This is a genomic window from Streptomyces albidus (ex Kaewkla and Franco 2022) (assembly GCF_013870515.1).
Lineage (GTDB): Bacteria > Actinomycetota > Actinomycetes > Streptomycetales > Streptomycetaceae > Streptomyces > Streptomyces albidus.
Map to the genome: position 1 here is coordinate 57,672 of NZ_JACBXA010000001.1, position 56,312 is coordinate 113,983.

Here is a 56,312-nt window from a genome sequence, read left to right on the forward strand (position 1 = left end):
CCCCTTCGCCCGGCCGGGGGCGCTGCGCACCATCCGTCGCTACGACGCCGAGGGCCACATCGTGGGGGGTCGCCTGCTCAAGATCCCCGACGACGCGGAAGCCGGGTTCGACCAGGCATTCAGGGAAGCATTCAGCAATCCAGCGGTGGCCCTGGTACACGTGCGAGCTGTCGAGTACGGCTGCTTCCAGTTCGAGGTGCGCCGACCGTAGATCGTGCCGTCGAGGCGCATGAGCCAAGAGCCTCCCAGGTGGCTCGCACCCACGCACAGGCAGCCAACTCGCACCCAGGAACAGCCAAGTGGCCGGGACCTGGAGAGCAGTGGCCTGGCGGCGAGCGGCGCCCGGTACCTCAACTCACCCGGTCGTAGGTGTACTTCTTGTCGGCGTCGAGGAATTCACGTATCAGCCGGCCATCCTCGACACGCAGCCTGCTGGTGTTCGCCGTGGGGCAGTCGTCCGCGGAGGTGCGCCAGTCGACCACTGACGGGCCGATGAGTACGGGCTCCGATTCGCCGCCGACGGAGAACACGCTCGCCTGGGCCTCGCACTTCCTGTCGGCGCTCTGCAGGACGAGATCGATCGACTTGCGGTCGGCGGACAGCTGTTTCACCGTCACCCGCTGGGTGCCCCCGCCTGACGACTGGCGCTGCCAAGTGCCAAGGAATTCCTTGGGCAGCCGCTCCGGAGTCCTGACCTTGTGCAGGAGGGCGCGACGGCCGTCGGCTTCCCACTGCAGGGTCGAGTCGGGGCCGAGGCTGAGCCTGTTCGTGCCTGGCGCCGAGCACTTCCCCTCGGGCACGCTCTTGATCACCTTCGCTTCGATGGTCAGCGAGCCCTTCGCCGAGGCGAGCTTGCCGTTACTCGTGCACTGGTAGTCCGCACCGAGGTCGACGTTGCGGGTGACGATCTCGCCGACATCGCCGCGCGCGATGACAAACCGGCGGTATTGACCGGCGCCGCCTTCGCCGGTCCGTTCCACGGGGCCGCTCCAGGTGCCCACGTACTCCTCGGGGACGTCGGAGGAGGTCTGGGTCCCCCCGTCGGAGCCCAGCAGCCCGGAACCCGGAGCGGCGAAGGCGGCACCGGCCACCACCACGGCAGCCACCGCCCCAACGGCCAGGCGGCGCTTGCTTCGACGAGGCAGAGCCGGGGGCTCCTCGGGTGTGCCGGGACTCAGCGACACCAAATCGTCGGCCGGCGCGCCCGGAACCGTGTGAGGTACGGCGCCCGGCAAGCTGGGCAGCGTTGCGGTCTCTCGAGTGGACGAATCCCCTCCGGCAACCTCCGACGCCAAGGCGGGGGCTCCGATGCCGCCGAACGCAGTCACACTGGGCCGTGTCGCCGGCAGCGCGGACACTTGTGCGGTGCTCGGCGCGGCCGCACCGATTCGTATCTCACCGGTGACCTCGGGGTCCTCGCTGTCGAGGAGCTGCACCGCGTGCCGTCCAAGCTGAGCCAGCAGCGCGGACGGCAACCAGGTGCCGCTCAGCGCGTCCTTCGTACTGGGGATCAACTCCTCAAGTTCCGGGCGTTGTTCGGGGTTCTTCGCCAGGCAGCTCGAGACGATGTCGAGCAGCTTGCCGGAGAGCCCCGTGAGGTCGGGCTCCTCCTCGGCGATCCGGAACATCAGCCCGTGCACCCCGTTGTCGGCTGTACCGAACGGCATCCGCCCGGTCGCCGCGTACGCGAGGACCACGCCCAGGCAGAAGATGTCGCTGGCCGCGGTGACGGTGCGCCCGCGTACCTGCTCGGGCGACATGAACGCCGGCGAGCCCACCAGCATGCCGGTACGGGTCAGACCTCCCGCCGTCTCCACCATGGGATGCAGCGCGCGGGCGATACCGAAGTCGATGACGCGAGGACCGTCGATGGTGATGAGGATGTTGGACGGCTTGAGGTCACGGTGCACCAGGCCGGCGCCGTGGATGTCGCGCAAGGCATGAAACAGCCCGGAGGCGAGCCCGGTGACGGAGCCCTCAGGCAGCGGGCCGTACTGGACCTTGACGACTTCCGCGAGCGAGGGGCCCGCTATGTAACCGGTGGCCACCCAGGGCGTCTCGGCCTCGGGGTCGGCGTCGAGCACCGGCGCCGTCCAGGCTCCGCCCACTCGGCGGGCCGCGGTGATCTCCCGCGCGAACCGGCGGCGGAAGTCGGGCTGGCGCGCAAGTTCGTTCTTCACGACCTTCACCGCGACGGTACGGCCACGATCCGAACGGGCCAGATACACCCGGCCCATGCCGCCCTCGCCCAGCCTGTTGAGCAGCCGGAAGCCACCGATCCGGCGTGGGTCCTCGGCCGTGAGCCGTTTCATGTACTGCCTGCCTCTCCCCCGGCGTGCCAACTCGTGGAGCGGATCCCCCGCTGTCCTGAGGTCCCGCACACCACTCGCTGCGCGCATCCTCAGCTTCACCGCCGATCGCTCCCGGCACCGCAGGAGCGGGACGGTCCGGCCCGTATGGCGGCCCGTCAGGTTGACGCCGTCCTTGCGGACCGCCCGCCTGCGTAGCGGACCGCACATACTGGACTTTACGCCCGGGGCAGGTCGTCGCTCCATCCGTCGCTGATCTGTTACCGGACTGCCTCCGTGTCACGTGTTACCTCGGACTCAACCTGCTGTTCCGACGGTGCACCTGGCAGCCAGGGCGCACTCACCTGGATCAGCGAGGCTGACCGCTGACGCCATGGAGGGCGCGCTGTCCGGGAGTTGCGCCGCACGTCCGATCACCTCCACCAGCGCACTCCTCAGCCCGATGCGTCTTGGTGTTGCCGTAGAAGAACAGGTGGCACCAGCGCGGGAGGCCAACTCATGGCCCTGGCTCGACGAAGCTGCCGTTGTCTGGACCGCGTCGCTTCCTCGGAGCGACCCGCCCGTGGCCCCAAGTACCCGTGGCTCCCCTTACGTTCGGGCCACGGTCGCCGCACGAAGGGGTTCGAGCTCCGCTTGGTCAGGGATGATCGGTCCGGTTCATGTTCGCTTGCGCCGTCTGGCGACGTCGTGCCGGCTGCACCCCTGAGCCGTCACCACGGCACGGAAGGCATTCCCCCAAACTGCCTACCAGGGAGAGACGTGAAACGTCATCTACTGCGCGGTCTTGTCATGCCCTTGCTCATTCTCTCGGCCATGGTGACCGGCGTGAGCGGTCAAGCTCATGCCCAGGTCGCCGACGGCGACGGCGACGGACTTGAGGACTCGCTGGAGGACACCCTCGCCACTCAGTTCTTTCCGTGGGTCTGGTTCGACAGCGGCGAGGACTCCGGCTGCGCCGACCCGGCGACGGACGCCAACCCGGGCACCGCGCTCGCCCGGGTCAGACCCCACCCCGGAGACCCGGGCAAGATCGCGATCACGTTCACGGTCCTCTACCGGCAGGACTGCGGGGACTGGTTCGGCGGCTCCCACTCCGGCGACGTCGAACCGTTCGCCGTGACGCTCACGCCGCAGGCGGACTGCCCGACCGGCTACGCCGCCTTCGCGTTGAAGACGACAGCACACGAGGGCACCGCCTTCGAGCACACCGACGAACGCATGCTGGGCAACGACTGCAACTGGGGCCGGGCGGCCGGCGGCTCACCCCAGGTCGCAAGGATCTACTCGGCCGAGAACAAGCACGGCAACTACGCCTCCCTCGACTCCTGCGAATCGGGTGCGGCGGGCAACGACCACTGTTCGGAGAGCTTCACCCTGCCGTACACGGTCTTCAACGCGGGCGAGGACGGGGCACGGCGCTTCGACGAACTGTCCGGCCACCAGTTCCCCGGCGAATACGCCTGGACCCCGCTGCCGTTCAGCGGGAGCCTCGACCGCGGCAGCGATGCCGGAATGATTCGCGACAAGCTCGTCAACGACGGTCTCCTGGCCAGAGCCGGGTGAGACCTGGCGCTCCGCGAGGGCCCCGTCGCGTGACGGGGCCCTCGGCCTGAGGACGCATGCGAAATCCCTTGTGAATGCGCTGGATTCACCGCATCTCCGTTGGCCAGGAGGCGCCGGCCCTTCAGGAGGCGGAGGGCTGCGGCTACGCACCTCCGAGGACCGAACCCGGTCCCGCAAGGTCGTCATCCCGAACGAGAACCTCGGTGGCCGCCCGCGGAGGTCCACCGTCGACCTGCAAAGGCACGCTCTACCAGGGGCCCCGGCAGACCAGGCCCAGAGCCAGGGCGGCCGCCGCGGTGGCGAGGAAGACGATCCCGCCTACGACGTCGCGGGAGCCCAATCGCAGGTGGGCGATGACTGCACCGACGAAGTACAGCACGAGCCCGGAGGCGGCGAGGGTTCCCAGGAGTGGCACGGCGAACCCGGCCAGCAGCCCCAGGGCCCCCGCTGCCAGCAGCATTCCCAGCACCGGTACCCACTTCCGGGGCACGCCCTTCATGTCCGCCTGCGTCCTGGGGTATTCGTGACCGATCAGGTAGGTGACGGCGGCGGCACCGTTGAAGACCGCGCTGAGGACGGTGACCGTGACGTAGGCGGCGAACACGATTCCTCCGATCCTGTGGGGAGCAGCACTGCCGGGCACTCCCTCGTGGGATGTCCCTCTCCTGTAAGACGAGCCAACGAGTAGATGTGTGACATCGGTCGGCCGCCGGGCATGCCGCGCCCGCCACGGGCGTACGTCCGACGTGCGAAGCCCGAAAGCTCTACGGAAAGTTTCCCTCCCCCTCAGCTATGGTGACCGCGAGCAATACATCAGGGTCAGGAGGTCCGTAGCGTGGCCGCACCGCACACGGCAGGCCAACGGGCGGGACGCGGGCGCGGTGGCAGCGAACGCGTCACCATCAGCGACATCGCCCGAGAAGCCGGCGTTTCCGTCCCCACCGTCTCCAAGGTCCTCAACGGGCACGCGCATGTCGCCGCCGAGACGCGCAGCAAGGTCGAACGGCTGCTGGCCAAGCACCAATACGAGCGCCGCACCAGGCGCCGCGAGGGTCAGGCACGACTGGTCGACCTCGTCTTCAACAACCTCGACAGCGAATGGTCGATGGAGATCATCCGTGGTGTCGAGAGCGTCGCGCACGAGTCCGGACTCGGCACTGTCGTGTCCGCCATTCACGGGGCGACGACCGAGGAACGCCGGTGGTTGGACAACCTCACCGCGCGCTGGTCGGACGGCATCATCCTGGCCGTCACCGAACTCAGACCGGCCCATGCGGAACAGATCCGAGCTCTCGGCATTCCCATGGTCATCATCGACCCGGTCGGGCAGCCCGACCCCCACGTCGCCTCCGTCGGTGCGACCAATTGGAACGGCGCGCTCACCGCGACCGAGCATCTGATCTCGCTGGGACACGAGCGCATCGGGCTCATCGGGGGCCGGCCGGAGTTGCAGTGCAGCCGGGCCCGGCTGGACGGCTACCGCTCGGCCATGCAGTCGGCGGGTCTCCCGGTGGACGACGACCTCATCGCCGAGGGCGACTTCTACGCGCCCCGCGGCGAACAGGCAGCGCGCGAACTGCTCTCGCTGAGGCACCCGCCCACCGCGATCTTCGCGGGCAACGACCAGCAGGCTCTCGGCGTGTACCGCACTGCCGAACAACTTGGGCTGCGCGTCCCGGACGACCTGAGCGTGGTGGGGTTCGACGACCTGCCCGCCGCCGGCCTCTCCTCACCGCCCCTGACCACCATCCGGCAGCCCGTCGCGCAGATGGCGGTGCAGGCGATGCGGATGCTGCTGCGCTATCTGGAGACCGGCGCATTCGAGACCCGCCGCCTCGAGCTGTCCACGGAGCTGGTCGTTCGCGACAGCACGGCTCCTCCGCGAAAGCGCTGAACGGCAGTTGGCTCGCACCTCAGGCCAACTGAAGCCCGTTCAGCCGCACTCCGTGACACGAGCGGGAGTCCGCAGGGCCCGGTGGCGCCCCGTCGCACGCGGCGCCGGACCGGTGATGCGGAACGTGCCCTCCAGCGGCGTGTCCGTGCTCGACCGGCCGATCCGCACTTCGATCACCCCGGGTTCCACCACGCGCCGCCCGTCGCGCCCGGTGAAGGCCGTGCGGTCCGTGTGGAGGTCGAAGGTGATCCGGCGGCGCTCGCCCGGAGCCAGGTCCACTCGCGCGAACCCGGCCAACTCCCGCCAGGGGCGCGTCACTTGAGCAACAGGGTCGGTGAGGTACAGCTGCACGACCTCGGTGCCGGGCCGCTCGCCCATGTTGGTGACGGTGCAGGAGATCTCGACCGTGCCGTCGGCCGGCACCTCCTCGCTGCCCAGCCTCAACTCTCCGTACTGGAATCGCGTGTAGGACAGCCCGTGCCCGAAGGGGAAGAGAGGTGTCGGGTCCTGTGCGCTCACCTCGCTGGCTCGCCCCAGAGGTGCCGTCAGATAGGTGTACGGCTGTCCGCCCGGCTTGTGCGGCACGCTGACCGGCAGCCTGCCGGACGGGTTCACACGGCCGGTCAGCACGTCCGCCAGCGCAGCCGCACCTTCCTCGCCTGGGAAGAAGGTCTGCACGATCGCCGCTGCCCGCCCAACTGCTGCACCCAGGGCGTACGGACGTCCGCTGACCACGATCAGCACCACCGGAGTGCCGCTGTCCAGCAGCTCCTCCAGCAGTTCGGCCTGCAACCCTGGGAGTGACAGGCCGGGTGCGTCGCATCCTTCGCCTGAGGTGCCACGCCCGAAGAGCCCTGCCCGGTCTCCCAGCACGGCCAGACAGACGTCCGCCTCCCGGGCGGCGGTCACCGCGCGGGCGAACCCCGACCGGTCCGACTCCCCCACCGGGCAGCCCTGTTCGTGCGTGATCGCACGAGCGCCCAGTCCCTCACGCAGCCCCCGCAGCACGCTCGGCACGGCAACGCCCATGTCCCACTCCGGATGGCGCACGCCCACGTGAGCGGGGAATGAGTAGCAGCCCTGCAGCCCGAGGGCGTCGTCGGCGAGCGGCCCGACGACTGCGACCCGTCCGGGGGAGGAGAGGGGCAGCAGCCCCGCCTCGTCGGCCAGCAGAACGACGGATTCAGCGGCCAACTTCCGGGCCAGCGCCCGGTGTTCGGGCGGATCGAGATCTGGTTCGCGCGTCGGCGGCTCGGGGCTCCAGTCCGGGTCGAGCAGACCCAGCTCGCACTTCTGCCGCAGTACGCGCGTCAGTGCACGGTCCACCAGGGCCTCGTCCGCCGCTCCCTCGCGCACCTGCGCGGCCAGTGGTCGTCCGTAACAGCGCGCGGTGGGGAGTTCGACGTCCACACCCGCCGTCAGCGCCTGAACAGCAGCCTCACCGGGGCTGCCGGCGGTGCGGTGGAGCAGTTCGAGGAACGAGATCCCGAAGTAGTCGGCGACGACGGTCCCTTCGAAGCCCCACTCCTCGCGCAGGATTCCGGTCAGCAGCCGTTCGTCCGCAGCGGTGGGGACGCCGTCGATCTCCGTGTAGGCGTGCATCACCGAGCGGGCGCCCGCCTCTCTCAGTGCGGTCTCGAAGGGCGGCAGCACCACGTCGGCCAGTTCACGCGGACCCATGCTCACCGGCGCCAGGTTGCGTCCCGCCCGGCCGGAGGCGTAGCCCGCGAAGTGCTTGAGGGTGGCGATGATCCCCGCCGACTCGAGCCCCGAGACGTATGCGGAGCCGATCTGCGCGACAAGGTAGGGGTCCTCCCCGATCGTTTCCTCGACCCGGCCCCAGCGCGCGTCCCGTACGACGTCGAGCACCGGCGCCAACCCCTGGTGCACGCCGACCGCGCGCATGCTCTGCCCGATGGCCTCCGCCATGAGCCGCACCAGGGCCGTGTCGAAAGTGGCTCCCCAGGCGAGCGGTACGGGGAACACCGTCGCGCCCCACGTGGTGAACCCGGCAAGGCACTCCTCGTGAGCCACGGCCGGTATGCCGAACCGGTTTGCCGCCACGATCTCCCGCTGGCTTGCGGCCAGTGCCTTCGCGCCGGCTGTCGGTGTGACAGGTCGGGTGCCGAAGACCCGGGTGAGTTGACCTAGCCCGTCTTTGATCAACTCCTCCCAGGACGGGGTCTCGTCGGCGAGATCGTCCTGGTGCGGGGCGACTCCCTTGCCGTCGTGCGTGGCGCCCACCCACACGCCGACCAGCTGCGCCAGCTTCTCGTCGAGGGTCATGCGGGCGATCAGATCGGCAACGCGGACGTCGGGCGTCAGCCGCCTGTCGCGCCACGGCGCTGCGCCGTGACCGTCCGGGTTGTCCGAGTGAGGCGTGTTCTGTTGCATCGTCACCTCGTCGAGTCGAGCGGATGAACGGATGCTACTCGATGCTTTCGGAAACTTTCCATTCTCGATCCGCTGCTCTCCTGCGGACCATCGATCAACTACCACACGTGCTGCACGGCTATTGACGTCTCATCTGCTCTAGCTCTAAGTTCCACGCCAGCCTCAACATTTCGGATTTCGCCGAAAGTTTCTGGAGCGGGGTGTCATGACAGCCACGGAGATACGGCCGGCCCACAGCCGACGCCGCTTCCTCACCGGCATCGGAGCCGCCGGTATCGGAGCGGCCGTCACCGGCTGCTCGGCCCTCTCGCCCGGCTCCGGCGACGACAGCCGCGGCCTGGACGTATGGACCCTCACCGACCCCGTCCAGAACAAGATCCAGCGAGCCGCCCTCACCCGCCTCCGGCGCAGCCACTCCTCACGTGCCAAGCTCACGCCGTTCCCCAACACCGGCTACACGCAGAAGCTCCGCATCGCCATGGGCACTTCGGACGGGCCGGACGTGTTCTGGAGCTGGGGCGGTGAGTCGCTGCGCCCGTACCACGAGGCCGGGCTCGTGGTCGACCTGGCGGACCGCTTCGGCAGCGACACCCGGTGGCGCGACGCGTTCCTGCCTGCGGCCCTCCAGGCTGCCTGCGTCGACGACCGCGAACCGCTCGGGCTGCCCGTCCGCGGCATGCAGCCGGTCATACTCTTCTGCAACCAGACCCTCTTCGACGAGCACGACCTGCGCCCGCCCCGCACCTGGGACGAACTGCTCGACGTCGTCGACGCCTTCGTCGACGCGGACGTCATCCCGGTGTCGCTCGCCGGGGCCGAGAGCTGGTGCGAGCTGATGTGGCTCGAATGCATCACCGGGCGGCTCACCGGCACCGGTCCGCTGCGGAAGATCTTCGCGGGGGAGCGCGGCAGTTGGCGGCACCCTGCCATCGAGGAAGCCCTCGACCGGATACAGAAGCTGGTTCGCCGCGGCGCCTTCGGCCAGGCGTTCGGATCCGTGAGCTATGGCTCGGGCGGTGCCACCGCAATCTTCGCCAAAGGCCGTGCAGCCATGCACCTGATGGGCTCATGGGAGTACTCCAACCTGCGCAACGACCACAGGCGCTTCACCGAAGACGGTCTGAGCTGGGTGTCCTTCCCGACCGTTCCCGGCGGCACGGGCGACCCCCGCGCCCTGGTCGGAAACAACACCAACTACCTCTCCGTCAACACCAGAAGCGCCGACATCGACGCGGGTGTCGGCCTGGTCGGCACCCAACTCGCCGCGCGTCCCTTCATCGACGCCCTCATCAAAGCGGGTGACGTTCCCGCCGCCGTCGGCATCGAGGGCCGGCTGCGCGAGCTCGCTCCCGATCCGGACTTCGCGCTGTACGTCTACCGCGTCGTATCCGACGCCCCCGACTTCACCCTCTCCTGGGACCAGGCGATGCTCCCCGCCGTGAAGGAGGCCATGCTCTCCAGCCTCCAGCAGATCTTCCTGGAGAAGCTCTCCCCGCGGCAGTTCGTCGACGCGATGGAGTTGATCCAGTGACCGCCCCCGCACCGGCGCCCGCTCACCGTTCGCTCCGCGGCCGTACGCGCGCGGCCTCGCACACCGACAACGCCGCCCGGCCCGGCGCCCTTTACGCGGTCCCGGCCATGCTCGTCTTCGGTGTCTTCGCGCTCGTACCGCTCCTCCTGGTCTGCTGGCTCTCCTTCACGACCTGGAACGGCCTCGGCGACCCCCGCTGGACGGGGCTCGCCAACTGGCAGGACCTGCTCACCGATCCGGGCCTGCTGCACTCCCTGCGGATCACCGCGGTGCTCACACTCGCCGGCTGGGCCGTGCAGACTCCGCTCGCGCTGCTCCTCGGTGTGTGGGCCGCGGGCACACAACGCGGACGTGCGCTGGCCTCGGCGCTCGTCTTCCTGCCGCTGCTGCTCTCCGGCGCGGCGACCGCTCTGGTCTGGAAGGCGCTGCTCGACCCCAACTTCGGCCTCGCCCGCACCATCGGCCCGTGGATCGGCGTGCCCAGCGGCAACATGCTCGGCACTTCCGGCGGCGCCCTGCTCGCCATCATCGCCGTCGGCGCCTGGCAGTTCGTGCCGTTCCACATGCTGATGTACCAGGCCGCGGCGCGTAACGTACCCGCGCATCTCTACGAGGCCGCCACCATCGACGGCGCCGGGCGCGTACGACAGTTCTGGTCGATCACGCTGCCCCAGTTGCGCAACACCGTCGTCACTTCCTCCACGCTGATGATCGTCGGCTCGATGACCACGTTCGAGACCATCCTGATCCTCACCGACGGCGGTCCCGGCGCGGCCACCCAGTCCATGCCGTTCCGGATGTACCAACAGGCCTTCAAGAGTTTCGAGATGGGGCCCGCCTCCGCACTGGCCACCGTCCTCGTACTGTTCGGCACCGCACTGTCCTTGCTGATCGTCCGATTCAGCGGCTTCAGCAGGATGCGCTCCACCTTGGAGGGGATCTGATGGCCACCGCCCCGGCTCCCGCGCCCGGCCAGACCCGCACGCCGTCCGAACCAGGGCCCGGACGCATGAGCGGCGGGAGTCCTCAACGGACCGCCGGCCGCCGCCCGTTGCTCTCCCGCGCCAACATCCCCGGCGGAGCGGCGTCCCTGATCTGGCTGGCGATCGTCCTCGTCCCCCTGTGGTGCATGCTGACCTGGAGCGTTCAGAATCGCGACGGATTCCTCGACAACGGGCCGCTCAGCCTGCCCCGGGAGCTGACCCCCGAGAATCTGCAGACGGTCCTGGAAGGCGGCTTCACCAACGCGTTCGTCAACACCGCGATCGTCACGGTCGTCAGCGTCGCACTGACCCTCGTGTGTGCCGTACCTGCCGCGTACGCGGTCGTCCGCTCCACCAGCCGCTTCGTCGCCGGCGCCTTCTCCGTCTTTCTGCTGGGGCTCGCCATCCCCGCCCAAGCAGTCATCATCCCGGTGTACCTGATGATCGTCCGGATGGGCCTGTACGACACCAAGGCCGCGATCATCCTGCCCACGGTCGCCTTCGGGCTGCCGTTCGCCGTCCTCATCCTGGCCGGTTCACTGCGCGACGTGCCCGCCGAGAACTACGAGGCCATGACCCTCGACGGCGCCGGCCCCCTGCGCACGCTCTGGTCCCTCGTCATCCCGATGTCCCGCGGCAGCATCGTCGCCGTCGGCATCTACTCGGCGCTCCAGGCATGGAACGGCTTCCTGTTCCCGCTGATCCTCACTCAGTCCGAGGAGCAGCAGATCCTCACGCTCAATCTGTGGAACTTCCAGACGGAGTACGGCGTGAACATCCCCGGGCTGATGACGGCCGTCCTGCTGTCCGCCGCACCCGTCTTCATCGCGTACGTCCTCGCCCGCCGCTGGATCGTCGCCGGACTGGCAGGCCTGGGCGGCAAGTAGCCCCGCACATCGGTGTGTTCGGTGCGGTCCTGGCGGCTGGGTCGCCACGCTCGGCACTCAACAGGTCGCGCGTCAGCCGTCCCGCCGTCCCGGTCTTCCTCCGGGCCGTGACGGTCGCCTCCCGCGCCCCACCGATCCCGCCAGCATGCGGGACGATCAAGGGCGTTCCACGCACAGGGTCTGGACGAGCAGTCAAATGGCTTTGAGGATCACGACCACCGGCCCATTGGCCAGCCGTCGCTTCGGCCGACGCCTCGTGTCCGGGACGCTACGAGTTCCATGTTGCTTGCCGCGTACGGGTGTTGGGCGTGCGGCACAATTGCGCCCATGCGGGGGCTGGGCGTGTGGGTGGGCGGGTCGACTGCGCTGGCGTGCGCGGTCATGGCGGTGGTGCTGTACCTGTCCGACTTGGAGACCCTGTCTTTGCTGGCCGGCTCAGGCTCCTTCCTCACCGCAGTGCCCTCGCTCGTGCTCGCTGTTCTGCTCGCACGTTCACCCGAACCGACTCCCCCGGCGCAGAGGCAGCAGACCGGCCCTGCGGACAGTGCTGGGCCTGCAGTCTTCGAGCTCAGCACCTTCGCGATCCGGCTCAGCAACCGGGTATCTGCCGCGCTGCAAGGAGTAGCGCTGGGGGCCGGGATCGTTCTCATCATTCTGGTCGGATGGACCCTCAGTGGTGACCTGGAGTTGCGGCTGACCGAGATCGAAGCAGGGCTGCCCGGCTCCGCAATCGGGCTGTCCTCCTTCATGGTCTTCTTTTCCGTTCTCTTCTTTTGCTGCGGAAATGCTTTCATCACCGTGGGGCGGGATGCACTCGTTGTCGACAGCGGCAGCCTTGCCGTCATCGACCAGCGGCGCGTCCGCATGAAGGACGGCTCCTTCTCCTTGACCTGGGAAGAGCTGGAGAGCGTCCGCTTGGCCGCTGACCCCGGCGGCGGAGCACACTTGCTGCTCGTGACCTTCAAGGACTCGGGCGACGGCACGGACTTCGCCAGGAAGCATGAACTCACACAGGCCGACGGCGGTTACGTCGTCTGCCGTCTGCTGTTGGGGACGGCTCTCGAGGAACGCACCGCTCTCCTCCCGCAACTCCGGAGGGCCTTGGCCCACTACGGCAGGTCGAAATTCCAGGGCTGAGTCGCCAGGGACCGAATGTGGCCGGAGCAGGCGGCAGACACCTCTTGGTCGGTGGAGTGGGATGACTCCACCGATCCGCTCTGAGCTGGCAAAACGTTGGAACCATGCTCGCCAGTACTTGCACGATCCTCGCAGTACGGGGAGCGCTGGCTCGATGTCTGCTGCACTGGAGGCATGTACCTCGAAGAGCTCCGCACGCTGCTGGCCCGGCATGTCCGCCCCGACTGGACCACCGCCATCGACGGGGTCTTGATCTCGAGGGTCGACCGGCCGGACCCGCCGGAGCCCTCCATGTCCGGGACACTGCTTGCCGTCATCGCACAGGGCGCCAAACACCTCGCACTGGGCGACCGGGTCTACGAGTACGGGGCCGGGCAGTACCTGGTCGCCTCGGTCGACCTGCCCGTCACCGGGCAGTTCGTCCATGCCTCCCCTCAGCAGCCGGCGCTGGGCTTCGGTCTCGTGCTGGAACCGTCCGCCGTCGCCGAGCTGCTGCTTCAGGCCGGCCCCGGAGACACCCCTCGCGCCGGCACCGGTGCACCGTCGGGGATCGCCGTCAGCGACGCCCCGCCCGCGATGCTCGACGCGGTGGTCCGCCTGCTCCGGCTGCTCGACGAGCCCCGCGACCGCGCCGTACTGGCCCCTCTGATCAAGCGCGAGATCCTGTGGCGCCTGATCACCGGCGAGCAGGGCGCGACGGTACGCCAGCTCGGTCTTGCCGACGGCGGCCTCAGTCACGTCTCCCGGGCCGTGCGGTGGATTCGCGAGCACTACGCCGAGCCCTTCCGGGTCGAGGACGTGGCACGCCTGTCCGGGATGAGCGTGTCCGCCTTCTACCGGAACTTCCAGGCGGTAACCGCTATGAGCCCCATCCAGTTCCAGAAGCAGATCCGGCTCCAGGAGGCGCGGCTGCTGCTCGCGACCCATCCGGGCGACGTGACGGGGGTGGGCCACCGCGTCGGCTACGACAACCCCTCGCAGTTCAGTCGCGAGTACCGCCGCCAGTTCGGCGAACCCCCGAGCCGGGACGCCGCCCGTCTGCGGAACACCGCACGCACTCCGGCGGGCGCCCTGACCTGAGCGCGGCGGGGCGGCCGCGAAGGAGGATCGTGCAAGGGTGAGCGAGGATCGCTCTATCATTTACGCAGGTCAGAGCGGTTCACTGGGATCAGCAGTTCTTCTGCGGAGCAGGAAGATGCCACTTCGTAGACCCCACCACACATCGCGAGGATCACACCATGAAGACCGTTCTGATCACCGGTACGTCGTCCGGATACGGCCGGGCGACCGCTCGCTACTTCCACGAGCAGGGGTGGAACGTCATCGCGACGATGCGCACTCCGCGTCCCGGCGTCCTCCCCGAGTCGGACCGGCTCCGCGTCCTCGAACTCGACGTGACGAGGCCCGAGACCATCGAAGGGGCGCTGGAGGCGGCGGGACCCGTCGACGTCCTCGTCAACAACGCGGGCATCCCCTCGATCGGCGTTTTCGAGGGGACGCCCATGGCTCGGGTGCGGGAGGTTTTCGAGACCAACACGTTCGGCGTGATGGCGACGACCCAAGCGGTCCTGCCCCAGTTCCGTGAGCGCGGCTCCGGCGTGGTCGTCAACGTGACGTCCAGCGTGGTGCTGGGCCACATGCCGCTCACCGCCGTCTACAAGGCGAGCAAGACGGCGATCGAGGGGTTCACCGCATCCCTCGCGCTCGAACTCGCGGCCTTCGGAGTGCAGGCCAAGACCGTCGAGCCGGGTGCCTGCCTGACCACGAACTTCGGCGAGACAGCACTGGACGGCGATTCCTTGGAAGAGGCCGTTCCGGAGCCCTACCTTCCTTGGGCAGAGAAGGTCATGAACGGTTTCATGAACCAGGATCTGTTCACCAAGGAGAGCGACGTCGCCGAGACCGTGTGGCGCGCCGTGCACGACACGACCGGCCAACTGCGATTCCCTGCCGGCCCCGACGCGATCTCGCTCGCCCAGGCGAAGTGATCAACGAGCAAGCAGGATGACGCTGCACTGATGCCACGAGCCGGCCCAGTGCGTATGCGCGACGGAGATCTCGCCGGACACGGCCGCTCGTCCCCAGGGGCCGTGTCCGCTCGGACTTGGGCCTGCGCCTGACAGGCCGTCAATTCGACTGCGACCTACACCTCTTGACGTGCGAGAAGTGCGTTGCTCGCTTCCAACGACACCACGGGAGACCACGGTCACCGACGGGCTCCAACCACGACAACGGCCCCCGGCCAACTTCTCTGGCCGGGAGCTGAGTTGCTCGCTCTCAGCGCGGAGGCGGGCTGCCACGCGGCCCACCCCGACGTGAACGTGACACCGGTAGGCAGGGCATGCCAACTCACCAGCGGGGACCGTGCGGCGCTAGGTGCGCCGACGAACTACCCCTGCCCTGACTGCTGTTGACGACTGCTGTTGACCCGCGGAAGCGGCGAGGGGATACAGGTCGGGCGGCAGGTCCGGCGGTCAATCCTCAACAGTGATGGCCTGGACGGGGCACATCACCGCCGCATGGCTGACGTCGGCGGCCAGATCTGCCGGCGGGACGGGGTCCACCAGCACGACGATGCCGTCCTCGTCGCGCTGGTCGAAGACGTCCGCGGCGGCCAGCGCGCACTGACCGGATCCGACGCACGTTTCCTGGTCGACGGTTACCTTCATGGTGTCCTTCTCAATGGCGGTTACCAGGTCACGGGCAGTTCGGTGACGCCGCCGGTGATGGTGGTACACACCTCGAGCTCGTCCATGTTCCTTGCCAGGCGCAGGCTTGGGAGGCGCTGGGCGAGGGCTGCGAAGACGATGCGCAGCTCGGTACGGGCGAGGCTGGCCCCGATGCAGAAGTGCGGGCCGTGACCGAACCCGAGGTGGCTGCGTTCTTCGCGGTCGGGGGCGAAGGCCTCGGCGTCGGAGTAGACGGACTGGTCGCGGTTGGCAGCGTTGATCGACAGGATGACGGCATCGCCGCGGGGGATGGTGACGTCTGCGATGTCGAGGTCGGTGTGGGCGTAGCGCAGCAGGCCGAGATCGCCCGGCGCCCCCAGACGCATGATCTCCTCGACGGTGGCGTCGACCCGGCCGGCGGGGTCGGCAGTCAGGTCCTCCCAGTGCTCGCGTCGGCTGAGCAGGAACAGCGTGCCCAGTCCGATGCGGTTGGCCGTGGTCTCGTGTCCGGCGAAGAGCAGTCCGACGCAGAGGCTGATCATCTCGTCGTAGTCGAACTCCTCGTCCTCGTCCTGGGCGCGTACGAGGTCCGAGATGACGTCCTCGCAGAGCTCGGCGCGCTTGGTCTCGACCAGCCCCCTCATGTATTCGGTGAACTCGTTCCACGCCTGGTAGGCGTCGTCACCGCAGCTTGCGTAGTTGGCCATGCGGTAGGAGAGCGATCGGAAGTGCTCGCGGTCGCTCTCAGGCACGCCCAGCAACCGGCAGATCACCGCGACCGGCAGCGGCAGGGCCAGTCCGGCGTGCAGGTCGACGACCCCGTCCGGAGCGGAGGCCTGCTCGGTGACCAGCCGGTCGAGGTAGCCGTCCACAAGGGCCTGCATGTACTCGGTGAGCGCCCGCATTCGTTTGGCGGAGAACGCCGGGGTCAGCAGGCGGCGCAGCCGCGTGTGGTCGGCTTCCTCGGTCTCGTAGTCGCCCATCGGACCGTCCTGCACCGCGGCAGTCGAGATGCGCGACGCCAGCTCGGGTTCGGGGTGGGAGCGCCCGAGCCGCTTGTCGCCGAGCAGCGCGCGTACCTCGTCGAATCGCGTGACCAGCCAGGCGGGATCGCCGACGGGGGTGGTGACCGGGGTGACCGGCGCCTCGCGGCGCAATATCTCGTACAGGGGCGCGAGGTCGAGCACGTTCGGCCTCTCGAAGGGCAGGCGCAGGGGGCCGGCAGCAACACTCATGGCTCTCCTATCTCAGGAGGGCCGAAACTACGTTTTTGCGACAGTTACGGTCAATGAATGTGTCGTACGTAACGTGTGCGGCGCCATCCTCGACGCCCGATTCAGGTCTCTGTGGCTGAGCAGGACGACCGCAGAACCCGCCGGGCGCCCCCCGGTGAGCGACCGGCTACGCCAGCAGCAGCGGCTCGAGACATCCCGCCTCGCGGGGCCCGGCCCTCCGCCGGCACCTGAGGTGCCCGGCGAGCCGGCCGCACGTGCGGCTGTGCCCCGCAGGAGTGGCCGACCTCGTCGAAGGCGGCCGGTCGGCGGTGCCGTGTTCGACTCGTAGCTGTCGCTCGACTACTCGGGGTTTCACGTCGAGCACCGTGAGTTGCTCCACGACCGCGTGCGGGGGTCGGTGTCGGTGACCAGTCCGTTGACCGGTCTGGGGTCGGGTTGCGCCGGGCTCTCTGGTGTAGCCGTCCACCCGGAGCAGGTTGTGGACGGCTTGGCGCCCGTCCACGACGCACCGCCTGCGAGGGCCTTGAGGGGCTGGGTGGTGGTCTGCCGTGGGGAGTCGACCCAACAGGAGACACCGCACAAGCGGTCGGAGGGGCGCTCGTCCCAGGCAGGAAGCCTGGGACGAGCGCCCCTACTGGGTCACCAGGTCGACGACCAAGTCACCGTCCTTCAGGGTTTTGTGACCTTGAAGTCGGCCGAGGAACCCGTCCCGTTGATGGACAGTTTGCCGGTGCGGCTCTTCCGGCCACCCTCGTCGGACAAGTAGTTCCAGGTCACCCACGGCTGACCGTCGCGAGCACGGTAGACGTCCATCGCACCGGGACCTCGCCTGTTTCCGGGCAGGCCGGCCTTGCGCATCGAGGCGGGAAGATGCTTGCCGGGTCCGGAGTATGCGAACCAGGCCTTGCTCGGGCCGGGCATCGGCTTACACGCTCCGTCGTCGATCTTCTTGCCGCAGTTGGCGATTCCGGTCGAGTAGTAGTTCGTCGGCCAGCTGTTGCCCGAGTAGAACAGGTACCAGGAACCGCGATGCTCGATCGCACTCGGGTTCTCGATCACCACGACTCCCGCGTTGTCCTTGTAGCTCGCCCATGAGAGCTTGTCGCTCCGCAGCATGACCTTGGAGCGGGAGGCCCGGTCGACCGTACCGTCGCCACGGAACTTCAACCGCATCACCGACAGGGCCGATTGCTTGCCCTTGGCCGCCTCACCGTCGCGGTAGGTCATCCAGACCGCCCCGCTCGAACTCTTGGTGACATCCGCGTCGATGGCCCAGCGATGGGTCGGGCAGACGAGCGGCTTCGACTCCGCTTTGAAACCGGAGGCCGGCTTCGTGGACGAGGCCACGCCGACGCAGTGCTTCTCGGGCTTGGCGCCCTTCTTCACCCCGGTGTAGAAGAGGTAGTAGCGGCCCTTGTGGTAGAGGGCGCCCGGTGTCCAGATGTGACCCCTCACGGCCCAGGCGCCGCCGCCCTTGGGCATCGCATCGCCCTGGATCTTCGGCGAGGTCCCGACGTTGTTCCCCGAACCGCTGAGCGCGTACGGCACGTTCTTGCCGTGCTGGCTCGCCCCATAGGTGATGTACTTGTCGGAACCGTCTTCAAGGGGCATGGTGTCCGCGCCGGGGAAGCGGAAGTCCTTCGATTCCCCTGAGGCGTCAGCAACTGAGGCCTTCTGTTCGACCGTTCCGGGCGGGTCGGCATCCGCTGAGGCGTCAGCAACTGACGTCTTCTTCCCGGCGGTCTGGCCGGGCTCGGCATCCGCTGAGCTGTCAGCAACCGCCGTCTTCTTCGCGGCGGCCGTTCCGGGCTCCTCGTCCAGGGCTGCCCCTGCGATACTCACCCCCGTCACGGCGGCGGCCATCACGACACCGATCACAACTGCGCCTCGTACGCGGCGCCTTACGCCGTCACGTCGAGTCAAATATGGACGCACGTTTCTGTCCCCCGCTTCTCAGAACCGACTGGCCGTCGGAGAATCATGGTGAGGCGGCACCAGAGACGGCAACGCCCAGGCGCATGGTTCTACGCCGGGGCGTGACTCAGGTCACATACATCCGCCCACACTCGTGTCGGGCCCCATGACGGCGATGCGCCCCGGCGAAAAGCCGGAGGGGCAAGAGAAGTCGGATGCCGCCGCGCAGGTCTTCGGCGGGGGCGTCGATGCCGACGGTGCCTTCCGGCTCGTCAGGGCTTGCGGCCGATGAAGGCGAGCAAGCGCGTCTGGACATCGGCGCTCTCCGGCACCTCGACCCGAGCTCCGTACTGCCCGCTCGCACGGAGCACTTCGTCGAGCGGCAGCATCCCGTCGAGCAACTGGGCGCACTTGGCGGGATCGAGGTGTTCTTCCTGGCCGGTGGCCCGCGCCAGATCCCAGGTGTGCATGAAGACGTCGGCCGTGTAGAACCGGTCGACGGCCTGGTCCAGTGGGATCTCCCCGATGTGCGGGTTCGACAGTAGCTTGTGCGCGGTGGCCGGATCGTCGAGGAGGGCCTGCACTCCGTCGCGGTGCACCTCCCAGGCGGCCACCGGGTCGTCGTCCACCGAGGGTCCCTTCGGCAGTTCGACTCCGGCGCCGGCTTTCAGGAAGCCGGGGAACCACTCGACGAGGTGACGGACGACGTCCCGGGCGGCCCACCCCTCACACGGCGCCGGGTTGTCCCAAGACCCTGGATCCGTGCCGCGTACCCGTTCGGTGAATACGCGTGCCACGGTGCGGTGCTCATCGGCTGCTGTCCTCGCCATGATCAAGATCCCCTCTCAAGTGTGTCGGCCGGCGCTGTCGCTCTGTTGACGGTCGAGCAGCTCGTCAAGCCGCTCATGGCCTTCGCGGACGCCGTGATCCATGCCGCTCCTGAGCATCGAATCGCGAACTTCGATGGAGCCCATGAGCGACTTGCCCGTGACCCGGGTGCGGCCGCCGAGGTCTTCGAAGACGGTCGTCTCCAGGCTGACGCCGTCCGGATAGCCCTCGTAGGTGAAGGTCTGCACGATGCGCCGGCCGGGGCGCACCTCGTGGAAAACACCGTGGAAGCCGTACTCGCTTCCGTCGCTCTCGCGATGCACGTAGCGATAGGAGCCACCGCTGCGGGCGTCGTACCGGTCGATCCGCATCGTGAGCCGACGCGGGCCGAGCCACTGGACGACCAGATCGGGCTCTGTGTACGCCCGGAACACGTGCTCCGGCGGTGCGTCGAACTCCCGGATGATCAGGATGACGGGCAGATCCGGGTCCGCCACGATCTGCGTCTCGTTGCGGTGGCCTGCGTCGCTCGTGCTCACGATGCTGCCTCTGTTGTCGGGGCACCCGTCGCCGGTTGCCCGCCCATCTGTTCGAGGAGGACGTCAAGACGGCGGAAGCGGTCCTCCGCCTCGCGCCGATAACGCTCGATCCACTTCGTCATGAGGTCGAAGACCTCTGCCTCGAGGTGGCAGGGCCGGCGCTGGGCGTCTCTGCTGCGACTGACCAGCCCGGCCTCCTCCAGAGCCTTGATGTGCTTGGACACGGCCTGCACCGTGACGTCGTACGGTGCAGCCAGTTCGTTGACCGTGGCGTCCCCGGCGGCGAGCCGGGCCACGATGTCGCGCCGAGTGGGGTCGGCCAGTGCGGAGAACACCAGCGACAGCCGGTCGTCGGCCACCTCGCACCTCGCATATTCAACCGATTGGTTTAGTACCCTACGGTCGAGGCCACGGACTCGTCAACCGATCGGTTGAACAACGACGTCAGTCCGTGCGGCGGCGGATGATCCCCTTGATCACCTGACGGTGATGCCTCCACCTGCTGCATCGGGATTGCTCAACGGCGGTAGCGGGCTGCAGCGGGTCGGCAGTGACTGCGTTCAGTGAGCTCCTTCAGTTCGGCCACTGATCGTGTGGCTGAGCACGTCGGTTGGCCCCTCTGGGTGTCAGAGTTGGCGAGTCGTGTGCCTCAGCAAGAAGGAGTGTCTCTGGTGAGCTCGATGGTGCAACCGGACGGAGCCGCAGGCGAGTGGCCGGAGGAAGTCGCTGCTGTGCGCCGCGAGCTCGCCGAGCACGGACCTCCGCGGAGTCCCGACGGCGCTCCGGACTTCGCCACCGTCACGCTGCCGGAGCGCGACTGCGATCAGGTGCGTGACCTCCTGGTGGACGAGGGAGTCGGCACGGTCGTCGAGATCGGACTCGCCTATGCCGGCTCGGCGCTGGCGATCGGCGAGGCGCTGCTGCGCGCCGGTTCAGCGACCCCACGGCACGTGGTGATCGACCCGTTCCAGTACACGGCGTACGACGGTGTGGGCTGGGAGCTGCTGTGCAGCGCCGGCCTGGACGACGTCGCCGAGTTGGTGACCGAACCATCGCAGCAGTTCCTCGGCCGGTTGGCCGGTGTGGGCTTTGCCGCTGACGCGGCGTTCGTCGACGGCAGCCACCACTTCCACAACGTGTTCGTCGACCTCCACTTCCTGGGCGAGATCGTCCGGCCTGGCGGCATCGTGCTGCTCGACGACGTCTGGTGGCCCTCGGTCGGCGCTGCCGCGGCGTATTTCGAGACCAATCTTGGGTGGCATCCGCTACCGGACGCTCTGGCCGACGGGACTACTGACCCTGACAGTGGCCGGCCGCGGACCCGGGCCTACCGGCTGCCCGCTCCGCCTCCGACGCCGGACTTCAAGGAGTTCCGGCCGTTCTGCTGAGCCGGATGGTGGATTCGGCTCACTGGCCGACTCAAGCGCTCAGCCACGCGTCGGTGTCCGCAACGCACGAGGCTCCGGTGCCGGTGAGGGACGTGTTCGACGCCTCAACTCACCGGCACCGGAGCCTCGTTGGCCACCCGTCCCGCCGTGCTCGACCTGCCTCACACGCTCGCCGAAGCCAGCCGGCCGGGCCGGCAGCCGGGGTGGGTCTCCCCCGGCCCTGCCCGGCGTCTCAACCGGCGCCGGTGCGCGTCGTGTTCACCTGCGAAGTGCTTACAGCCGGATCGACTTCTTGTTCATGAACTCCTCGATGCCGAGCGCGCCGAGCTCACGTCCCATGCCGGAGCGCTTGATGCCGCCGAACGGCAGGTCAGCCACGGAACCACCGGACTTGTTGATGTAGACCATGCCCGCCTCGATCCGGTCGGCGACCCTGCGCGTCCGCTCGGGGTCGGTTCCGAAGACGGCGGCGCCGAGGCCGAACGGCGAGTCGTTGGCGATGTCGATCGCCTCCTCCTCGGTCTCGGCTCGGAACACCAGCACGACCGGGCCGAAGATCTCCTCGTAGTAGGCGTCCATCTCCGGTGTCACGTCGGTCAGGACGGTGGCCTCAAGGTAGGCGCCGGGGCCGAACCGGTTGCCACCGGTCCGCAGCGTCGCACCCTGGTCGACGGCGGTCCGTACCTGGGTGGCCACTTCGTCGGCGGCCGCGACGGAGGCGAGCGGGGGCAGCTTGGTCGCCGGATCTGTCGGGTCGCCGGGCTGGAAGTGGTCCGCGACGCGCTTGGTGATTCCGTCGACGAAGTCCTCGTAGATGTCGGCCATCACGATCATCCGCTTCGGCGCGTTGCAAGACTGGCCGCAGTTGCGCATCCGGGCCGTCGCCGTGGCCTTCACGGTCTCGTCCATGTCGTCGGTGTCCAGCACGATCAGCGGGTCGGACCCGCCCAGTTCGAGGACGGCACGCTTGAGGTTCCGCCCTGCCTCCGCCGCGACGGAGATTCCCGCCTGCTCGCTGCCGGTCAGCGACACCCCCTTGATGCGCGGGTCCGCAAGCACCCACGGGACCTGCCTGCTGGATGCGAAGACGTTCACGTACGCGTCCTCGGGCACTCCGGCGTCGTGCAGGATCCGTTCGATCGCGATGGCCGACCTGGGGCAGATGGAGGCGTGCTTGAGCAGGATCGTGTTGCCGAGCACGAGGTTCGGTGCCACGAACCTGGCGACCTGGTAGCAGGGGAAGTTCCACGGCATGACGCCGAGGAGCGCGCCGATCGGCTGCTTGGCGATGGCTGCCTCGCCGGTCTTGAGTGTCAGCGGTTCGTCCGCCAGCAACGCGGGACCGTTGGAGCCGTAGTACTCGAAGATGTCGCGGACGATGCCGATCTCTCCGCGCCCCTCGTTGATCCGCTTGCCCATCTCGAGGGCCATGATCCCGGCGAGCTCGTCGGCACGTTCCGCGAACAACTCGGCCGCCCGCAAGGCGATGCCCGCGCGTTCGGCGACCGATCGGCGCCGCCATGAGGTGTATCCGTGGTCGACGCGGTCGATCGCTGCGAGGACCTCCTCGTCGCTCGCGTTCGGGATCTCCTCGATCAGTTCTCCGGTGGCCGGGTCGGTCACTGAGTACATGGTGCGAACCTCCGATTGTGCAGGCGGAGCGAGGGGTGAACACCTCACCGTCGCCGGGAACCGGAGTGATCGTCAAAGGAAAGTCTTCTATACGCAGATAGTGATCCGCTATGAGTGCAGGGTGGCGCATGAGCAGGACGTTGAGAACACTCCGGGGACACGGACGGCGCGGGCCCTTCGAGCCGCTGACCGATGACTTCGAGGCCGAGCTCGTCGATCCGGCGGAACGCGGTCGTTCTCGGGCTCAGGCGGTGGCCGGGGTCGTTCGTGGGAGAACGGGCTGCCTGAGGACGGTGCGCAGACGCTCAGGGGCGACTTTGCGGAAGTCACTGAGGTAGATCTCGTGATGCTTGCCGTCCATGCGAAGGCCGTGGTCAGGGATGAACTCGTTGTGCATCCGCTCGAGGACCGCGGCTTCGTCGTCGAACGACCCGATGTGCAGCGTCTGCACGCATTGCCCCTCCGACAGTGGCTGGAGGCGGACATCGCCGAGACGTACGGGAGGGGCTTTGGCTCCGGCCTGCTCGACGGCTGTTTCGAACATGCCTTGGTCAATCCAGTCAGGGACCATGAGCATCATCGTCCAGTCCCACCGGGACTTGTCACGGGAGGCCGTGAAAGAGTCCATGTCCTCGGCCCACCACAGCCCTTCCAACGGCGGGACGACATAGTCGCGTCCGAGATCTCGCTTGCTGGCGGACTTCAACTTGTACGCCACCGGGTACAGCGCTCCGAGGGCCTCGCCAAAGGCCGGTGAGGTGTTCGGATCACCGTGTCCCTCAACCATCAGGTACTGCATGGCGGGCAGGTGTACGACCCGGAACTCGCCTCGCTTCGCCCGGTAGCCGTCGAGGGTCTTCTTGAAGTCGATCTTGTCAGTCACCGAGGGGGCCCCTTCTTCGACTTCCTCGACGTGCTCACTGGCCGAACGGGATCCTGATCAGGGAAGTGGCACCGGTCCCCACGGTGCTGGAGCCGGCACCGATGGCGTCCCACACCTCGACCTTGATCCTGCCGCCCACCAGGTCACCGAGAGCTCCCGTGGTGCCTGGTTTCAGGCCACGAGTCTGGGTGTAGTGCTCGAAGCCGGGAGCGTCGTCGCTCTCGTAGTAGCGGTACGTCTCCACCCTGTCCCAACTGTCGTTGCCGGTCAGGTCGTAGGAGACACGCAGTTGCTGCCCGTTGCCGATCGACGTGCCGGCGTCGACGGACAGGTCGAACCGCGTGGCCCCGCCGCTGTACTCGGCGGTGACGCCGGAAAGGTCGAACGTCACCGGGTTGTGGGGTTTCCCGTCATGGTTGCCGGACGTCTTGGCCAGGGTGGCGGTGCCGGATCGGGGCTCCGCCGCGCCCAGTGTCCGGTCGGAGCGCAGATGCAGGGCGGTGAATCCGTCCTGGCTGTCGGGGAGTCCGGCCGAACCGTCAGTGGGCTTGCCCGAGGGCGTGGGAGTGGCCGTGACGGTGGGCCCGTCCTCGATGACGGTCTCCGGAGGCTGACTCACCACCTGAAGAGGAGGCGTGCCAGGGGCGTCGTCGTCCGAGAACGAGGTCAGCGGGATCAGGTAGACGATGAGCCCGACTGCGGCGACGAGGGATCCCGCGAGCACACCCGCCGGCAGGGAAAGGCTCTTGACCCTCCCCCACGAGGTGAGGGCCTTCCCCTGCGGGATGGCTCCGTCCGCTTCCTGCCCGCTGCTCGCCCCTGCCTCCGCGAGCCGTGCGGCCACGTATGCAGAACCGCCCCACAGCAACACCCCCGCAGGGAGCATCGTGCTCAACCGCAGGTCGAGGTCGGTCAGTTCGTCCAGAGCATTGCGGCAGCGGCCGCATTCCAGGAGGTGCCGGTCGAGGTCGGGGTTGCCGCGTCGGCCGGTGCCGCGTACCGCGGCTGCGAGGAGGGCCCCGTAGGAGCGGCACTCCCCGGACCCGAAGCCGTACTCGTAGTGCGCCGCGAGACAGGACTCACGCAGCCCCTCCCGGGCGCGGGCAGCGAGCGGTCCTACGCCGCCCGGAGTGACACCGAGCACTGAGCCGAGTCTTTCGGCGGACTCCTCCTCGACGGCGGTGTGCCACAGAACGGTCTGCCAACGCTCGGGCAGCGAACGGAAGGCCCGGAAGAGGACGCTGTCTTCTTCCAACCGCAACTGGCGGTCCTCATCCCCCTCGTCGCTCCTGATCGCGTGGTCGTACCACTGCAGGAAGTCGGGCGACAGTTCGCCACGGCGGTTCGTGACAGCCCACTCGGTCGCTGTGCGGCGGACGGTGACAAGCAGGTGAGGCCGCCAAGCGAAGCCGGGGCCACCGCCGGAGTGCACGGCGCGCACGGTGCGGGTGAAGGCCTCTGTTGTCAGGGCCTCGGCGGACTGCGTATCGCGGCAGCAGGCGAGAGCGTAGGAGAAGACAGCAGAGTGGTGTCGCCGGAACAGCTCGTCGATCGCGGTGGGGGCACTGGGCTCCTCCGTCGACTCGGTGAGATGAGCACCGGTGTACAGGGACACTTCACGCTTCTCCGGCATACGCCACCCACGCCTTCCGCTTGCCATGTGAGCGAGAGGCCCATTCTGATCGATGTTCCACTCTCTCGGGAAGGGCGAAAACCGTGCGGGACCTGGGGCGATGCACAGTTGGAACCGTTCTCCGGAGCGTTCTTCCGTGGAGCTTCCGTCACGCAACGCCGTACTTACGGGGCGGGTTTCCTTGCCCGGGGACCCGAGCGAGCCGTCGAAGGTCACGCTCGTGGCTTGCCGGAGATGTCATCGCCGACGGCGAGTTGGTGGCGCAGCGACTGACGCGCCTGCCCGTCAGTTGGCGGATCGTGAGCAGCAACATGAAGCTCCCGGTGGGCAGGAGTCTTGATCGACACCCTGTCCACCAGGAGCTTCTTCATTCCAGTCGGCAGAAACGGCTCACTGGTACTTGGGGAGCGTCCAGCTGCTCACAGTGAGTGGGCCGCCGCAGATGAATGCGGACCTGCCACCAGGCACCTTGAGAGTGAAAATGCTGTTCTTGCTTGCGGTGACGGATATGGACGTCGCACCAGTATCGGATTCACCCTGGCACTTCGACGAGTCGTAGGTGAAATTCGTGGACGCCGTGTAGTTCGGCTTGAGCGTGGTGACGTCGGCACCCACGCCCTTGTCCCGCTGCCCGTCGTTGAGCGGCGCTGTGATGTCGCCCGTCTCACCGTTGACAGCGTCGACGGTGGGAATCGGCGCGATATTGCACGGAGCCGAGCCCTCGTTCTTCACGAACAGCATGTAGCTGACGCCGTCCGATTCCTCTTCGCCGATCTTCATCGACGCGTTGTCCTCGGAACAGGCTTCTGTTGCCGTGTTTCCGGTGCCGTCCCCGTCGTTGTCGCCGGTGTCGGGGCCCGACGTGGTCTTTTCCTTCGCCGAGCCTCCTCCCGTGCCCGCGCTGCCTGAAGCACCGTCCGCCCCCTTGCCGGAATCACCGGAGCCCTGGGACGAACCGGCAGAGGACGAGTCCCCCTGGGACTTGGACGCGCCGGATTCGACGCCATTGCACGCGGTCACTGCAAAGAGCGCCAAGGGCACAAGGGCAGCAGCAATGTAGTTGGTTCTGAGACGCACGAGGATTCCCCCTCCGAATACTGCATGAACGATTTCCGCGGATGCGCACCGAAGCATGACGGCTGGTGCGCAATGGGCCGTCGGCCGTTCGGCCCTCCGCGGCACACATGACAACACGAGGTGGCAGGTCTCTTTAGTTCCCCGTCAGTAATGTGATGGAGGCAACAAACGACTGTTTCTGATCAGACCTTGAAGGATTGACGTGGCCGAAATCCGGTCAAGTGGGTTTTCCCGCAGGGAATTACTTGCCGCATGAGGCAATTCCACTGCTTGTCGTTTTCCCATCCGGGCAAAGTTCTCCGTAGCTGCCGATGCTCAAAATGATCAAGGCATACAGGTTTGCTGCGCTACGGAGCGATCGGTGCTCAGGGACGCGGATGTCGCCCATGCACGCCGGGGCGGGGGTCCTGCTCATCGGCGAAGCCGTCGTCCTCGTCGTGACGTTGGCAGGCGGACGGACCTTCCGGGATGAACAGCCCGACGAAGAGGCCCCGTTCATGCCCCGGCCGCTGCAACCGGATCATCTGCCGGCCCCCACTCGGCGCAGATGCTCCATCAGCCCGATTCCGTGGACACTTCCGCCGCTGACTGGGCGAGGCGGGGTCTGGCAAGGGGCCGGGAGGACTCCCCTGCCGAGGCGGACGTGAGCAACTGCGGGGGCTCCGGGGTCAGTCCCGGTCTGCGGTGCTGAGACTGCGAGTGATCTCGTCCGAGGTGAGGCGACGGGGCGCGACGTAGTACAGGGCGGAGCCGGCCGGCAGTTCGGTGTGCCAGTCGGGGTTGACGAGGAGCCGCCCGTGGGTGCGGACGGCGAGGATGCTCGCGCCGTGTTGGCGGCCGAGCGAGATCTGGCAGTCGCCGACCAGGAGCGGACCGAGTGACTGCGGCAGCGGCGCGAGATATGTGCTCGCGCCGCCATGTGTCATCAGCTCGGCATAGACCTCGCTGATCCCCGGTGACTCGAGCTCCTCGGTGATCATGTGCGGGGTGTGCCATTGCACGCAATGGATCAGCTGGTTGACATGGCCGAACAGCGGCGACCGGGCCATGTCCCGAAGTGTGACCACCAGATTGGCATCGGCAAGGATGTGGTCGGCGGTCACCGCGACAGCGAGGGCTTCGTTGTCGTCGCGCACGTCGATGAGCACGCTGTGCGCCCGGTCCACCCCGGCCCGTTGGAGCACCGCCGGGTCGGTCAGGTCACCGCGCACGAAGTCGACGTCGTGCTGGGGCATCGGGTGCGTGGCCACGTCGTCCCACACGCAGAGAACCACCCGCCGCCCTTCGGCGAGCACTTCGCCGACGATGCCTTCGGTGCGTCCCGCCGTGTAGCCCAGCAGCACGACATGGTCTGAGGCGTCCACGACGATCGCGCCCTGCATCCGGGTTCCTTTCGCGTGCTCGAGCACGGTTGCCAGTTTGGTGAACAGTGTCGTCAACGCGACGATGCCGCCGACGATGACGTAGGCGCCGACGACATGGCCGCCGGCCGACTCCGGGTAGAGGTCTCCGTAACCGACCGTGGCGGCCGTGACCACGAACCACCACCAGTAGTTGGCCGGCTCGACGATGGAGCTGTCCGTGCCTTCGGTGAGCAGCAGCAGCGGCCAGGCAGTCACGAAGACCACTGCGGTCACCGCGATCGGCGTCGCCCAGCTGCGCAAGACTCTGAGGCGGACGATCAGCTGGGAGAAGAAGATCGGCACGCTACCCCGTCCATGCTTGTCAGGTCGTCGGTCGCGGCCAGATTAGCCGCCCGAAGTGCCTGGGCTCATCGCCGACGGAGCGGCACTGCGTCATCTTCCGCCCGAAGGCGGGGGCTGCGGAAGATCGAGGCTGTCGCCTCGGTAGAGGCACTGGCGGACATGACGATCTCCAACCCCCTGTTGTCCTCGGCCGGTTCGTACATCTGGTTGGTCACGTACGCCACGACCATCCGGGCCTAGGGGGTGTCCGCAAAGTAGCGTCGTCCGCCTGCCCCAGGCGGGACTTCGCGGACACCCCCTAGGACTCGATCATGACCGGCGAGCCGCCGAGCGCCTGAAGGTGCCGGTTTCGGGCCGGGTGGCTCAGCGCAGTGAGTGACGCAGGTAGCGCGCCTCCGGTGGCCCGAATGTCAGCCCGTTCTCGTCGAGGTCGTTGGCAATGTTCAGTTGGCTGTGGGGGAAGCGGAAGCTGACGGCGACCGCTCCCTGGGCCATGTCGCTCCCGGTCCACTCGAGGAGCTCTACGTCCTGAAGGATCTGGCTCTGGAGGGCGTGCAGTTCAGCGCGCAGGTCGTGGCGCCACTGGAGATCGAAGTCGGCCCACCTGACCGGCTGACAAGGGTCCACCGTGTTCCAGGTGATCGAGAGGTCGTCGAACTTCTGGTGGTTGATCTCGACCTGTTCTCCGGAGAAGTCGAGGAGGACGGGGCAGTCGGAGAACCACTCGTTGTCCTGAACGTCCCAGACCAGCCAGACACGGGTCAACGGACGGCCGATGAGCGCACGCAGTTGCTCGCCGTGGCGTGCCACGACCGTTGAGCGACCGTTCAGCCATTGAGGCCGGTAGCTCTCGATCCCGAAGTTGAACACGCCAGGATCCTCTCAGAACCAGACATCACGCGCCTTGCCGAGGCTCTGGGGCCGATGCGGGATCGGGTGCGGCCGGCGGTGCGGATGACGGTCACGGTGCCGAGGCCGCCAACTCTCCGGCGCGGCAACGACGTTCGGACGAGTCGCACTCCTCCGCAACACGTGCGCGTCAATCCTCCGCGGCAGCTGACCGAACCCGGGTAAGGTCCTTGCCTGCGATCCTTTGGGTGAAGGTCTTGCCATCACCGGAGAGGGTGAAGTCGCCAAGCTTCGGTGGGCAGTTGGCGGTCGGCTTCCCCTTGATGCGTTTGGCTGGTCGCGTAGCCACGATGCTGAAGTCCTGCCCGTCGTTGCTCCCGGACACCTCGGCGCGGGCCACACAGCTCCCCGGGCCGGTGAAGGTCACGGTCGGCTTGCCCGGCTCGGGTTCTGCGATGGTGACCCGCCGGCTGCCGTCTTCGAGCTCCCAGCCGCCCAGCCAGTCCCTGTCCACGCTGAAAACAGGTGCAGGGTGACTCGGCAGTTCCCGCTCCTCCTTGTTGGGCTCGGCCTTGGTGAAGGTGCGCGTGGACTCCTGGAAACTCAGTTCGGTGCCCGCCTTGTTCAGCTTCAGGAACTCGAAGCCGCTGTACGCGGGGCACCTCTTGGACCGATCGCCCTTCACGCGGAAGACCTCGATGAACTGGCCGACGTTCTGGGACGTGGGGATGAGACCGACCCGGGTCACACAGCGTTCGCGGTTCTGGGAGAAGAACGTCGCCACGCCTCCGTTCCCGCGCTCCTGGACGACCACCCGCTGCGAGCCGTCCCCGGCCTTCCAGCTTCCGAAGAACTCCTCCGACAGCTTCGTCGGCGGCCGGGGCTTCTCCTCCGGACGGGCGTACCCGTCCCTCCTCGACCAGCGCAGGGTCACGAGCAACTCCTCGGTGGAGCGCACGAAGGAGACGCGCTCGCCCGTCTTCGCGATCCGCACCTTCTCCCAACCGTCGGTCTTGTCATGGCGGTTGATCTCCCATTCGGTGAACTCCCCCGTCCCGACCGCGGCGATCGACTTCTCGGGTGGCTCACCGTCGTAGCAGAACAGTCCGAAGTCGGCGGTCGCAGCAACCGTGCCGCCGGCGGCCGACAACCTGACGCCCTGGCAGGGATCCGACTTCGTCCTGTAGATCAGATTCGTCTTGGACCACTTCTTGGTCCTGGGGTCGTAGTGCCGCTCGCCGAGGCCCCTCCTCTTCACGAAGCGGACCTCCACCTTGCGGTCGTCAGGCAGCGCGATCACCGCCTTGTACTCGCCTTCGGCCCGGGTGCCGTCGTCCACGGGCGCGGCATCCGGGCCGGAGCTGGACCGGTCGTGCGCGGGCGCGTAATCCCCCTCGGAGGAGGGTCCGCCGAACGTTGTGGCGAACACGGCACCTGCCACGATCACGACGACCCCGCTCACGGTGAGCGCCTGGACAGTGCGGCTACGCATTCATCCCCCAGCTCGTTCTCCAACGACTCGGTGCGGGCTGTGCGTTGCCCGCCCGGAGTCCCATGAGGGACGTAGGAGGCGCGTGTGGCGGTTGCACCACTCCCGCAGGCGCGTGAAGGACCGGCCAGCTCGGCGCGCTGAAGTGTGGTCGCTGCTGGCGCGGGCCGAGACGACCCTGCGACTCGAGCTGTTCCCAGTACCGGTGACGCCCGCGAGGAGGCCCTGCGGTTGGAGCAGGCCGAACGACTCGCCGCCGCCTGGCCCTCGGGGGTGACGCTCACCCCGGCCAGAGAGGCACAGATCCTTTGGATCTACGGACACGCCGCAGGCCGCGGTGTGAGGGATCCACTGCTGTTCCGATGCACCACGCCCGAGGCCGCGGCCGCGGCGCTGCCGCGCTGGGCGAGGCGGCAACTGCCGAGGGCGGGCTGCCGCGGACTACGAAGGCGACCGGCCGCTGGACGTAAGCCTGGGAACACCTTCGCGCTCTACAACTCCCTGCGCATGCAGGAGCGCGGCCACTCATCCAGCCCGTGTGCCGCCTCCTCCTCCCGGATCTTGCGGAGACCCGGCGTCCATTCGTCCTCGGCAAGGTGGCGGAAACCGATGCGCCCGTAGTAGGGACCGTTCCATGCGACGTGGGTGTAGGACGTCAGCGTCATCGCCGTGACACCCTGCTCGCGGCCCCAGGAAGCAGCATGCTCGATCAGGGCCTTGCCGATCCCCTTGCGCCCATGGCTGGGATGGACCGATACCTGTTCCACGTGCGCATTGCCGTCCACGAGATCAGCGATCAGGTACGCGACCGGGTGATCGGCGTCATCCACCCAGACCCAAGCTCTGCCGTCGTCCGCGAAGCTCTTGAGCAACTCGATGCCGGGCGGCTCGTCCTCAGCGACCGTGTGCATTCCGAGCTCGGCGAACGGCTTCCCCGCCGCTCGCTCGATGTCCTGCAACACCGGAAGATCGCCGACGTGGGCCTGTCGGATCACAACTCCCCCTCAGGGGTGGCCAGTTGGGTACATCGCAGCTCTGTCAGGCCGCCCCCACAGGCTATCCGCAGACCGGACACGACACCGCCGCACCACAGCCCCTGACGGGTGAACTGGAACTCGTATCCAACCGAATACGGTGACCCCTGGAACATGAATCCCGGCGACGACGACCGCCAGCGGTGTTGCTCCCGGACGGTGGTTGCACCGGCTGCCCTGGCCACGAAGATCGGTGACATCGGACGAGACTGTTGCAGGGCGGTGGCTCGGGCGCAGCGATCCACCCGGCCTGGTGCCGGATCGGCTGATCAGTAGTCTGGTTGTCCAGATCAGCGCGGCAGGCGGGGTCAGGCCGAGCGGCGCCGCAGTTCTTACGAGGTTGGATGCCCGAACGAATGAGACCGATGCAGCAGCGCGCAGTGGAGACGCGAGAGGCGCTGATGGAGGCGGCAGCTGAGGTCTTCGATCGGGACGGGTACAGGGCGGCCCGCATTTCGGAGATCCTTGAGCGGGCCGGTCTCACGCAGGGCGCCTTGTATTTCCACTTCACCAGCAAGATGGATCTGGCGCAGACGGTGATGCGCGAGCAAGGCGACTCGGTCGTCATGCCAGTGGGGCGGGACGGGCTGCAGCGGTTGATCGACCTGTGTCTGCTGCTCGCGCGGGAGTTGCAGACGAACAAGCTGCTGCGTGCGGGGGTGCGTCTCGCGGTGGAGCAGGAGGAGATCGGGTTCGTCGACGTGGCGCCCTACCAGACGTGGGTGGATGTCTTCCGTGAGCAGCTGGAGAGAGCGGCCGAACGCGGGGAGTTGCGGGAGGGCGCTGATCCGGAGCACCTGGCGACGCTGCTGGTGGGCTGTTACACCGGCGTGCAGCACTTCAGTCAGCTCAGGAGCCAGCGGTCGGATCTGCCGGAGAGGATCGCGGACCTGTGGCGCGCCCTGCTGCTGGGTATCGCGCCTCCGCGGGTCGCAGCCCAGATGGTCATCGACCCCGAGGAGCCACTGAAGGCGACGGAGCACGGCTGGGGCTGACGCTCCGCCGAGAACAGTCCAAGCCTCCTGAGCCCGGGGAAACAGACTCCTTGGTATGTCTGTCGTAGACCTTTGGCAGGTGCCAACGGTCTCGATGGTTCGCAGCCGGCGGATCCGCAACGTACGGAGGGGGGTGATGAGACGAGAACGGGCGGAGCTCACTCCCCACCCCCTCAGGGTGGTTGACCGCCGTGAGGGCCAACCACCCTGTGTGCGGGCTACGCCTGGAGCCACCAGGGGCTCGAGTACGCCACGCCCCAGTCGTTGCACGGGTGGTCCGAGGGGCCCGGGGAGGGGTTGGCCTGGCTCGGGTCGGAGATGCGCAGGACGATCCAGTTGCCGTCGGCGGCGTTCAGGGGGACGGTGAACGTCGTCAGCTTGTTGGACTGGGTCTCGATGACGTCCGCGACAGCCGGCGCGTCCGAACCCGGGCGCAACACCTGGACGTTGAGGGGCTTGCCCTCCCACTCGGGGCCGCGGTCGAGGTCGACGGTGAACTGGACGTCGCCGGAGGACAGTCCGAGGGTGCCGCCCATCTGGACGCCGTTGGCCACCGCGTCAAGTCGCAGGCCTGAGACGCGCGTTGCGAAGAACCGGCGAGCTCTCATCGCCTCGAAGACGCCTGCGCGGGTGTTCTCGGTGACCCACAGTCCGCTGCGGCCCTTGCCTTCCGGGAAGCCCCAGTTGGTGCCGTGCTCGTCGGTGACGCCCGTCAGGCCGGTGCGCCAGCCGGCGTTGAGGCAGGCGACAAGGGGCGAGCGGCCGGTGTCGGACCAGCCGTCGAAGAGATAGTCGTCGCCCCGGTTGAACATCTCCAGGCCGACCATCTTCTCCAACACCCCTGCGGAGAAGCTGAAGTTGTCGAACATCTGGGCCTCGCGCCCCGGGTGGTTGAAGCTGGCGACGGCCTCGCGGCTCTGCAGCCAGCTGTAGAGCGAGTCCGGACTGCCTGCGCCGCCGAGATCGACCCAGTCGTCGGTGAACCAGACGTTGGCGTGACCCTGAAGCGGGTGGGACCACTCGAAGCCGCGGATGGCGGTGTAGGCCCCCGGGTCGTTGGCGGCGTCGGCGAGCTGGCCCGTCCGGTCCCATTCCTCGGAGCTGATTCCCTCGATCGACAGCAGCGTGGCGTGGTCGGTGAGAGCGGCGACGTCCAGCCCCGCGTCACGCAGCGAGGCGAAGGCGAGCTCGGGGTCGCCGTCGCCGTCGGACATGGCGGTGTGGTTGTGCATGTCGGCGTGGACGAGTGTGGTGCCCTGGGTGAGACGTGAGGCCCGGGCGGCTCCGGTTCGCTTGACCGGTATGTCGGACGATCTGGCGGTCCGCGTGCTGGCCGCACTCGCGGTACCCGGAGCCGAGGCGAGGATGAGCAGGCCGCTCGCACCGGCGAGCAGGGACCGTCTGCTGGAGGTGTGGGCGTGGGTGTGGGGGTGGTCGTGCTCGTGTGGCGTCATGCGAGGTATTTCAGCGCACGGCGGCCTACTCGTCAGTACCCCGCGCACGACGGATCGTTGAACTTTTCCCCTCGGCACGCATGCTGCCCCGTACCCCAACTGCGGTCAGCAGCCCAGGAGTTGCACTGGGTCATCCGCGACGAGCAGCCCACCGCGCATCCGGTTCAGGCGAGGCCTCGTGAATCGGGACCTCGTGGATGTCGAGAACCGTGCACCCGCTCCGACGTCCCCTGCGAAAGGAGTGACACCACATGAAATACATCATCATGCTGACCGGCAGCCAAGCCGCCTACGACGCCATGAACGGCAAGGCCTCCCAGGGGCAGCCCGCGTGGACCGAAGGTGATCTCACGGCCATGTTCGAGCACATGGGGGCGCTTCACAACGACATCTCCGACAGCGGCGAACTCGTGGACGCCCGCGGACTCGCGGAACCCGGCCAGGCAACGTTCATCACCGCGGCGGCGGACGGTTCACCCGTGATTTCCGCGGGCCCCGGCGGAGAGACCGAGGAAATGCTCGCCGGGTTCACGATCGTGGACGTGGAGACCCCGCAGCGCGCGTACGAGATCGGCGCACGCTTTCAGCGATGTCCCCGGCCGAACGGCACCGTGGACGCTCAGCCCGTCATCGTCCAGCGCATCGCCGAGCCGGACCAGGCGGGGTACGAAGTGTGACCTGGGCGAAGAGGATCGAGGATCTGCTGTGTTCCCAGACGCCGCAGATCCTCGGTGCGTACGTGCGCCGCTACGGGTACATCGACCTCGCCGAGGATGCCGTGCAGGGAAGCCCTGCTCACGGCTGCTCCGACAGGGACCGGCGGCGCACGTCCACCATCCTCGAAGCTCCTCACCGAGCCGAAGCCATCTTCAGGCCGGTGGCTGGAGGACGGTGGTGAGCACGATGGTGGCAGTCGCTGCGGCGATCTCCGCCGCCGCTTTCGTCACCGCTGTGTTCACGGCCGACGCCGCCCAGTTTCCGTTCTCGATCTCCTTCGCCCGCGTGAGGACTTCGGCCGACTGCGGGAGAGCGGGCCGCAGAGTCGCCAGGGTGCCGCTCGAGGACAGCAATGCGATCACTGCTGCGGTGCGCGGGGCGGGACTCGCCCTGCCTTCCAGCACGGAGCGAATCTCTCGTCGCAGAGCCGCCTCGTGCCGGGGGTCCCCGGCCGGAAAGGTGGTCGTGCGGAACAACCCGAGGACCCGCTTGTTCTCGCGGCGAACGAGGCCGCGAGAGACAAGCCGGTCGACCACGGGTTCCTGGAGACCGGCGCCGATCTCGCGGAGGAGGGTCTGGACGTCCTGGGGCCTCTTGGCGACTTTCTCGTAGGCGGTCTGCAGCAGCCGGTCCGAGAGCGCACCGCTCCCGACAGCGACGACCTTGTCGCCGTTCTTCCCCGCGCGTCCCGCGTCGGAATCGACCCTGCCCCGGAGCGCGAGTTCGACGAGCACTGCGCCGCCGAGGGTGTAGTGCAGCGTGTCAGCTCCGGCCACGGACCCCGTCTCGTCGTCGAGCATCAGCAGCATCACATCCTCGACGATCAGCACTTCGCTCTCCATGCTCTCCCCTGCTTCAGGCGACCGTGATTCATGACCATCCAGGTTGTGCAGGGAGTCTTCATGGGCGGGCGTCCCAATGGAAGACCAGGCGGCCGGGGGGGGACGGCGACAACCGTCCGGCTCACCGTGAGCGTTTCGACCGCGAACTCGCCGACGCGGACGCAGCGAGCCCGTCCAATCTGCCCACGTAGGCAGGAGGTGCGGTGCCCTCAGATGCTCGATGCGGCGACCGGCCACTGGGCTAGCCTGCGGGTGTGAGCACCGGACGGGAAGGCCCAGAAGCTGAGAGATGGCTGGCGGACACCCGGGCGTCCTACGATGCCGACGCCACCAGCTACGCGGACGAGGTGCGGACCCTCCTGGAGCGGCTGCCGCCCGAGCGGGACGTCATGGCGCTGTTCGCCGAGCGGGTGCGGGCTGCCGGCGGCGGGCCCGTCGCGGATGTGGGGTGCGGGCCTGGGAGGATCACCGCCCACCTGACGAGCCTCGGCGTGGACGCCTTCGGCATCGACCTGTCGCCCCGGATGATCGAGGTGGCACGGCACGAGCATCCCGGTCTGCGGTTCGAGGTGGGGTCCATGACTCAACTCGGCCTGGCGGACGGCTCGTTGGCCGCCCTGATCGCCTGGTACTCGATCATTCACGTCCCCGATGACGCGATCGGCGCGGTCCTTGCCGGCTTCCGTCGGGTGCTGCGGCCCGGCGGTCTGCTGCTGCTGGGTTTTCACGTCGGAGACGCCTCGCCGCCCGAGCCGCAGGAGGACGGCGAGAAGTGGCCGGAGTCCTACGTCCGTCGTCGCCGGCCGAGCCAAGTCGCGGCCTGGCTCGACGAGGCCGGCTTCACCGTCGAGGCCCACCCCACGCTCACCTCGGCCGCGCGCACGCTCGGCGTGCTGCTGGCGCGCCGCTAGCCCATCGCGGGCCCCCGACCAGGCTCCAGGCGCCCCCTGACTGCTCCTCGAAGGCGGCCGCCCAGGGGCATGTCGCAGAGGTGTCGACCGTGTCGCACAGCAGTGTCTGATTTCCGCCAGCAAGGTGCATCTCTGCTGATCATGATGACGGCATGGCGATGTCATCCACTACGGAGTCAGTGACAGTCCTCACCGGCATGTACGCGGCTGAGGCGAAGTATCTGGCAGCCGGAGGCCCCGGCGAGGCTTCATTCGACCTGCTTGCCCCCTTCTTCGCGCCGGATGTGGAACTGCATCAAGCGGATGCCCTGCCCTACGGGGGCACTTGGCGTGGGCACAGCGGAATGACGCGGTTCTTCCTCACGATGGGACGGATCTGGGAGACGTTCGACATGGTGGAGCAGGAATTCCTCGCCACCGGTGAGACTGCGGTCGTGCTCACGCAGGTCCGTGCTCGTGCTCGTGCGACCGGCCGTGAGCTCAGCTTCCCGATGCTGCAGACGATCACGGTCAAGGACGGCCAGATCACCGAGGTCCGTCCGTTCTACTGGGACACTCAGGCTGTCGCCGACGCCTGCGCCGTCTCCGTGCCGACAGTCTGCGCCGACCGCAAATCGCCGGTCACAGCGACTCGTTGAGGACTGCGACCGACACGCCTGAGGCGCGCTTCGCGCGTGCGGTGACTGATGCGGAACACGCGTTCTCGCTGCTGGAGAACGGAATGCGGCAACTGGCCTCGAAGCAGTGACTGCTGAGGCCGCCCCCCGGTCGTCGGCCTGAACGGAATTCATGCGACGCCGCACCGAGGGTTGCCCAAGAGCGTGCAGCGGTGCAGGCGTTGGGCGAGGCTGGGTCCGTGACTGACGACCGTGACGTGGACGCGAACAAGCTGGCCTCCGAGTCGCTTGCGAAGGACGATCCGACAGGGTGGTTCGAGCAGCTCTACGCCCGGGCCGCGACGGGTGAGGCGACCGTGCCGTGGGACCGCGACGAGCCGAATGCGCTGCTGGTCGGCTGGGCCGAGCAGCAAGGGCTCGCCGGCGCGGGAAGGCGGGCGCTCGTGATCGGCTGCGGGCTCGGACAGGACGCCGAGTACGTGGCGGGGCTCGGGTTCCGCACGACGGCGTTCGACATCTCGCCGACGGCGATCCGCAGTGTGCGCGAGCGGTTCCCCGATTCGGCCGTCGACTACGTCGTGGCCGACCTCCTGGCCCCTCCCGCCGAGTGGGTAGGCGCCTTCGACCTCGTCGTGGAGTCGATCACGGTCCAGTCCATGCCGCTCTCGGTTCGTGCGGATGCGATCGTCAACGTGGCCCGCATGGTGGCGCGCGGCGGGGACCTCGTCGTCATCTCGGGCGTCCGCGAGGAGGGCGAGCAGGTGGACGGTCCCCCGTGGCCGCTCACCCGCTCGGAAGTGGACTCGTTCGCGGCCCACGGTCTGCGAGCCACCCGAGTCGAGCAGGTCCCGCATCCGGAGGATCCTGACGCGCTGCGGTGGCGCGCGCACTTCGCCTCGCGCCCCGCCGGCGCCCGACCGTGACGGGCGATGAACACGGGCCGACAGGATGGGTGAGTCGACGCCGTACGTGCCTGGCCTCGTATCTTGAGCGCGCATGATCGGAAAAGCGTGCGAGGCGGCCATGGAGTGGTCGAGCCCGGAGAGCTTGCTGGCAGTGTTCGGCGTCTTCGCGACGGTCGGCGTCCTGACCTACGAGCGCCTCATGCCGGGCCTCGAACGCATCGGCTACCGCGTCCACATGGACACACCCATCGGCGGGGACTCACACAACGGCCAACCGGACGTGCGCCTGGGCCTGTTCGGAGAAGCTCCGGATGGCGGACGGTCGGCATGATGCCCGGCGTAGCCGTCCTGGCCGGAGGGGCAGTTCTACCACTTCGACAAGATCAACGACTCCTGCGAAATGGGTTACAAGCGGCCGATGTTCAGCTGGTCAGCCGTACCCGACCAGTACACCTTGCAGGCCTTCCAGCGCCTGGAGAACGGCAAGAAGAACCGCAAACCGTTTTTGACGACCGCCATTCTCGCCACCAGCCACAGCCCTTGAGCGCCCGTTTTCCTGGGCAGCCACCAGCCCGTACCTACCGTCGTCGGAAATGGCGCCGGCCGGGGCGTTCCGATTTCGCTCGTCGCCCACGATCCGAAGGTGATGGACCGGATATCCGACTGGGGCTGGGAGGAGGGTCTCAAGCCCGGCAGGAAGGCCCCGTTCTGGCATGTGGACGACTTCCGCGACCGCTTCACGACCGCCTACGGCCTCAAGGTCCACTCGTACGACTGAACGCGTATCACGCTTTCTGAGCGCCGCGATTCCCGCCGGGCATGACACGGTGTCAGAACGGCGCGTCGACGTATTCGGCGCCAGTGAACCGAACTCCGAAGTCCCCGACTTGGCACAATTGGCCGGACGTCATCGACCGTCGCGAAACCCACCAGAGAGCGTACGGACCTGATGATCAGCCGAGGGCTCAACTGCAGCTCTGTGTCGGCCCGTTGACGTGGAACGCCTTCGAGGTGGGCCACCCGATCGACGCCCCGGCGCTTGTCCTCCAGAGCAATGGCGCGAACGCACTGACGCGATCACCCAGACCGTCAGCGCCGTGGTGAATTCGACCCATTTGACAGCGTTCATGCTTCAATGCCCAAAACAGGCGTAGGCGCGGCAACCCTTTCGGCATGGGCGGGGCGCTCGCGTTCCCCAGCATCCAAGCCATCGCCCGACCGGCCTCGCCGTTGACCCATCATCAGCGAAAGGAAAATGCAGGATGTCGAATCACTTCACCGGTCTCAGTCTCGGCGCACCTCTCGGGGATCAAAGGCTCGACCTCTGTGACCTCCACGCGTTCCAATCCCCCACCGACCCGGCGAGGACGGTGCTCATCCTGAACGCGAACCCGAACGCCGATGCTTTGCACCCTGATGCGATCTACCGTCTCAACATCGACAATGACGGGGACTGCCTCACCGACATCGCGATCAGTTACGTCTTCTCACCACCGCAGAACGGCAGTCAGACATTCAGTGTCTTCATCGCAAGAGGCGATGAGGCACGCTCGCCCGAAGCCGTCGGGGAGAAGGTCGTCACTGACGCAGAGGTGTCGTTCGGCACCATGGCGAACCGTGTCACCTCCGGTCCTTACACGTTCTTCGCCGGCAGTCGTAGCGACGCCTTCTTCTTCGACTTCGACGGGATCAAGAATCTCTTCGACACCAGCGGCAACAGGAACTTCACCGCGCCACATCTCGGTGGCAAGTCACCCTGGACCGGTGTGGACTCGAACACGGAAGCCAACGTGTTCTCGACGGTGGTCGAACTGCCGACGAGTGAACTGGGGACCGACGGCGAGATCCGCATCTGGGGCCGTTGCAGCGTGCGGGAGAACGGCCGGCTCATCCATGCCGACCGTGCAGGCCACCCGTCAGTCAGCAGCTTCTTCAACACCGACGAGACGAAGGAGGAGTACAACGCCAGTGAGCCGGTGAACGATCGCGAACGTTGGACCGATCAGTTCGTCCACCTCATGGGGCACACCGGAAACTACACACGGGAAGAGGCGATCGCGGCGATCGACGACGAGGCCCTCCTGCCTGACATGCTGGTCTTCGATCCCTCGAGGCCCGCCAAGTATCCCAACGGCCGCGTCTTCACCGACGACGTCATCAACTACCGCCTGTCATTCCTCTCGAAGGGCGACATCCCTCCGACCGGGCTTGAGCCGCACACCGACGTCCTGGACGAGTTTCCCTACCTCGGCAACCCGCATCCCAAGACCAACTAGCGCTGCAACGGCCTCCCATGGCTGGGCCCGCCTCTCGGGTTCGCTCGCCACGCAGGCCGTAGGGGCCGAGGCACACCGCTGTGCGGGTAGGGCGCGATCCGCGAGGCCACGACAGCACGCGAGCCGGTCGCTGACGCTCCGTGACTCCGGCGACCGGATTGCCCACACTGGGCGACTGGAATGATCCACGCTCGAGCGGAGTTGGCGTCACCATGAAGGCAATCGCACTGGAGAAGTACGGGACCGCGGACGACCTGAACCTCGTCGAGCTGCCGGAGCCGAAGGTGGCACCGGGAGAGGTGCTGGTCCGGGTGAAGGCCGCCGGCGTCAATCCGGTCGACTGGAAGCTCGGGGCCGGCGGGCTCGACCCGTTCATGGAGGCCGGCTTCCCGATGATCCCCGGCTGGGACGTGGCCGGTGTAGTTGAGCGGACGGGTTTCGATGCCGGCGAGTTCGCCCCGGGCGACGAGGTCTACGGCTACGTCCGCAAGGACTGGGCGCAGAACGGTACCTACGCGGAGCTGGTCTCCGCGCCCGTACGCACGCTGGCGAAGAAGCCCGCCTCGCTGAGCTGGACGGAGGCGGCCGGTGTACCGCTGGCCGGCCTCACGGCATATCAGGCGCTGAAGCGGGTCGCCGCCGGGGCCGGGGACACCGTGCTGATCCATGCTGCGGCGGGCGGCGTCGGCTCCTTCGGCGTGCAGATCGCCGTCGCCCTCGGAGCACGGGTCATCGGCACGGCGAGCGAGCGCAACCACGGGTTCCTGCGTTCCCTGGGGGCCGAGCCGGTCACGTACGGGGACGGATTGGCAGACCGTGTACGGCAGTTGGCGCCGCAGGGAGTCGATGCGGCCCTCGACTTCGTGGGCGCGGGAGCAGTCGACGTCTCACTGTCCCTGGTCGAGCGGGCAGACCGGGTGGCGTCCGTCGCCGAGGGCGAGGTGTCGGAGAAGGGCGGTCACTACGTATGGGTGCGCCCGGACGCGAGCGACCTCGCCTCTCTCGCTCAGCTCGCGGACGCCGGGAAGCTGACGGTCCACGTGGATCAGGCCCTTCCCCTGGCGGAAACGGCGCAGGCATGGAGGCTGAGCCAGGCAGGCCGTACTCGCGGGAAGATCGTTCTCACGGTCTGACGCCGTTTCGGCAACTGGGGGCGGGGCAGCGATCGCCGGGGACACGCTGCTCTCCCTGGCATCGCCGCAGCGGCCTGGCACGGCAGATGCGGGTGTCCGCCGCGCCGTCCCTCATCGGTGCCGACCTGGTTGCGTGGCCACGAGTCACGCGTCAGTCGGCAGCCGTGCTAGGTTTGATCACAGTTGCAGTAATGGTTCCCAAAACTTCAAGTGCTCTTTTCGACAGTGTTGACGAGCGCATTTCTTTGTTCCCGGTATTTTCCGGAGGGGCGATTATAGCGGCGACGTGGGTTCGCAGGGTGCGATCCCAGGCACTGCCCCAGAAGGAGATAAGCATGGCTACCGGCACCGTGAAGTGGTTCAACTCGGAAAAGGGCTTCGGTTTCATCGAGCAGGAAGGCGGGGGCGCCGACGTCTTCGCCCACTACTCGAACATCGCCGCACAGGGCTTCCGTGAGCTGCAGGAAGGCCAGAAGGTGAGCTTCGACGTCACTCAGGGCCAGAAGGGCCCGCAGGCGGAGAACATCGTTCCCGCCTGACACCGAGGCGTATTCGGGAGCCGGTGTCCGAACCTCAGGGTTCGGGCCCCGGCTCCTTTCGTTTCCCCCGCGTCCACGTGGGACCGATCTCGGCCTGACCCGGGATGCGGCATCTCCGCCCTCAGGGGTTTTCGCCTCCGAGGGGACGGGACGGTGTGACGTGTCCGTGGTGGACCAGGACGTCGAACCACTCGGCCAGTGACCCGCCGGTCATGTGGTGGGACGCGTCGTCGTCGGGGTCGTAGTGCGTCCCGATGGCACGCAGCCTGGCGGCTTGGCTGAGCCATTCGGCAGCTGCTGGGGGTGCGTCCACGCCGAGGTCGAGCAGATAGCTGCCGAGGCCGGGGGCGCTCAGCACGGATTCCGTCAGCGGAGGACGGGCGTCGGGGACACGGTGTGGTGGAGCGTCCGTGTAGGTGGCCAGTTCCCCGCTGCCGAAGGTGAGCCCGATCGACACGTACCCGCGCCCGAGCCGCTCCCGCAGATGACTGCCCGTGTTGCGGGAGACCCTCGCCGGTCCCGGCGGGAAGTTGATGGCCCGCGCACGGCCGTCGGACGTGTGGGAGCTGGAGGACCAGAACACCACCTTCTGACCGGTGTGTTCGCGCCACCAGGTGAGGTTCTCGGCGAAGGACCGTTCCAGGTAGGCCATGTTGCGCGGGTCCGACGGTCGGCTGTCGTGGTCGTGGAGCTCGTAGTACTGGACGATCGCGCGTGCGGTCCGGAGTGCCCATGCGTGGCCGTCGGCCTGCCGAGGAAGCCCCACCACCAGGGCGTGAGCCGACTGTGCCCGGTCGATCCACATCCTTCTGTCGGGGAGGTTCCTGAAGCGAAGGGAGTGGGCAGGGACATCTGCTCCCGGACGCAACTCGGCGTAGCAGGCGTTCAGTTCGTCAAGTCTTTCCGGTGCTGCCCGGCGCACGTGCTCGACGACTGTGTCGTAGGCGGCATCGCGCATCTGCTGGACGTTCAGCCCGACGAGACGGACCGGATCCGCGAGATGGGCGCCGTTGAACTCCCGTAGCCACTCGATGAGTTCGAGGATCTCCTGGGTACGCGAACGCGCGTCCATCTGCTTCAGCACCGAGTGGGCGTCCCCGGCACCGGTGCGGACGTAGGCGTCGAGCCGCCCGACGAGCGTCCAGTCCTCGTCGAGTGCAACGGCGCGGAATCCGGCCTCCTCGACCAGGAGCCGGGCGATTCGCGCCTGCAGTGCGAACACCTCGTGCGCACCGCGCGTACCGGAGCCGTAGCCCACCACCGTCGCCCGTCCGTCGAGCGCCCCGATCAGCGGGCGCAGGTCGTCAAGGGGCGCTGACAGTTCGACTGCGCTCAGCGGATGTGCCGTTCTCCTGATCCACTCCAGAACCTCGGCGCGCGTGGCCGGTGAGATCGTCATGTGCCCACCGTGCGACTTCAAGCCTGGTTGAAGTCAATGGACTCGCAGGTGGCCGGCAGACAGGCGTCCCATCAGGAGCACTCTCGTCCTTCCGGAAGCACTCCCAGATCCGGTGCGTCTCGATACGGCACTCCGCACGTTGACCGGACCTCCGCGTGATCAGTGCGAGGAGGCGTCGACAAGCACGTAGTCGGCGGGGAGCGGTTCCCCGGCGAGGTGAGCGCTGAGGAGTTCCTTCACGCCGGCCGCGATTCGTTCCTGGGCCTCGACCGTCATGCCCGAGCAGTGGATGGTCATCGCATGCCGGGGCATGGTCCGCCATGGGTGATCGGCCGGGGCCGGCTGCGGATACCACGTGTCGCCCGCGTACCCGGCGAGATGCCCGCTGTTCAGCGCTTCCACCAGCGCGTCGGTGTCGACGATGGCGCCGCGAGCGGTGTTGACCAGCCAGCTGCCCGGCTTCATGGCCGCCAGCCGGTCCCGTCCGAAGAGAGCCTTGCTTCCCTCCATCAACGGCAGCGCCAGACAGATCACGTCGGACTCCGCGACGAGGTCGTCCAGCCGCGCGTACTTGACGCCCAACGTGGCTTCCTCGGCCGGGCTCCGCCGGTGGTTGGCGTAGTACAGCATCCGCACGTCGAAACCCTTGAGACGCAGAGCGGTACGGGCGCCGATCGCTCCGAGCCCGACGAGCCCGACGGTCTTGTTCTCCAGATCATGGGCGTCGCGTACGGCCTCTGCGACGTCCCAACGGCCCTGCACGGCCTGCTGGTAGGCGGGGATCATGTTGCGCACGAGCGCGAGGATCTGCATCACGTTGTGCTCGGCGACGCTGACGACGTTGCTGCCGGTCACCTCGGCCACCGAGATGCCGTGCCGTTCGGCCGTGTCCTCGTCGATGTGGTCCGAGCCGACACCGGCGGTGACGACGAGCTTGAGCTTCTTGGCCTTCTCGATGCGCTTCTCATCGAGGTAGAGGGGCCAGAAGGGAGTGGTGATGAGCACCTCGGCGTCGCTCAGTTCCGCGTCCAGTTCCGCGCCCGTGTCGGACGTGCCCACGAGCTCGTGGCCCTGGTCCTCCAGGAAGGGGCGCAGACCCAGAACGTTCTCCGCGGTGGCGAGCTCTTGCGAGCGGCCGTCGTCCGCCCGGCTCCCCGGAAACAGCACCGCGACGATCTTCATCAGAGACAGCCTCCCTCGACGGGCGAAAGGTCACCGTCGCCGTGCCGACGCCCGACGACGGACATGGACCGCGCGGGTACCCGGAAGATCGAAAAGCAACCGGACCAGCGCTGAGTCCGCCGGGGACGCCCACGGATCCGCTCGCAGGACGGCAACCCCGTCGTGGAAACCCACACCGGCCTGCAGTACTGCTGCGTTCACGGAGCTGACGCGCCCGTGCGCATCCGCCGTGTCGTACCGGGCACCTGCGCAAACGCGGCACTGATCTCCCGGCGACCGGATCCGTCGTGGACCACTTGAGGCCCACGCGCTGAGCGCGGCGTCGCCGAGTCCGACGGGGACCGGTGGATCGATGGCTGGTTCGAACGGGTCTGTACGATCTGGAGCGGGCCGCCGCGAGGACATGCAGCGGAAGGCCACACCACTGGTGGGCCGGTTCAGCGAAGGGTCGGCGGCTCCGACGGCCATGAGGCGACACCGACTGATCGAGGAGCGGCATGTCGACTGCGCATTTCTCGTCCCTGTCCCACCTTGAGTGTTCCCGTACGGGCGCGGAGTGCGACGCGGACGTGGTGCAGGGCACTTCCGAGGTGGGCGCTCCGCTCCTCGCCCGCTACGACTTGGAACGGGTGGCGGCCACCGTGACCCGGGAGCAGATCGCCTCCAGGGCGCCCGACCTGTGGCGGTACCGCGAGCTGTTGCCGGTGCGCGATCCGCGTCACGTGTACAGCCTCGGCGAAGGAATGACACCGCTGCTCCAGCTGCCACGGTACGGGGCGCAACTGGGCGTCCCGGGGCTGCTGATGAAGGACGAAGGGCTCATCCCCACCGGGAGTTTCAAGGCGCGCGGTGCAGCTGTCGGGGTCTCCCGCGCGGCGGAGCTCGGGGCACGGGGGGTCGCCATGCCCACCAATGGCAACGCCGGTGCGGCCTGGTCCGTCTACGCGGCACGTGCCGGGCTGGGCAGCCTGATCGCCATGCCGGTCGACGCCCCTGAGATCACTCGTACGGAATGTGTGGTCGCCGGAGCCGAACTCGTCCTGGTGGACGGGCTGATCGGGGACGCGGGCAAACTCATCGCCGCGGCCGTCGCCGAACGGGACGGCTTTCAGGAGGTCTCCACGCTCAAGGAGCCCTACCGGCTCGAAGGCAAGAAGACGATGGGTTACGAGATCGCCGAGCAGCTCGGCTGGCAGACACCCGACGTCATCCTCTATCCGACCGGCGGCGGCGTCGGCATCATCGGCATCTACAAGGCACTGCTGGAGTTGCGCGAACTCGGCTGGCTGCAGGGCGAGTTGCCTCGGCTGGTCGCGGTGCAGGCGACGGGCTGCGCACCCATCGTCGAGGCGTACGAGCGCGGGGACAGCGAGAGCCGTCCCGCGCAGGACGCCCGTACGGTCGCCTTCGGCATCACGGTGCCCAAGGCGCTCGGCGACTTCCTCGTCCTGGACGCGGTTCGGCAGACCGACGGCACCGCGATCTCAGTGACCGACGAGGAGTTGCTGACCGCTCAGGGTGAACTGGCCCGCGCCGAAGGTGCGTTCGTCTGCCCGGAGGGCGCAGCTTGCTTCGCGGCCGTCCACCAACTCCGAGACGCGGGCTGGCTGAGCGGCGACGAGCGCGTGGTCGTCCTCAACACGGGCAGCGGCCTGAAGTACCCGGAGACGGTCCCAGTCGACGTGCCGACCCTGCCCGTTGACGGGCGCATCCCCTCAGCGCGGTCGTAACGGATGCCGCGCCGGGCCATGGCGGGAACGATGCCCGGCCCGGACCTGGTCACGGTGGACCTCGTTGGTCCCCAGGAGGGTCCGCGATGAGCGAGTCAGGCTTGCGGCGCCGCAGAGCGATGCCCAGCGCGCTGCCGCTGTCCAGATCGCCCTCATGCGCGATGCGGTCCGACGCCCCAGGCCGCTCTGAAGAACCGGACCGGATGTTCCGCCGTCCTCATCGCAGGTTCGGGGCCCGGTTCTGACCCTCTGCGCCTGAGGCCGGTTGACGACTCGGCGGCTGACCTCAGGTGGGCTTGCGCCACACGGAGATGTGCTTGGTGGAGTCCTGGGAGAAGGGCACCCCGTTCCAGTCGGCGACGCGACGTTCCAGCTCGAGCCCGGCGATTCGTGCCATCAGGTCGAGTTCCGCCGGCCAGGCGTACCGTTGCCGGCAACTGCCGCGGCGGTAGCGGCCGTCGTCGCCGTCCCGGGTGAAGTGGTGGGAGACGAGAGTCTGCTCGACCAGGTCGAAGGTGTCGAAGCCGAGATGCTGCTCAGAGACGTCGAACGGCACCGCGACCTGACCGGGCGGCAGGAACCGCAGCGGCGGCACGCCCAACTCGATGACGAATCGGCCGCCGGGCGCCAGATGACGTGCGGCGTTGCGGAAGCACTCGACCTGCTCGTCCTGAGTGAGCAGGTTCGCGATGGTGTTGTAGACGAGATAGACCAGAGTGAACTCGCCGGGGACGACGGTGGTGGCCATGTCCCCGACGGCTACCGGGAGCGTGTCCTCGTCGATCTTGCGCCGCAGGACCGCTGCCATGTGCGGGGACAGTTCGATGCCCGCCAGCGGCACGCCGCGTTCCCGGAGCGGTACGCCCACCCGTCCGGTCCCGATGGCGAACTCCAGTGCCCGGCCGTCTCCGGCGAGTTCGGCGAGGAAGGTGAGAGTCGGTCCGAGAACGGCGGCCGAGGACATCTCGGTCTCCTCGGCGTCGTAGCGGTCGGCGGTCGGACGGGTCCACAGCTCACTGCTCGTCATGGGCGGCCACTCTGCTGGGTGCCGAGGGACGATGTCGACGCATTTACGCTCCGCCGGCTCCGGGCATCGGTTCAACGCGGGGCCCTGAGCTGGGAGTTCTGGGGTCTCACCAAGGCCCGCGGTCACAGGAGGCGGCAGGCATCTCCACCTGACGTACTCGGTGGCGACCGGCGGCGCGGTCACGGACGTCTGCGAGCCGGCGGAGTATCAGCTCTGTGTGGTGTTCGGCGCCGCGAAGATGTGTTGCTTGAACCTCTGGTGCACGGGCGATCCCGCGATGCCATCCTGGCGAATCGATCACCACCGGCGAAGGGACGGCGCTGATGACTGAGGGCACGCCGAGGGGAGCCGGTCACGGCCGGGTCGTTGTTCCACTCGTCCGGATGAGAGCCCGCAGCCGCGACGAGCCACACCGGCAGGCAACTCCGCTGGAGCTCTTCTTCGACCTGTGCTTCGTCGTGGCCGTCGCACAGGCCGGAGCACGCCTCGTGCACGCCATGGCCGAGGGCCACCCCGGCCACGGAGTCACCGGATACCTGTTCGTGTTCTTCGCGATCTGGTGGGCCTGGGTGAACTTCACCTGGTTCGCCTCGGCCTACGACTGCGACGACGTCCCCTACCGGATCGCCACCCTGGTGCAGATTGCCGGTGTGCTCGTCCTCGCGGCCGGGGTCCCCCGCGCCTTCGAGGGCGCGGACTACAGCGTCGCCATCGTCGGGTACCTCATCATGCGCCTCGCGCTCACCTTCCAGTGGCTGCGCGCAGCACGCGGGGAGACGGGCACCGCGAGGTCGGCCGCTGTCAGGTACGCGGCAGGGCTGGTCGTCGTACAGCTGTGCTGGGTGGCTCTACTGCTGCTGCCCGGCACCGCCTGGGCCTGGGGAGTCGTGCCGCTGATCGCCGCGGAACTGGCCGTACCGGCGTTCGCCGAGCGACGCCACGAGACGAGTTGGCACCCGCACCACATCGCCGAACGTCACGGCCTCTTCACCATCATCATGCTCGGAGAAACGATCGCCGCCGCCACCGTGGCCGTACAGTCCGCTCTGGACGAATCAGCAGCCCTGGACGAGTTGCTGCCGATCGCGGCCGGCGGACTGCTCATCGTCTTCGCCGCATTCTGGATCTACTTCGCCGTACCGATCCACGAGCACCTGGCCTCCAACCGGCAGGCCTTCGTCTGGGGATACGGCCACTACGTGATCCTCGGATCCGCCGCCGCGATCGGCGCCGGCATCGAAGTGGCCGTGGAACAGGCCACCCACCACGCCCACATCTCCACCCTCGCGGCGTCCCTGGCCGTCACCGTGCCCACCGCGCTCTTCATGGTGACGGTGTGGGTCGTGCACGCACGCCACTTCAAGCAGGGCACCGCGCAGAACCTCGTCCTGCCCGTCGGGGCGTTGCTTGTGCTGGCCACCAGCTTCGCGGGACACGGCGCGGTGCCGCTGGCGGGACTCGTCGCCGCATGCACCATCGCTGCCGGCGTCTACCTGGCCGCAGAGCCACGCAAGGTGTGACGAGTCGAGCCCGGAGCCGTATGCAGCAGCTCCGGGCCGGTCGGGAACCACGGGACCCTCGGAGGTAGCAGCGGCTCTTCGGGGCCGGCCGAGAGCTCACTTGGGCTGTGAGACCTCACCGCCGACCCCGGTCTCGTTCCCGTCGGCATCTCGGTAGACGTACTTCCGCACGTTGCCGTGCTCCTCGACGTCTACCGGTTGCAGCCCGCGCTCAGCGATCCTCGCAATCTCGGAAACGGGATCGTCCACCCAGATCATGCTCACCGCCCCGCCTGCACGGTCGGGGTCTTCGACGATGTACATGTAGAGGCCCTCTGCGAGTTGCCACACGGCTTCGATGTCGTTGGGACAGAAGGCCGGCTCCGAGCCGAACAGCTGCACGTACCACTGAGCTGCACTCTCGTAGTCCCGGACCGCGATTCCTGCGAAGATCCCTGTCGCCACGACCGTCCCTCCATCGACTGTGCGTGTCTTGCTGAAGGCAGACTCGATCGGCGAGCAAGGCTCATCGGGGTCTCGCGCGGCGCCGCTCATGTGCCGGTCCCCGTCGCACGCCCTGGGGCGTTGACGGGCGCTGCTCGGGAAGGACCGGAGAAGATCTTGCAGCCTCCTTACGGCAAGTAGAGCCGCACCAGACCGGATTGAGCTTCCACAGCTCGCGCGCGTACGCCGAGTCGCGGCCGCTTCAGGCCCTACGTTCCGGGGCTGATCCGGCCACAAGGGTGCCGGTCAACTTCCCACGTCGGATGCCGAGTTGCCCGCTCGGCACGGAAGCGGTGCGACGTGAACCACGGCGGCATCGGTGCCACGACGGTTCTCGCGATCTGCTGACGAATCAGGCAAAGCGGCGTGTTGGTTACTTGACAGACGTTTCAGACCAATAGCTTCTGTGGTGCCTGTGCGCGATCTTCGCTGATCGCGGTCCAGCCCCTCATGGAAGTGGAGAAGTAAATGCGCAAGCTTCGCGAAGCAACCGTTGTGGCCGCAATGGTCGGCAGCATCGGCATGCTCGGTGCCGGCATGGCGACCGCCCAGGAACTCCCGACCGTCAACTGCGAACAGGACGCCAGCAGCGACACCGTGGACGCCACCGTCGGCGGCACCATCGTCGAGGCGCTCACCGGCGGCGGCGGCGACGCCGACGCCAGCGCCACCCAGCAGATCTGCGGCATCGACAACGAGGACAACGTGAACACCGCCGGTGAGGCCACCGGTGGCACCGGCACGTCAGTACTCGGCGGCGTGGACGTCCCGTAGTCACTGCGACCCGGCCCTGGCCGGTAGGTGTTTCAGGGACCGAGCCGGTCGGCTCGGTCCCTGAAACACGTCGTCAGCGAAATCGACCCGCGGATCGAGAGTCTGTGGTTCTTGCCGCAAGGCCCGATTCGATGGCTGCAGACGCGCAAGCGACGACACCATCAATGAACCTGACGCCAAATCAGGTGAATCGGCGTGTTGCGGGACGGATCAGACTTCTCCGTTGAATAGCTTCGGCTATGCCTAAGCGATCTTTGCTGATCGCGATCTAGCCTTCATGGAAGTGGAGAAGTAATGCGCAAGCTTCGCGAAGCAGCTGTTGTGGCCGCCATGGTCGGCAGCGTGAGCATGCTCGGTGCCGGCGTCGCGTTCGCCGGCGGCGGTGAGCCGGCCGAGCTCCCGACCGTCAACTGCACGCAGGACGCCAGCAGCGACACCGTGGACGCCACCGTCGGCGGCACCATCGTCGAGGCGCTCACCGGCGGCGGCGGCGACGCCGACGCCAGCGCCACCCAGCAGATCTGCGGCATCGACAACGAAGAGAACGAGAACACCGCCGGCGACGCCACAGGCGGCACCGGCACCGAAGCGCTCTAGTCGCTGAAGCCGGTCTCACCGGCACCGATTCAGGGGCCGAGCCCACCAGCTCGGCCCCTGAATCATGCCGTCCTCCAGGCGGGCCGGCCGGATCGGCGGCTGATGCCGAGCGCGGCGGACCCCGGGACAGGAAGAGGGCCCCCGCCGGAACGTCGTTCCGGCGGGGGCCCTCTTCCTTCGCCTGGCCAAGCTCCTCACTCGGCACCCCGACCCGTCGGCCGTGCCGATCTTGCGAACGCGCGCTCACGGCGAGCCTCGGCTGGACGAAGCAGTCCCGGGACGCAGTGACTTGCCGGGCCGATCGTGGGTCAGTCCAACTCGCCGTCGTAGTCGGGCAGTTTGAACGTCTTCTCGGCGTGGCCGCCTGCCATGTCGGTGGGGGTGTTGCCGATGTTGGCGATGATCTTGTAGCCCTTGGACTCGATCTCGGCCCGCTTGGCCGTCTTGTACTTGCTCACTTCGTCGAAGAGGTCCGGCAGATCACGTACGTACAGGCCGGAGATGGGGTAGCCGGCCTGTTCCAGGTTGTACTCGGTGAGCGAGTAGATGATCCCGGGGCGCGCGGTGACGAAGTAGACGGCGACGCCACGGGAGTCGGCGTAGCGGGCGAGGTCCAGGGTCTGACCGACCGCAGGCGTCGGGTATTCCCACAGGGGATGGAAGGCCGTCTCCAGCGAGGTGTTGTCGATGTCGAGGACGATCGCCATCTTCTCCCCGGCGCCCTGGGAGATGCGCTCCTCCAGATATGGGCGGGCCTCATCGGTGACCGCGCTGACGTCGCGCTTCCAGGTCTCGTAGTCGACGTCCGCTGCCTTGGCGTTCTCCCCGCCCGCGTGCGGCTGGAGCGCGGTCATGGCTGAAGTACCGGCGGCAGGCGTCACGTTGGCGGGAGCGGGCGCGGCCATGACCGGCGACGCGCCGACCATCGTCGCTGTCGCGACGGTCGCACCGGCGACGAAGACCGCCACCCGCGTTGTCAAGTTGCGTCCATCCATGGGGGGTTCACTCCTGAGTCGAAGAGCCACGGGGGATGACCCTCCGCTGGCGTGACAGAGGGCCGTCGGCATGTTCGCGTCCCATCATGGACAGAAGGAAAAGCTCCGGCTACCGGTCGGTAGTGATGACATGTTCTACGTCATCCGGACGGACACCCGCTGGTGGTCCCCTGCCACCTGCCGTGTGTGTGCACGCCGTTCGCTGCGGTCGCGGATCATGCGGCGGACTGCGAGCATGGTCGCCTCTTGATCGGAACGGTCCGCCGGCGCCCCGGAAAGGCACACGATGACAAAGGCTCGGACGGTGACGTTCCCCTCCGGCGTGAGCGTCCCCGCTCTCGGACAGGGGACCTGGCACATGGCCGAGGACCCCGCCCGCCGTTCCGACGAGATCGCCGCTCTCCGCCGCGGCCTGGACCTGGGTCTGACCTTGATCGACACAGCGGAGATGTACGGCGACGGCGCCGCCGAGGAGTTGGTCGGCGAAGCTGTTCGCGGCCGCAGGGACGAGGCGTTCCTCGTGAGCAAGGTGCTGCCGTCCAACGCGGACAGGCGGGGAGCGGTCGAAGCCTGCCACGCGAGCCTGCGTCGGCTCGGGACCGACCGCATCGATCTCTACCTGCTGCACTGGCGGGGGCCGGTGCCGCTCGAAGAGACCGTCGAGGCTCTGGAGTCACTGGTCTCGGAAGGCAGTATCGGCTCGTGGGGCGTGAGCAACCTGGACGTCGACGACCTCGCCGAGCTTCCCGAGGGCGCCCGTCCGCAGACCGATCAAGTGCTCTACAACCTCACGCGGAGGGGCCCGGAGTACGAGCTGCTCCCCCGCTGCCGGGAGCTGTCCATGCCGGTGATGGCCTACTCACCGGTGGAACAGGGCCGACTGCTCGGTCACGAGGCGCTGCGGGAGGTGGCCTCGGCGCACGGCAGGTCCCCCGCTCAGGTGGCGCTCGCCTGGGTCCTGCGGCGTGACGACGTCATCGCCATCCCCAAGGCTTCGGTCATCTCGCACGTCGAAGAGAACCACGCAGCCCTCGACCTGCATCTCACGGACGACGATCTGCAGGTCCTCGATGAGGCCTTCCCGCCCCCGGTCCGCCGGCGCCCCCTCGAAATCCTGTGACCGGGCAGCCGCCCACCCACCACCCGCGGGAAGCCCTCATCGCCGGGTAACACCCGCAGTGATGCGGCGAGTTGGGCCCGTCGCCCTCTCCGTCCGCCCGAGTCATCTCGCGCAGCGGATGCAGGTCGTCGCCGTCGGCCGGGCGGCGAGCCGCTCGACGGCGATCGGGCCCCCGCAGATGTCGCAGACCCAGTAATCGCCGGTGCGCAGCCGCTCGGCGGCTCGATCGAGGTCGTCCATGTCGGCGTGGGCCTGCTTGAGCACGTCCCGCAGCTGGGCTCGTTCGAAGGCGACCGTGGCGCCTTCCGGATCGTGCTCGTCATCGATGTTGGCCTGCTCGGAAGCTTCGACGACGCCGTCCCACAGACGCCTCAACGATTCGATCAGCCGCACGCCGCTGGCCCGGGCCTCGTCGATCCGCTCCGTTGCTGCCCTCTGATCCGGTGAGGAGCGGGCGTTGCCAGTGCCGTTCTCCATGAACATCAGAACGAAATGTGCGGGACCCCTATTCCGGATGTCCTTCCCGGAACGGCCGGAAAGTCGCCGCACGATCAGCGGATACGGACCTGATCCGGGGTTTGAACTCGTCGTTCCCCGGTTCGGCGGTCCGAGGATTGTCGCTTGACGCACATCACTCACACCTGAGGGTGTCGGCCCATTAACGTGCAGCCATGACAGCGCGGCCCCCCGCTCCCGTGGCCTTGCCAGGCCGTCATGTCGTGCTGGAGCCCCTCAGGATCGACCACGTCCCGGCCCTCTTCGCGGCGCAGGGCGGCCTCGAGACGGACTGGGGCTGGCTGCCGGTGTCCGCCCCGCGATCGCAGGCCGAGATGCGCCTGATCGTGGAGCAACGCCTCGCTCAGCAAGCCGCGGGAGAGGCCTTCCTCTTCGTGGTGCTGGACGGCCGCACCCACCGGCCCGTGGGCTGGATCGCCTACCTCAACATCCGCGTCATCGACCAGCGGGTGGACATCGGCTGGCACTGGATCGGGGGCTCCCTGTCCGGCACGAACGCCGACGTCGAGATGCATCTGCTGCTCGTGCAGCACGCCTTCAACGACCTGGGTTTCTCACGGGTGCAGTGGAAGCTCGACGATCTCGACCGCACGGGCCACAACACGATGATGCAGATCGGTGCGTCTCGCGAAGGGCTGCTGCGGCGGCACCGGAGGCGGCCGGACGGGACGTGGCGCGACACCGTCCTGTACGCACTGCTCGCCCCCAACCGTGCCGCGCCTGCCGGCGGCTACGCCAGGCCGGCCCTTCCGCCGGCTCCGGCGAGGGTGCAGCCCTGGCCGCCGGGGCTTCCCGGAGGGCAGCCGCGCTTCGGGCTTCCTCCCGGGAGGTGAAGGAGGGGCCGGCACCGGCCGTGGTCCCTCCAGGTGCTCAAGCCGGGCCCCGCCCGAGGTCAGAACGCCGTGCGCAGCTTGCCCGTCTCGTCGAACTGGTAGTCCGACGGAAGGCTTTGCTCCGCCCAGATCGCCTTGCCGTCCCGGCCGTACCGGACCCCCCAGCGTCGGCTCAGCTGGGCGACCAGGAGCAGGCCGCGTCCGCCCTCGTCCATGAGACGGGCCGGACGCAGGTGGGGGGCAGCCATGCCGGCGTCGGTGACCTCGCAGATCAGCTCCCGGTCGTGGATGAGCCGCAGCCGGATCGGCGGGTGACCGTAGCGGATCGCGTTGGTGACGAGTTCGCTGACCACCAGCTCGGTGGTGAACGCGACGTCCTCCAGGCCCCAGACGCTCAGCCGCTTGGACGCCTCGCTGCGGATCCGGGCGACGGCCGCGGGATCCGCAGGGAGATCCCAGGTGGCCACCTGGTCCGCGTTCAGGGCGCGGGTGCGGGCGAGGAGGAGTGCGGCGTCGTCCTGCTGGTGCTCGGGCAGCAGGGTGTCGAGGATGTCGTCGCCCATCGCGTCCAGGGACGGGGACGGGCGGGCGAGCACGCTGCGGAGCAGGGCGAGTCCTTCGTCGAGGTCCCGGTCCCGCGGCGCGATCAGGCCGTTGGTGTAGAGGGCGAGCACGCTGCCTTCGGGCAGTACGGTCTCGGAGGCTTCGAAGGGCATGCCGCCGACGCCGAGCGGCGGCCCGGACGGAACGTCGAGGATGTCGACGGCGCCCGTCGGCGAGAGCACCGCGGGCATGGGATGCCCGGCCCGTGCGACGGTGCAGCGGCGGGAGACGGGGTCGTACTCGGCGTAGAGGCATGTCGCGCCCGTGTTCGCCGCTCCCGAGGTGCCGGCTTCCTCGGACAGGCTGGTGACCATGTCGTCGAGATGCGTGAGCAGCTCGTCAGGCGGGAGACCCATCTCCGCCAGGGCCCGGACGGCCGTACGGAACCTGCCCATGGCGGCCGAGGCCTGGAGTCCGTGCCCGACGACGTCGCCGACCACCAGCGCCACCCGCGCGCTGGAGAGCGGGAAGACGTCGAACCAGTCGCCTCCCACACCGGCGTGACCGCGCGCGGGCAGGTAGCGGGAAACGGTCTCCAGGGCGCTCTGGTCGGGCAGTTCCTGCGGCAGCAGGTCGCTCTGGAGGGCTTCGGCGGTCCTGCGTTCGCGGACGTAGCGGCGTGCGTTGTCGATGGAGACCGCCGTGCGCGCGGTCAGCTCCTCGGCCAGCAGCATGTCGTCGCGCTCGAACGGCTCCTGCCGCTTGTGGCGCATGAACATGGTCATCCCGAGAGTCACACCGCGGGACCGCATCGGCACGGCCATCACCGAATGGATTCCTTGAGAGCGGAGCCGACCGGCTCGGACGGGATCGTGAGCCGCCCACTGGGCGAGGAGGCGGTCGCTCTCCTCCCGGGTGGTCGTCCTGCTGCCCTCCAGGCGTTCGACGAGGCTGGAGAACTGCGGATAGGTGGTGACGTCGCCGAGCTCGACCGGGTCTTCGGGGTGACCGATCAGAACGGACCGCTGGGCGGTGCGGCGCAGGGCCACATTGTCCGTCAGCGCGTCGAGGGGCGGCTCGTCGCCGTGTTCGAGGAACGTGAGCAGGTCGATGCTGGTGATGTCGGCGAGCTGCGGGACTGCGACGTCGGCCAGCTGCTGTGCGGTATGGCGGATGTCGAGCGTGGTGCCGATGCGGGTGCCGGCCTTGTTGAGCAGCAGCAGTCGCTGCTGGGCGGTGTACTGCTCCGTCACGTCCTGTGCGGTGAAGCAGAAACCGCGCAGCCGGTCGTCCTCGTCCCTGGACGGGGCGATCCAGACGGACCATGCGTGCTCGCGTTCGTCTCCCGGTTCGCGCAGGAGTATGCGCAGCCGCTCGCGCTCCCCCGTCGCCATGGACCTGCGCATCGCCTCCTCGACCTTGCCGGGCTCGGACTGCTCCGCGACCAGCTCCGACACCCGCAGACCCCTCATCTGGTCCTCGGTGAGGCCGACGGAGCGCTCCGCGTCGCCATTGGCCCGGACGAGCAGCAGGTCGGTGTCGAACAGCGCGAGCACGCACGGAAAGTCGCTGAATCCCCACTTCATCAGCAGGTCCTCGTCGCGCAACCGCATGCGTGACTCGGTGACCC

Annotated in this window: 53 protein-coding genes (2 of these 53 cut by a window edge); 27 read left to right on the forward strand and 26 right to left on the reverse strand. The window is 67.9% G+C overall.

The window, feature by feature from the left end:
- A protein-coding gene (locus H5J26_RS00225) for a DUF1203 domain-containing protein (protein WP_181763551.1) crosses the window boundary here: on the forward strand, positions 1-211 show its 3' portion. It extends 308 nt beyond the left edge of the window; only the last 211 of its 519 coding nucleotides appear in the window; its start codon lies beyond the left edge, outside the window; it ends in the stop codon at positions 209-211.
- A gap of 139 nt (positions 212-350) precedes the next feature.
- Here H5J26_RS00225 and H5J26_RS00230 read toward each other — a convergent pair whose 3' ends face one another.
- The gene (locus tag H5J26_RS00230; RefSeq protein WP_181763552.1) at positions 351-2,312 is read right to left on the reverse strand and encodes a serine/threonine protein kinase; all 1,962 of its coding nucleotides are present in this window, start codon (positions 2,310-2,312) and stop codon (positions 351-353) included.
- Between the two features lie 786 nt (positions 2,313-3,098).
- Here H5J26_RS00230 and H5J26_RS00235 point away from each other — a divergent pair.
- On the forward strand, positions 3,099-3,872 hold the full coding sequence (locus H5J26_RS00235) for a hypothetical protein (protein ID WP_181763553.1): 774 nt from the start codon (positions 3,099-3,101) through the stop codon (positions 3,870-3,872).
- A gap of 247 nt (positions 3,873-4,119) precedes the next feature.
- Here H5J26_RS00235 and H5J26_RS00240 read toward each other — a convergent pair whose 3' ends face one another.
- Positions 4,120-4,476, reverse strand: a complete 357-nt coding sequence (locus H5J26_RS00240) for a DoxX family protein (RefSeq protein WP_181763554.1) — start codon at positions 4,474-4,476, stop codon at positions 4,120-4,122.
- Between the two features lie 231 nt (positions 4,477-4,707).
- Here H5J26_RS00240 and H5J26_RS00245 point away from each other — a divergent pair, with 231 nt between their 5' ends.
- Complete coding sequence (locus tag H5J26_RS00245; RefSeq protein ID WP_181763555.1) at positions 4,708-5,766, forward strand: LacI family DNA-binding transcriptional regulator; 1,059 nt, start codon at positions 4,708-4,710, stop codon at positions 5,764-5,766.
- A 39-nt stretch (positions 5,767-5,805) separates the two neighbouring features.
- On the opposite strand, the gene H5J26_RS00250 is transcribed toward H5J26_RS00245, so the two are convergent.
- Positions 5,806-8,160: a glycoside hydrolase family 3 N-terminal domain-containing protein gene (locus tag H5J26_RS00250; RefSeq protein ID WP_181763604.1), complete on the reverse strand. Its 2,355-nt coding sequence runs from the start codon at positions 8,158-8,160 to the stop codon at positions 5,806-5,808.
- Between the two features lie 205 nt (positions 8,161-8,365).
- On the opposite strand from H5J26_RS00250, the gene H5J26_RS00255 reads away from it, so the two are divergent.
- From H5J26_RS00255 to H5J26_RS00280, 6 genes are all read left to right on the forward strand, one after another.
- Positions 8,366-9,691: an extracellular solute-binding protein gene (locus H5J26_RS00255; protein ID WP_181763556.1), complete on the forward strand. Its 1,326-nt coding sequence runs from the start codon at positions 8,366-8,368 to the stop codon at positions 9,689-9,691.
- On the forward strand, positions 9,688-10,635 hold the full coding sequence (locus H5J26_RS00260) for a sugar ABC transporter permease (protein WP_309237721.1): 948 nt from the start codon (positions 9,688-9,690) through the stop codon (positions 10,633-10,635). The genes H5J26_RS00255 and H5J26_RS00260 overlap by 4 nt, the downstream gene beginning before the upstream one ends.
- Complete coding sequence (locus H5J26_RS00265; protein ID WP_181763557.1) at positions 10,635-11,561, forward strand: carbohydrate ABC transporter permease; 927 nt, start codon at positions 10,635-10,637, stop codon at positions 11,559-11,561. Before H5J26_RS00260 ends, H5J26_RS00265 begins: the two co-directional genes overlap by 1 nt.
- Before the next feature lie 327 nt (positions 11,562-11,888).
- Positions 11,889-12,698 (forward strand): hypothetical protein, encoded by an 810-nt coding sequence (locus H5J26_RS00270; RefSeq protein WP_181763558.1) that lies wholly within the window; start codon positions 11,889-11,891, stop codon positions 12,696-12,698.
- Positions 12,699-12,872: 174 nt separating this feature from the next.
- The gene (locus tag H5J26_RS00275) at positions 12,873-13,778 is read left to right on the forward strand and encodes an AraC family transcriptional regulator (RefSeq protein WP_181763559.1); all 906 of its coding nucleotides are present in this window, start codon (positions 12,873-12,875) and stop codon (positions 13,776-13,778) included.
- A gap of 158 nt (positions 13,779-13,936) precedes the next feature.
- A complete protein-coding gene (locus tag H5J26_RS00280; RefSeq protein ID WP_181763560.1) occupies positions 13,937-14,686 on the forward strand; it encodes an SDR family oxidoreductase in 750 nt (249 codons plus the stop codon).
- Positions 14,687-15,172: 486 nt separating this feature from the next.
- Here the strand turns inward: H5J26_RS00280 and H5J26_RS00285 are convergent, their stop codons facing one another.
- The 6 genes from H5J26_RS00285 to H5J26_RS00305 form a co-directional block, all read right to left on the reverse strand.
- Complete coding sequence (locus H5J26_RS00285; protein ID WP_181763561.1) at positions 15,173-15,367, reverse strand: ferredoxin; 195 nt, start codon at positions 15,365-15,367, stop codon at positions 15,173-15,175.
- Positions 15,368-15,387: 20 nt separating this feature from the next.
- The gene (locus H5J26_RS00290) at positions 15,388-16,602 is read right to left on the reverse strand and encodes a cytochrome P450 (RefSeq protein ID WP_181763562.1); all 1,215 of its coding nucleotides are present in this window, start codon (positions 16,600-16,602) and stop codon (positions 15,388-15,390) included.
- A gap of 669 nt (positions 16,603-17,271) precedes the next feature.
- Positions 17,272-18,444 carry a family 43 glycosylhydrolase gene (locus H5J26_RS00295; RefSeq protein ID WP_181763563.1) on the reverse strand — a complete coding sequence of 391 codons (1,173 nt, stop codon included), beginning with the start codon at positions 18,442-18,444 and terminating at the stop codon, positions 17,272-17,274.
- 344 nt (positions 18,445-18,788) lie between these two features.
- Positions 18,789-19,346: a TIGR03086 family metal-binding protein gene (locus tag H5J26_RS31125; RefSeq protein WP_235979984.1), complete on the reverse strand. Its 558-nt coding sequence runs from the start codon at positions 19,344-19,346 to the stop codon at positions 18,789-18,791.
- Positions 19,347-19,361: 15 nt separating this feature from the next.
- On the reverse strand, positions 19,362-19,883 hold the full coding sequence (locus tag H5J26_RS31130) for an SRPBCC family protein (protein ID WP_309237722.1): 522 nt from the start codon (positions 19,881-19,883) through the stop codon (positions 19,362-19,364).
- Positions 19,880-20,242 carry an ArsR/SmtB family transcription factor gene (locus H5J26_RS00305; protein WP_181763564.1) on the reverse strand — a complete coding sequence of 121 codons (363 nt, stop codon included), beginning with the start codon at positions 20,240-20,242 and terminating at the stop codon, positions 19,880-19,882. The genes H5J26_RS31130 and H5J26_RS00305 overlap by 4 nt, the downstream gene beginning before the upstream one ends.
- Positions 20,243-20,563: 321 nt before the next feature.
- Between H5J26_RS00305 and H5J26_RS00310 the strand changes: the two genes are divergently transcribed.
- Entirely contained in the window at positions 20,564-21,271 is a 708-nt protein-coding gene (locus H5J26_RS00310) for a class I SAM-dependent methyltransferase (protein WP_181763606.1), read from the forward strand.
- A gap of 273 nt (positions 21,272-21,544) precedes the next feature.
- Here H5J26_RS00310 and H5J26_RS00315 read toward each other — a convergent pair whose 3' ends face one another.
- The 8 genes from H5J26_RS00315 to H5J26_RS00350 form a co-directional block, all read right to left on the reverse strand.
- Positions 21,545-22,903 (reverse strand): NAD-dependent succinate-semialdehyde dehydrogenase, encoded by a 1,359-nt coding sequence (locus tag H5J26_RS00315; protein WP_181763565.1) that lies wholly within the window; start codon positions 22,901-22,903, stop codon positions 21,545-21,547.
- 244 nt (positions 22,904-23,147) lie between these two features.
- The gene (locus H5J26_RS00320; protein WP_181763566.1) at positions 23,148-23,786 is read right to left on the reverse strand and encodes a GyrI-like domain-containing protein; all 639 of its coding nucleotides are present in this window, start codon (positions 23,784-23,786) and stop codon (positions 23,148-23,150) included.
- Between the two features lie 34 nt (positions 23,787-23,820).
- Positions 23,821-25,401 (reverse strand): RNA polymerase sigma factor, encoded by a 1,581-nt coding sequence (locus H5J26_RS00325; protein WP_181763567.1) that lies wholly within the window; start codon positions 25,399-25,401, stop codon positions 23,821-23,823.
- A 408-nt stretch (positions 25,402-25,809) separates the two neighbouring features.
- Positions 25,810-26,496, reverse strand: coding sequence for a DUF4232 domain-containing protein (locus H5J26_RS31805; RefSeq protein WP_181763568.1), 687 nt, complete (start codon positions 26,494-26,496; stop codon positions 25,810-25,812).
- A 668-nt stretch (positions 26,497-27,164) separates the two neighbouring features.
- Positions 27,165-28,202, reverse strand: coding sequence for an ion channel (locus H5J26_RS00335; protein ID WP_181763569.1), 1,038 nt, complete (start codon positions 28,200-28,202; stop codon positions 27,165-27,167).
- A gap of 363 nt (positions 28,203-28,565) precedes the next feature.
- A complete protein-coding gene (locus tag H5J26_RS00340; RefSeq protein WP_181763570.1) occupies positions 28,566-29,072 on the reverse strand; it encodes a hypothetical protein in 507 nt (168 codons plus the stop codon).
- Between the two features lie 169 nt (positions 29,073-29,241).
- A complete protein-coding gene (locus tag H5J26_RS00345) occupies positions 29,242-30,543 on the reverse strand; it encodes a hypothetical protein (RefSeq protein WP_181763571.1) in 1,302 nt (433 codons plus the stop codon).
- Positions 30,544-31,031: 488 nt separating this feature from the next.
- Positions 31,032-31,535, reverse strand: coding sequence for a GNAT family N-acetyltransferase (locus tag H5J26_RS00350; RefSeq protein ID WP_309237723.1), 504 nt, complete (start codon positions 31,533-31,535; stop codon positions 31,032-31,034).
- Between the two features lie 404 nt (positions 31,536-31,939).
- On the opposite strand from H5J26_RS00350, the gene H5J26_RS00355 reads away from it, so the two are divergent.
- Positions 31,940-32,569, forward strand: a complete 630-nt coding sequence (locus H5J26_RS00355; protein WP_309237724.1) for a ScbR family autoregulator-binding transcription factor — start codon at positions 31,940-31,942, stop codon at positions 32,567-32,569.
- A 218-nt stretch (positions 32,570-32,787) separates the two neighbouring features.
- Here H5J26_RS00355 and H5J26_RS00360 read toward each other — a convergent pair whose 3' ends face one another.
- The gene (locus tag H5J26_RS00360; RefSeq protein WP_181763573.1) at positions 32,788-34,023 is read right to left on the reverse strand and encodes a CehA/McbA family metallohydrolase; all 1,236 of its coding nucleotides are present in this window, start codon (positions 34,021-34,023) and stop codon (positions 32,788-32,790) included.
- 251 nt (positions 34,024-34,274) lie between these two features.
- Between H5J26_RS00360 and H5J26_RS00365 the strand changes: the two genes are divergently transcribed.
- Positions 34,275-34,700 carry a YciI family protein gene (locus H5J26_RS00365; protein ID WP_181763574.1) on the forward strand — a complete coding sequence of 142 codons (426 nt, stop codon included), beginning with the start codon at positions 34,275-34,277 and terminating at the stop codon, positions 34,698-34,700.
- Positions 34,701-34,892: 192 nt separating this feature from the next.
- Here H5J26_RS00365 and H5J26_RS00370 read toward each other — a convergent pair whose 3' ends face one another.
- Positions 34,893-35,582, reverse strand: a complete 690-nt coding sequence (locus H5J26_RS00370; protein WP_181763575.1) for a GOLPH3/VPS74 family protein — start codon at positions 35,580-35,582, stop codon at positions 34,893-34,895.
- Between the two features lie 254 nt (positions 35,583-35,836).
- Between H5J26_RS00370 and H5J26_RS00375 the strand changes: the two genes are divergently transcribed.
- The 9 genes from H5J26_RS00375 to H5J26_RS00405 all read left to right on the forward strand — a co-directional run bounded on the left by H5J26_RS00375 (position 35,837) and on the right by H5J26_RS00405 (position 41,963).
- Positions 35,837-36,493 carry a class I SAM-dependent methyltransferase gene (locus tag H5J26_RS00375; protein WP_181763576.1) on the forward strand — a complete coding sequence of 219 codons (657 nt, stop codon included), beginning with the start codon at positions 35,837-35,839 and terminating at the stop codon, positions 36,491-36,493.
- 152 nt (positions 36,494-36,645) lie between these two features.
- Complete coding sequence (locus H5J26_RS00380; RefSeq protein ID WP_181763577.1) at positions 36,646-37,131, forward strand: nuclear transport factor 2 family protein; 486 nt, start codon at positions 36,646-36,648, stop codon at positions 37,129-37,131.
- A 218-nt stretch (positions 37,132-37,349) separates the two neighbouring features.
- On the forward strand, positions 37,350-38,033 hold the full coding sequence (locus H5J26_RS00385) for a class I SAM-dependent methyltransferase (RefSeq protein ID WP_309237725.1): 684 nt from the start codon (positions 37,350-37,352) through the stop codon (positions 38,031-38,033).
- Between the two features lie 73 nt (positions 38,034-38,106).
- Positions 38,107-38,346, forward strand: coding sequence for a hypothetical protein (locus tag H5J26_RS00390; protein WP_181763578.1), 240 nt, complete (start codon positions 38,107-38,109; stop codon positions 38,344-38,346).
- A gap of 87 nt (positions 38,347-38,433) precedes the next feature.
- Positions 38,434-38,559, forward strand: a complete 126-nt coding sequence (locus H5J26_RS31810; protein WP_268932940.1) for a hypothetical protein — start codon at positions 38,434-38,436, stop codon at positions 38,557-38,559.
- A 99-nt stretch (positions 38,560-38,658) separates the two neighbouring features.
- Positions 38,659-38,793 carry a hypothetical protein gene (locus tag H5J26_RS31815; protein WP_268932941.1) on the forward strand — a complete coding sequence of 45 codons (135 nt, stop codon included), beginning with the start codon at positions 38,659-38,661 and terminating at the stop codon, positions 38,791-38,793.
- A gap of 484 nt (positions 38,794-39,277) precedes the next feature.
- Complete coding sequence (locus H5J26_RS00395) at positions 39,278-40,291, forward strand: DUF4331 family protein (RefSeq protein ID WP_181763579.1); 1,014 nt, start codon at positions 39,278-39,280, stop codon at positions 40,289-40,291.
- Positions 40,292-40,503: 212 nt separating this feature from the next.
- Entirely contained in the window at positions 40,504-41,424 is a 921-nt protein-coding gene (locus H5J26_RS00400; protein ID WP_181763580.1) for an NADP-dependent oxidoreductase, read from the forward strand.
- A 335-nt stretch (positions 41,425-41,759) separates the two neighbouring features.
- A complete protein-coding gene (locus tag H5J26_RS00405; protein WP_181763581.1) occupies positions 41,760-41,963 on the forward strand; it encodes a cold-shock protein in 204 nt (67 codons plus the stop codon).
- 121 nt (positions 41,964-42,084) lie between these two features.
- On the opposite strand, the gene H5J26_RS00410 is transcribed toward H5J26_RS00405, so the two are convergent.
- Both H5J26_RS00410 and H5J26_RS00415 read right to left on the reverse strand, forming a co-directional pair.
- Positions 42,085-43,362, reverse strand: coding sequence for an erythromycin esterase family protein (locus tag H5J26_RS00410; protein ID WP_235979995.1), 1,278 nt, complete (start codon positions 43,360-43,362; stop codon positions 42,085-42,087).
- 159 nt (positions 43,363-43,521) lie between these two features.
- Positions 43,522-44,544 carry an NAD-dependent formate dehydrogenase gene (locus H5J26_RS00415; RefSeq protein WP_181763583.1) on the reverse strand — a complete coding sequence of 341 codons (1,023 nt, stop codon included), beginning with the start codon at positions 44,542-44,544 and terminating at the stop codon, positions 43,522-43,524.
- Positions 44,545-45,041: 497 nt separating this feature from the next.
- On the opposite strand from H5J26_RS00415, the gene H5J26_RS00420 reads away from it, so the two are divergent.
- Positions 45,042-46,274 (forward strand): threonine synthase, encoded by a 1,233-nt coding sequence (locus H5J26_RS00420; protein WP_181763584.1) that lies wholly within the window; start codon positions 45,042-45,044, stop codon positions 46,272-46,274.
- Between the two features lie 286 nt (positions 46,275-46,560).
- On the opposite strand, the gene H5J26_RS00425 is transcribed toward H5J26_RS00420, so the two are convergent.
- Entirely contained in the window at positions 46,561-47,301 is a 741-nt protein-coding gene (locus H5J26_RS00425) for a class I SAM-dependent DNA methyltransferase (RefSeq protein ID WP_181763585.1), read from the reverse strand.
- Positions 47,302-47,624: 323 nt separating this feature from the next.
- Between H5J26_RS00425 and H5J26_RS00430 the strand changes: the two genes are divergently transcribed.
- Entirely contained in the window at positions 47,625-48,821 is a 1,197-nt protein-coding gene (locus H5J26_RS00430) for a low temperature requirement protein A (RefSeq protein ID WP_181763586.1), read from the forward strand.
- A 96-nt stretch (positions 48,822-48,917) separates the two neighbouring features.
- Here H5J26_RS00430 and H5J26_RS00435 read toward each other — a convergent pair whose 3' ends face one another.
- Complete coding sequence (locus H5J26_RS00435; RefSeq protein ID WP_210770845.1) at positions 48,918-49,355, reverse strand: VOC family protein; 438 nt, start codon at positions 49,353-49,355, stop codon at positions 48,918-48,920.
- Positions 49,356-49,772: 417 nt separating this feature from the next.
- Between H5J26_RS00435 and H5J26_RS00440 the strand changes: the two genes are divergently transcribed.
- Together H5J26_RS00440 and H5J26_RS00445 are read left to right on the forward strand one after the other, a co-directional pair.
- Positions 49,773-50,078: a hypothetical protein gene (locus H5J26_RS00440; protein ID WP_181763587.1), complete on the forward strand. Its 306-nt coding sequence runs from the start codon at positions 49,773-49,775 to the stop codon at positions 50,076-50,078.
- Positions 50,079-50,372: 294 nt separating this feature from the next.
- Positions 50,373-50,675 carry a hypothetical protein gene (locus H5J26_RS00445; RefSeq protein ID WP_181763610.1) on the forward strand — a complete coding sequence of 101 codons (303 nt, stop codon included), beginning with the start codon at positions 50,373-50,375 and terminating at the stop codon, positions 50,673-50,675.
- 308 nt (positions 50,676-50,983) lie between these two features.
- Here the strand turns inward: H5J26_RS00445 and H5J26_RS00450 are convergent, their stop codons facing one another.
- On the reverse strand, positions 50,984-51,670 hold the full coding sequence (locus H5J26_RS00450) for an HAD family acid phosphatase (RefSeq protein ID WP_181763588.1): 687 nt from the start codon (positions 51,668-51,670) through the stop codon (positions 50,984-50,986).
- Between the two features lie 286 nt (positions 51,671-51,956).
- On the opposite strand from H5J26_RS00450, the gene H5J26_RS00455 reads away from it, so the two are divergent.
- Positions 51,957-52,790, forward strand: a complete 834-nt coding sequence (locus H5J26_RS00455; protein WP_181763589.1) for an aldo/keto reductase — start codon at positions 51,957-51,959, stop codon at positions 52,788-52,790.
- A 102-nt stretch (positions 52,791-52,892) separates the two neighbouring features.
- Here the strand turns inward: H5J26_RS00455 and H5J26_RS00460 are convergent, their stop codons facing one another.
- Complete coding sequence (locus H5J26_RS00460) at positions 52,893-53,267, reverse strand: TraR/DksA family transcriptional regulator (protein WP_181763590.1); 375 nt, start codon at positions 53,265-53,267, stop codon at positions 52,893-52,895.
- Positions 53,268-53,461: 194 nt separating this feature from the next.
- Between H5J26_RS00460 and H5J26_RS00465 the strand changes: the two genes are divergently transcribed.
- Positions 53,462-54,139 (forward strand): GNAT family N-acetyltransferase, encoded by a 678-nt coding sequence (locus H5J26_RS00465; protein ID WP_181763591.1) that lies wholly within the window; start codon positions 53,462-53,464, stop codon positions 54,137-54,139.
- Positions 54,140-54,198: 59 nt separating this feature from the next.
- Here the strand turns inward: H5J26_RS00465 and H5J26_RS00470 are convergent, their stop codons facing one another.
- Positions 54,199-56,312: the 3' portion of a SpoIIE family protein phosphatase gene (locus tag H5J26_RS00470; protein ID WP_181763592.1), read on the reverse strand. The gene runs 340 nt beyond the window's last position; the window shows 2,114 of its 2,454 coding nt (coding positions 341-2,454); the start codon falls outside the window, past its right edge — the gene reads right to left on this strand; it ends in the stop codon at positions 54,199-54,201.

Coding starts and splice junctions, on each gene's coding strand:
- H5J26_RS00395 (WP_181763579.1), top strand. CDS start 39,278: ATGTCGAATCACTTCACCGGTCTCAGTCTCGGCGCACCTCTCGGGGAT.
- H5J26_RS00440 (WP_181763587.1), top strand. CDS start 49,773: ATGCGCAAGCTTCGCGAAGCAACCGTTGTGGCCGCAATGGTCGGCAGC.
- H5J26_RS00400 (WP_181763580.1), top strand. CDS start 40,504: ATGAAGGCAATCGCACTGGAGAAGTACGGGACCGCGGACGACCTGAAC.
- H5J26_RS00255 (WP_181763556.1), top strand. CDS start 8,366: ATGACAGCCACGGAGATACGGCCGGCCCACAGCCGACGCCGCTTCCTC.
- H5J26_RS00275 (WP_181763559.1), top strand. CDS start 12,873: ATGTACCTCGAAGAGCTCCGCACGCTGCTGGCCCGGCATGTCCGCCCC.
- H5J26_RS00370 (WP_181763575.1), bottom strand. CDS start 35,582: ATGGAGAGCGAAGTGCTGATCGTCGAGGATGTGATGCTGCTGATGCTC.
- H5J26_RS31810 (WP_268932940.1), top strand. CDS start 38,434: ATGTTCAGCTGGTCAGCCGTACCCGACCAGTACACCTTGCAGGCCTTC.
- H5J26_RS00280 (WP_181763560.1), top strand. CDS start 13,937: ATGAAGACCGTTCTGATCACCGGTACGTCGTCCGGATACGGCCGGGCG.
- H5J26_RS00410 (WP_235979995.1), bottom strand. CDS start 43,362: ATGACGATCTCACCGGCCACGCGCGCCGAGGTTCTGGAGTGGATCAGG.
- H5J26_RS00455 (WP_181763589.1), top strand. CDS start 51,957: ATGACAAAGGCTCGGACGGTGACGTTCCCCTCCGGCGTGAGCGTCCCC.
- H5J26_RS00250 (WP_181763604.1), bottom strand. CDS start 8,160: ATGCAACAGAACACGCCTCACTCGGACAACCCGGACGGTCACGGCGCA.
- H5J26_RS00365 (WP_181763574.1), top strand. CDS start 34,275: ATGAAATACATCATCATGCTGACCGGCAGCCAAGCCGCCTACGACGCC.
- H5J26_RS00285 (WP_181763561.1), bottom strand. CDS start 15,367: ATGAAGGTAACCGTCGACCAGGAAACGTGCGTCGGATCCGGTCAGTGC.
- H5J26_RS00415 (WP_181763583.1), bottom strand. CDS start 44,544: ATGAAGATCGTCGCGGTGCTGTTTCCGGGGAGCCGGGCGGACGACGGC.
- H5J26_RS00465 (WP_181763591.1), top strand. CDS start 53,462: ATGACAGCGCGGCCCCCCGCTCCCGTGGCCTTGCCAGGCCGTCATGTC.
- H5J26_RS00445 (WP_181763610.1), top strand. CDS start 50,373: ATGCGCAAGCTTCGCGAAGCAGCTGTTGTGGCCGCCATGGTCGGCAGC.
- H5J26_RS00405 (WP_181763581.1), top strand. CDS start 41,760: ATGGCTACCGGCACCGTGAAGTGGTTCAACTCGGAAAAGGGCTTCGGT.
- H5J26_RS00425 (WP_181763585.1), bottom strand. CDS start 47,301: ATGACGAGCAGTGAGCTGTGGACCCGTCCGACCGCCGACCGCTACGAC.
- H5J26_RS00430 (WP_181763586.1), top strand. CDS start 47,625: ATGACTGAGGGCACGCCGAGGGGAGCCGGTCACGGCCGGGTCGTTGTT.
- H5J26_RS00435 (WP_210770845.1), bottom strand. CDS start 49,355: ATGAGCGGCGCCGCGCGAGACCCCGATGAGCCTTGCTCGCCGATCGAG.
- H5J26_RS00460 (WP_181763590.1), bottom strand. CDS start 53,267: ATGGAGAACGGCACTGGCAACGCCCGCTCCTCACCGGATCAGAGGGCA.
- H5J26_RS00420 (WP_181763584.1), top strand. CDS start 45,042: ATGTCGACTGCGCATTTCTCGTCCCTGTCCCACCTTGAGTGTTCCCGT.
- H5J26_RS00290 (WP_181763562.1), bottom strand. CDS start 16,602: ATGAGTGTTGCTGCCGGCCCCCTGCGCCTGCCCTTCGAGAGGCCGAAC.
- H5J26_RS00380 (WP_181763577.1), top strand. CDS start 36,646: ATGGCGATGTCATCCACTACGGAGTCAGTGACAGTCCTCACCGGCATG.
- H5J26_RS00450 (WP_181763588.1), bottom strand. CDS start 51,670: ATGGATGGACGCAACTTGACAACGCGGGTGGCGGTCTTCGTCGCCGGT.
- H5J26_RS00265 (WP_181763557.1), top strand. CDS start 10,635: ATGGCCACCGCCCCGGCTCCCGCGCCCGGCCAGACCCGCACGCCGTCC.
- H5J26_RS00355 (WP_309237724.1), top strand. CDS start 31,940: ATGCAGCAGCGCGCAGTGGAGACGCGAGAGGCGCTGATGGAGGCGGCA.
- H5J26_RS00235 (WP_181763553.1), top strand. CDS start 3,099: ATGCCCTTGCTCATTCTCTCGGCCATGGTGACCGGCGTGAGCGGTCAA.
- H5J26_RS00390 (WP_181763578.1), top strand. CDS start 38,107: ATGATCGGAAAAGCGTGCGAGGCGGCCATGGAGTGGTCGAGCCCGGAG.
- H5J26_RS00270 (WP_181763558.1), top strand. CDS start 11,889: ATGCGGGGGCTGGGCGTGTGGGTGGGCGGGTCGACTGCGCTGGCGTGC.
- H5J26_RS00310 (WP_181763606.1), top strand. CDS start 20,564: ATGGTGCAACCGGACGGAGCCGCAGGCGAGTGGCCGGAGGAAGTCGCT.
- H5J26_RS00315 (WP_181763565.1), bottom strand. CDS start 22,903: ATGTACTCAGTGACCGACCCGGCCACCGGAGAACTGATCGAGGAGATC.
- H5J26_RS31125 (WP_235979984.1), bottom strand. CDS start 19,346: ATGGCGAGGACAGCAGCCGATGAGCACCGCACCGTGGCACGCGTATTC.
- H5J26_RS00345 (WP_181763571.1), bottom strand. CDS start 30,543: ATGCGTAGCCGCACTGTCCAGGCGCTCACCGTGAGCGGGGTCGTCGTG.
- H5J26_RS00230 (WP_181763552.1), bottom strand. CDS start 2,312: ATGAAACGGCTCACGGCCGAGGACCCACGCCGGATCGGTGGCTTCCGG.
- H5J26_RS00360 (WP_181763573.1), bottom strand. CDS start 34,023: ATGACGCCACACGAGCACGACCACCCCCACACCCACGCCCACACCTCC.